The sequence below is a fragment of the Cyanobium sp. T1B-Tous genome (assembly GCF_024345475.1).
GTDB lineage: Bacteria > Cyanobacteriota > Cyanobacteriia > PCC-6307 > Cyanobiaceae > Cyanobium_A.
The window spans coordinates 1-52,063 of the sequence record NZ_JAGQBE010000011.1 but is presented as its reverse complement, the minus strand read 5'-3'; the positions used below and the strand labels follow the sequence as shown (position 1 = coordinate 52,063).

Genomic DNA, 52,063 nt, shown 5'->3' with positions numbered 1-52,063 from the left:
ATCGACAACGGCTATGGGGCTGCCATGGCCGCGCTACGCATCCTCAGCAGCCGGGCCGCAAGGGAGTCGTAGGGGGCTGGTCGATCTCCAGCAAGGTCTGAATCCAGAGCTGCATGGAGCGCGGCAGGCGGCCCTGCTCGTAGCGCTCGATCGCCTGCAGAAGCACGGGGGTGTTCACCCAGGACGGCGAGCGACGACCCATCGGTGCAACCGGCAGTGACGCGCAGTGTGGGAAGCCGGCGGGGTGTCCGCAAGGGCCCCAGGAGCAGTCTCCCCGGGCCGTTTGCGACTCGCGCCAGGACTGCTGCTGCCGCAGGGCTAGAGGTGCTGCAGCTGGGGATAGGCGGTAAGCAGCTCTTCGGTGCTGAGCACTTCACCGGCCCCTTCGGGCTGCCAGATCACCTCGATCGCCAACAGGTTGTCGGCACCCACGGCGCCCAGCTGTTGGAGCGAGTCCCGCAGTTGGTCGGCATTGCCGACTCCTTTGAAGTTGATGCGGTTGCGGCTGGCCACCAGCAGGGTCACGGCGATGAAGTCACTGCTGGCATCGCTGTCGCCGGCGGCGACGCTGGCATCGCTGTAGCGCTGACCGGCCACGTTGCTGGTCACCTCCCGCTGCAGCTTGCTGCGCTCGGCCATCGACAGGCGGTTGAAGGTGGCTTCGGCGCTGGCAAAGGGCACCTGGCCCACCTCGCCATTGGCGTACACCCAGAGATCGGGATGGCGCAGCAGGGCCAGGGTGGTTTCCTGCAGCAGCACCTGGAGCCCCGCTGAGCGACTGGTGTCGGAACTGCCGGCCAGACGACGCAGATCGGTCTGCAGGTCGCGGGCTGAGGCGAGCAGTCCCACCTGCACCTGGCTGATCGTCACCGGACCATCGGGGCGGCCGCCGCCCACGAGCTCACCGCCACGGCCACTCCCCAGGGCAGGCCCCTGGCCGCCGCCACCGCGCACGGCATTGAGCAGCAGGCCCACCACCGCCATCAGCACCAGGAAGCCGAACAGGCCGCCCCCACCAAACCCGAAGATCGGAATCAGGAAGGGAAAGCCGATGCCGCCCCCACCCCCATAGCCACCGCGGTAGCCGCCGTTGTACCCGCCGCCATAACCGCCGCCGCCGTAGCTGCGGGGCATCGAGGGAGCCGATCGGAAGCTGCCGCCACCGATGCGACCGCCACTGGCAGCCCAGCTGGGGCTTGGGTGCACCACCAACAAGGTGAGGGCCAGCACCGGCACGGCCAGCCAGCTGAGGCATCGCCGCAGGGTCAGGCTGGGTCCGCAGGTGGGACGGGTCGGAAGCGCCAAGGCTCCGCAAGCAAGTGGCTGGAATCTAGGAACCGCCACCCACGATGGTGACGACCTCCAGCACATCGGATTCCCCCACAATCTGGGCAGGCCAGGCCTGGCGGGGCAGGATCGTGCCGTTGAACTCCACCACCACGAGTCGGGGCTGGTAGCCCAGTTCCGCGAGCACCTGCTCCAAGTTGAGTCCTGCGGAGCAGCGGCGCGGCTCCCCATTCACCTGCAGGCTGATCACAGCGGGGGAGCCTCCAGGGCTGCGAGCAACGCCGCAGCGGCAGCGGCCGGATCCACCGCCTCGGTGATCGCCCGCACCACCGCCACCCGATCGGCACCGGCGGCCCGCACCGCCGCCAGGTTGCTGGCCTCCACCCCGCCGATGGCGAAGAAGGGGATCGGGCTGGCCGCCGCGGCCTGGCGCACGTAGTCGAGCCCCACCGGCTCCCGCCCGGGCTTGGTGGGGGTGGCATGCACGGGCCCGACGCCGACGTAATCACAGCCCTCGGTGACGGCCTGCTGCAGCTGGGCGAGGGCATGGGTGCTGCGGCCAATCAGCCGATCCGGGCCCAGCAGCTGGCGCGCCAGCGCCGGCGGCAGATCCCCCTGGCCCAGGTGCACCCCGTCGGCCTCCACGGCCAGGGCGATGTCGATGCGGTCGTTGACCAGAAACAGGGCGCCATGGGCCGCGCAGAGCTGGCGCAGGGCCCTTGCCTGGCTGAGTTTCTGCAGGTCGTCGAGGCCGGCAGCTTCTTTGGCGCGGTATTGCACCAGGCGCACGCCAGCCCCCAGGGCGGCGGCCACCACCCCCTCCAGATCGGGCACCGGCGAAGTGACCAGATACAGGCGGCAACGGGCCAGGAGCTCCCGGCGACCCTCCCCCCCCGTGGCCAGACGGCAGGCCTGCAGCAGGTCGACTTCCAGGTCGTAGAGCAGGTAGCGCAGGGCGGCGGCCTCCTCCGCCAGCTCCGGATCGCTGCAGCGTCCAAATTCCTCCAGCACCCGCAGGGCCTCCTGCACCCGGCCCGCATTGGCCCCCACCACGGCGCTGGGGCTGCGGCGCTCCGCCTGGGCCGGATGGCCGAGGCCAGCGGCCGGGTCGGTGGCCGTATGGCGGGCGAATTTGTAGGCGTCCCGATGCAGCCGGCCCAACCGCTGGCGCATGTCCTTGGTGCGCACCACCAGGTCGCGCCGATCCAAACCGAAGCGGGCCCAGTCCTCCAACACCCGCAGCCCCTCCCGGGCCCGGTCGAGGTTGGCGTCGATCAGGCGATCGCGAGCCGGGTCATCTAGGCCCTCGGGGGCCAGGCTGATTAGGTTGGGATCCATCGCGCAGGGGCCAATGGCAGGCGAACCGGGCGGAGCCGACCAGGGCAACTCCGACAGCCCGATGCTCGTGCTGGTTTCAGGGATTCTGCTGCTCGGCGGGATCGCCACCTTCATTGGCTGGGGCCTGACCCACGCCTACCCCGGCGCCTAGGGCCCGGGCCCGGTCGGCATCGAGGGCGATCTGGGCGCTCAGCTCCTCAAAGCTGGCGAAGGTCTGCTGGCGGCGCAACAACTGCAGCGGCTCCACCACCAGCTCCACCCCCACCAGCTCCACCCGCCGATCCAGCAGGTGCACCTCCACCGCCGAGGGAGCCAGCGGATCCACCGTGGGCTGGGGGCCCAGGTTCATCACCGCCGGCAACATCGGTCCACCCGCCACCGAAACAGAGGCGGCATACACCCCCTCCAGGGGCAGAAACTTGCGCCCATCCACCTGCAGGTTGGCGGTGGGCCAGCCCAGTTCCCGGCCGAGGCCGCGGCCCCGCACCACCCGGCCGCTGAAGCGATAGGGCCGCTCCAGCAGGCGCCGGGCCTCGGCCACATCCCCCGCCGCCAGGGCCCGGCGAATCCGACTGCTGCTGACCCGCTCCGGGCCATCCCAGAGCATCGGAAGCACCTGCACGGCGATGCCGTGGCGCGCGCCGATGGCCGCCAGGGCCTGGCTGTCGCCGCTGCGGCCCACCCCGAAGCGGAAGTTGTCGCCCACCGCGATGCGCTGGGCTTGCAGCTGGCCCACCAGCACCTGCTCCACGAAGGCCTCGGGGCTCAGGGCCGCCAGCTCGGTGGTGAAGGGCACCAGCACCAGCTGCTGAATGCCCAGGGGCTCGAGCAGGTGCAGCTTCTCGGCGGGCAGATCCAGCCGCAGCCGCGCCTCCCCGTGCAGCACCTCGCGGGGATGGGGCCAGAAGCTCACCACCGTGGGGGTTGCCCCGGCTCCCTCCAAGGCCGCGCCGGTGACGGCCGCGATCACGCGGCGGTGGCCCTGGTGCAGGCCGTCAAAACTGCCGAGGGCAATGGCCGTGGGCCGCCGCGCCTCCTGGGGTGATCGCAGGGGTATCAACGCTACGGAACCCAAAGGCAACGGGAGCCAAATCGATCCTCCCATGGCACCTTTGGGGCACCTCACCAAAATGGCTGGATGGCTGACCGCCTCGACCTGCAGCTGATCGCCGCGGCCCTGCGGCGCATGGGCTGGGTGCGCTTCTGGGCCCAGGTGGTGCTGGGGGTGGTGGTGGTTGGGGTGCAGCTGTTCAACAACATCGGCGGCCGGCTGGCAGCCAATTCATCCCGGGCCCTGGGCCTGGGGCCCGGCATTTCGCTCACCAGCCTGGCCTTCCTGCTGCTGCTCTGGTGCATCTGGCAGAGCTGGCTGGTGGTGCGCTGCGGCCGCGCCCTGGCCAGTCCCGTGCACCCCAGCAAGGGGGAAACGGCCCGGCTGATCAAGCGCGGGGTGCTGGCCGACCTGGTTGGCATCACCCTGGCCGTGGTGGGCTACCAGTCGCTGGCGGGCAGCCTGTTTGTGCAGGCCTCCCAGCAGGTGCCGGGGTTCTTCGGCGCCCAGATCCAGGCCACCCCCGGAGCAGCCGGGCGGGTGGTGGGGTTGCCGATCACCTCGATCGAAATGCTCTCGGTGCTGGGCAACACCCAGGTGCTGTTCGCCCACCTGATCGGCCTGTGGATCAGCCTCTGGTTGCTGCAGCGGATCTACCGCTCGGCCTGATCACGCGTTAGTGGTCGGGCTGCATCGACGCCAATTCCGGCAGGTCGCGGGTGACACCACGCCAGAAAATATCGGGTTGGAGCGGGGTGAGCGCCGCCCCGCCGCCATTGATCTGGGCCACATCGGTGGGCCAGGCCGCCGGCCCCGACACCTGGGCCTCCAGGTCGTTGACCACCTCGCCAGCCAGCCAGTAGTAGGTGTGGCCGCGGGGGTCCACCCGCTGCTCGAACTGGTCGGTGTAGCGGCGCACCGCCGAGCGGCACCAGCGCAGGGGCCCGATCGCTTCGGCGGGCCTGGGCGGCACGTTGAGGTTGAGCAACATGTTCTCGGGCCAGCCCTCGGCCAGCATCTGCTCGGCCACATCGAGGGCTAACCGGGCCGCCGGGGCGAACTGGCGCCACTGGAAGTCGGCACTGCTGACAGCCAGCGCTGGCAAGCCCTCGATCGTGCCTTCCATCGCGGCGCTCACGGTGCCGGAGTAGATCACGTCCGTGCCCAGGTTGGGGCCGTGGTTGATGCCGGAGAGCACCAGATCCGGCCACTCGTCCAGCAAGGAAAAGAGGGCGAGCTTGACGCAGTCCGAGGGGGTGCCGCTGCAGGCCCAAGCCTGCACCCCATCGTCGAACAGCTCATCGGCCCGCTCCGCCCGGATGGGGGTGTGCAGGGTGAGTCCATGGCCGGTGGCGGAGCGCTCCTGATCCGGACAGACCACACTCACCTGGTGGCCGCGGGCCAGGGCGGCGTTGGCCAGGGTGCGGATGCCTTCGGCGAACACCCCATCGTCGTTGCTGATCAGGATCCTGAGCGGTGCCATCGGGCCCAGCGCCATCTCGCCGCAAGGTAACTGGGGCGGCTCCTTACAGTCGCCATTCCCTCAGCCCCTGCCGTGAGCGCCACCGTGTCCCTGCAGCAGCTCACCGACCAGCTTCAGGAGCTGGAAACCCAGGCCGCGGCTGAGATCTCTGCCGCCACCTCCGCCGCCGAGCTCGAACAGCTGCGGGTGGGGCTCCTCGGCAAGAAAGGGCGCCTCTCGGGCGTGCTCGGGGCCATGGGCAAACTGCCCGGCGACGAGCGGCCGTTGATCGGCCAGCGGGCCAACGTGCTCAAGGAGCAGGTGCAGGCGCTGCTGGGCGAACGGCTCACGGCGGTCAACAGCGCGGCGATGGCCGAGCGGATCGCCCGCGAGAGCCTGGATGTCACCGCCCCCTGCAGCTACACGCCGCCGGGGCACCGCCACCCGTTGATCAGCACGATCGAGGAGATCGTCGATATCTTTTCCGGCCTGGGTTACCGGGTGTCGGAAGGCCCCGAGATCGAAACCGACTACTACAACTTCACCGCCCTCAACATCCCGGAGCACCATCCGGCCCGGGACATGCAGGACACCTTCTACCTGGAGGACGGTCGCCTGCTGCGCACCCACACCTCACCGGTGCAGATCCGCTACCTGGAGAACAACCCACCCCCGGTGCGGGTGATTGCCCCGGGCCGCGTGTATCGCCGGGATGCGGTGGATGCCACCCACTCGCCGGTGTTCCACCAGGTGGAGGTGCTGGCCATTGATGAGGGTCTGGATTTCAGCCACCTGCGCGGCACCGTCACCGCCTTCCTGCAGCAGTTCTTCGGCGACCTGCCGGTGCGCTTCCGGGCCAGCTACTTCCCCTTCACCGAACCCAGCGCCGAGGTGGATGTGCAGTGGCGCGGCCGCTGGCTGGAGGTGATGGGCTGCGGCATGGTCGACCCCGCCGTGCTGACGGGCATGGGACTCGATCCCGAGCGCTGGAGTGGCTTCGCCGCCGGCCTGGGCGTCGAGCGTTTCTGCATGGTGCGCCACGGCATCGACGACATCCGCCGCCTGTACACCAGCGATCTGCGTTTCCTTGAGCAGTTTTAAGGAAGCGGTTTGAGAAGGGCCCCATAAACTCACGCAGATCCCCGCCTTCCGGTCGGTGCCCCGCGTCGGACTGATCGTGAATGACGGCAAGGACCTGGCCCTGGCCACCGCCGATGCCATTGAGGCCCGCTTCAGTGCGGCCGGCTATGGCGTGGTGCGGGTGAGCAGTTCGGGCGGCATGGTGGGTTTCGCCAACCCCGACCAGCACCTGCGCACCCGCGGCTACGCCGCCTGCGTGCCGGCGGATTTCGATCGCGACCTCAGCCTGGCGGTGGTGCTCGGCGGCGACGGCACCGTGCTCTCCGCCGCCCGCCAGACCGCCCCGATCGGCGTGCCGATTCTCACGGTCAACACCGGCCATCTGGGCTTTCTGGCCGAGGCCTACCTGCACCAGCTGGAGGCCGCGCTCGACCAGGTGCTCACCGGCGAGTGGACGGTGGAGGAACGCACGATGCTGATCGTCAGCGTGATGCGCGGCGACCAGCGGCGCTGGGAGGTGCTGTGCCTCAACGAGATGGCCCTGCACCGCGAGCCGCTCACCTCGATGTGCCATTTCGAGATCGCCATCGGCCGCCACGCCCCGGTGGACATCGCCGCCGACGGCGTGATCCTCGCCACGCCCACGGGCTCCACCGCCTATGCCCTCAGCGCCGGCGGCCCGGTGATCACCCCCGACTGCCCGGTGCTGCAGCTCACCCCGATCGCGCCCCACTCCCTGGCGTCGCGGGCTCTGGTGTTCAGCGACCGGGAGCCGGTAACCGTGTTTCCCGCGACGCCGGAGCGGCTGATGATGGTGGTGGATGGCAGCGCCGGCTGTTACATCTGGCCGGAGGATCGGGTGCTGGTGCGCCGCAGTGAGCAGCCGGTGCGGTTTGTGCGCCTGGCCGACCACGAGTTCTTCCAGGTGCTGCGCAACAAGTTGGGCTGGGGCCTGCCCCACGTGGCCAAGCCCGGCAACGGCACGGCGCCATGAGCGACCCCCAGATCCTGCTGCTGGGCCCGGAGGCCGAGGCCCTGGCCGCCCGGCTGGAGGCCTCCGGCTACGCCTGCAGCAGCGAGGGCCAGGGCCCGGAGGGGGGGCCGGATGCGGTGCTGCTGTCGGCGGGGGAGGCCGGCCGCATCGCCGCATTGCGGGCCCGGTGGGGCAACGTGCCCCTGCTGCTGGACGTGGGCGATGACACCGTGGAGGCCCGGGTGCACTGCCTCAGCTCCGGCGCCGACGACTTCTGGCTCTCCAGCCTCGGCCCCAGCGATCTGTTGATGCGGCTGCGGCTGCACCTCGATCTCACCCGCCGCGCCAATGTGCCCGCCCAGTTGCTGCAGGTGGGCGACCTGGTGGTGAACCCGAGCACCCGCCAGGTGAAACGGGGGCCCCGGCCCGTGGGGCTGACCTCGCGGGAATACCAGCTGCTCCTGCTGCTGCTGGAGCGCAAGGGCACCGTGGTGAGCCGGGATCTGATCCTGCGCCAGGTGTGGAACGACGATCAGGCCACCACCAGCAATGTGATCGAGGTGTACGTGCGCTATCTGCGCCAGAAGCTGGAGGAGGGCGGCGAACGGCGGCTGATCCACACGATTCGCGGCCAGGGCTACTGCCTCAGCGAGCGCCTGCCCCAGCTGGAGGGCCGCAGCTGATGGCCCCCCGTGCCCTGGGGGCGGGCCTGGCCCTTCCCGGGATGGCCCTGCTGCTGTGCGGCTTCACGCCACCGCCCCAGTGGCTGCCGGTCACGGCCCAGTGGTGCCTGACCCCCAACCGCTGCATCGCCCTGGAGGTGGCCGACACCCCCGAACGGCAGAGCAAGGGCCTGCAACTGCGGCCCGCCCTGCCGCCCCTGCGGGGCATGTGGTTCCCCTACAGCCCGCCCTCACTGGCGCGCTTCTGGATGCACCGCACCCCCGAGCCCCTCGACATGCTGTTCGTGCGGGGCGGTCGGGTGGTGGCCATCGAGGCCCACACCACCCCCTGCCTGCGGCTGCCCTGCCGCAGCTACGGACCAGACCAGGAGGTGGATGGGGTGCTGGAACTGGCCGCCGGCCAGGCCGAAGCCCTCGGGATCGCGGTGGGCAGCCCGGTGGGGATTGAGCCAGTGACCATCACCCCAGGGCGGCCGCCGGCAAGACCCCCTTCAGCACCAGCACCGGATTGAGCGGCGCCAGGCGGGTGCCGTCGGCCAGGGGGGCGCCGCGCCAGGCCTGGTGTTGGGCCACCGCCACCCGGCAGCCGGCCTGCTCCAGCAGGGGCCGCAACTCCGCCAGGGCCTCCAGCGTGGCCAGCGGGATCACCACCACGCCACCGGGCCGCAGGCGCTGCAGCACCGCCGCCAGCACGGCCGCCCGCTCGCGGCCGCCGCCGCCGATCAGCACCCGGTCGGGATCGGGAAGTTGGGCCAGGGCCTCGGGCGCCCGGCCCTCCTGGATCCCCGCCGGCCGCACCCCGAGCCGCTCGGCATTGGCGGTGATCAGCGCCGCCGAGCCGCCCCGGGCCTCCAGCGCCCAGAGGGCCAGGCCAGGCCGCAGCCGCAGGGCCTCCAGGCCCACCGACCCCACGCCCGCGCCCACGTCCCAGAGCACGCCGGCCGCAGGCAACTCCAGATCGGCCAGCAGCTGGATGCGCACCTCCCGCTTGGTCATCAGGCCCGGGCGGTCGTCGTGCTGCAGGAACAGGCCGTCGTCGAGGCCAAACAGGGGCAGGGCGGCCGGGTCCGCAGGCGGCGGCGGTGGCTCGGCGATCAGCAGCACCAAATGCAGGGGGTCGCAATCGACGGGCAAGGGTTCGCCGGGGGCCAACCGCTGCACCCGCTCCTCGGGGTGGCCGAGCCGCTCGCCCAGCCAGAAGGCGTAGGCCGCCTCCAGGCCAGAGGCCGCCAGGATCCGCCGCACCTCCTCAGCACCACCGCGGCCTGGGTCGGTGAGCACGGCCAGGGCGGCAGGCCGTTTCTGCAGGGCCGCCGCCAGCGGCTCGGGGTCGCGGCCATGCAGGCTGATCCAGCTGGCGTCCTGCCAAGGGCGGCCGAGGCGGGCGAAGGCCAGCTGCAGCGAGCTGGGGGCCGGCTGGAAACGCAGCCGCGCCGCGCCGAAGTGCTGCAGCAGCAGCCGGCCAATGCCAAACCAGAGGGGATCTCCGCTGGCCAGCAGCACCGCCGGCCGGCCAGCGGCGAGCGCGTCCTCCACGGGCCCAACGATCTGCTCCGGCCGGTCGCTGGCCAGGAGCTGGGGACAGGGGCACTCCGCCGGGATCCGACCCACCGCCTGCTCGGCCCGCCACCAGGGCTCCAACGTCCCCAGCAGGCGCGCCGGCGCCAGCACCAGCCCGGCCCGGCGCAGGAGCTCCAGGCTGCGGGGAGCCAGGCCCGCCAAGCCCCCGGCATCGGTGCCGATCACCTCCAACACGGCCAGCTCCGCCAGGGCGCCCCACGGTCACTGGAGCCATGATGCTTAGCCACGTGCCCCCCGGCCTGGCCATGAGCGACCGCCGCCAGCGGATTCACGACCTGGTGCTGGCCCTGCTGGCCCAACAGAGCGACCTGGAGCTGCTGGCCGGTGACGGCACGGGCCTGCCCAGCGGCGATCCCGGCACTTGGATCGAGCGCAACCGCCGGGTGGTGCAGCGCTACCAGGCCCTGGTGCGCTCGGCCGTCACCCTCGATGCCCTGGTGGACCAGGAGGTGAACGGCGGCTTCCAGTCCCAAGCCAGCGACCTCTGACAAGCTGGGCGCATCTTTTCTGGCCCCATGGCGCGCTTCGGCCTCTCTGCCCTGACCACGCTGCTGAAGGGCAAAGGGTCCCCACGGGCAGGCGCCGCTGGCGGCCAGGCCCCCGCCGCCAGCTGGAGCCGGCCCTTCGGCCTGGGCTGGGAGCAGCCCTACACGGTGCGCTACGCCAGCAACCTCGACGACGGGCCCAACCACGGCATGCCCCTGGGGGGCTTCGGCGCCGGCTGCATCGGCCGCGGCACCGACGGCTCCTTCAACCTGTGGCACCTCGATGGTGGGGAGCACTGGTTCGGCACCCTGCCCGACTGCCAATTCGCCCTGTTCGAGAGCGACGGCGAGCAGAGCCGGGCCCACGCCCTGGCGGTGAAGCCCCCGGTGGACGCCTCCCGGCCCGAGGCGGGCGAGCCCCTCAGCGCCTGGAGCTGGTACCCCGCCAGCACCCCCGACCAGACCACCGGCACCTATGCCGCCCGCTATCCCCTGAGCAGCACCCAGTACACGGGCGTGTTCAACGCCGAGGTGCGCTACGAGGCGTTCAGCCCGATCCTGCCGGGCGACTACCAACGCACCAGCTACCCGGTGGCGGTGTTCGTATGGACGCTCACCAACCCCACCAACCGCCCGCTCGACCTCTCGCTGCTACTGAGCTGGCGCAACACCACGGGCTGGTTCACCAACACCGACCCCACCGCAGCGGTGGAGTTCCGCGACGACGGCAGCCCGGAGCACAACTACGTGCCGGCCATCGGCCGCAGCCAGGGCCAGCGCAACCGCTGGGTGGACCAACCGGGCCTCCAGGGGGTGCTGCTGGAAGGGGAGCGCTCCACGCCGGTGGCCGAGGGCCAGGGCCAGTGGTGCCTCGCCACTGATGCCGGCCTAATCGAGCGCCACCCGGGCCTGAGCATCCAGCGCTGCAGCCGCTGGGATCCCAGCGGCAGTGGCGCCGAGCTGTGGGAGCCCTTCGCCCGCGATGGCTCCATTCCCGACAGCAACAACGACCGCCGCAGCGCGGACCAGGGTCCGGCCAGCGCGGCCCTGGCGGTGCGATGCCAGCTGGAGCCCGGACAGAGCCTTGAAATCCCCCTGGTGATCAGCTGGGATCTGCCGGTGACGGCCTTTGCCACCGGCACCCGGGCCCTGCGCCGCTACACCGATGTGTTCGGCAGCAGTGGCGACAACGCCGCCGCCATCGCCGCCGAGGCCCTGCGCGACTGGCGCGACTGGCGCGCCCAGATCGAGGCCTGGCAGCGGCCGGTGCTGGAACGCGCCGACCTGCCGGAGCCGCTGCGCATGGCCCTGTTCAACGAGCTCTACGACCTGGCCAGCGGGGGCAGCCTCTGGAGCGCCGCCAGCCCCGAGGATCCCGTGGGCCGTTTCGGGGTGCTCGAGTGCCTCGACTACGCCTGGTACGAGAGCCTCGACGTGCGGCTCTACGGCTCCTTTGCCCTGCTGCAGCTCTGGCCCGAGCTCGACAAGAGCGTGCTGCGCAGCTTCGCCCGCGCCATCCCCGCCGCCGATGCCACACCCCGGCCCATCGGCTGGTACTTCACCCAGGGCAAGGGCCGGGTGGAGGCCGCCCGCAAGCTGGCCGGCGCCACCCCCCACGACCTGGGCGCGCCGAATGAGCGGCCCTGGGATGCCACCAACTACACCGCCTACCAGGACTGCAACCTCTGGAAGGACCTGGCCAGCGATTTCGTGCTGCAGGTGTGGCGCACCTTCAAGCTGGCCCCCAGCGGCGAAGACCTGCGTTTCCTGGCGGACTGCTGGCCGGCGGCGGTGCAGGCCCTGCGCTACCTGAAAACCTTCGACGCCAACGACGACGGCCTGCCCGATAACGGCGGTGCCCCCGACCAGACCTTCGACGATTGGCCCCTCAAGGGGGTGAGTGCCTACTGCGGCGCCCTCTGGATCGCAGCCCTGGAGGCGGCCCTGGCCATGGCCCAACGGCTCCAGCTGGATCTGGGGCTCGACACGAGCGGGGAGCAGCGGGAGTTCGGCAGCTGGCTGGAGCAATCGCGCGCCAACTTCGATGCCCTGCTGTGGAACGGCGAGTACTACAACATCGATGCCGAGAGCGGCACGCCGGTGGTGATGGCCGACCAGCTCTGCGGCGACTTCTACGCCCGCCTGCTGGGCCTGCCCGCCGTGGTGGCTGACGAGCGGGCCCGCAGCTCCCTCCAGGCCGTGAAGGAGGCCTGCTTCGAGGGCTTCCGAGGGGGCCAGCTCGGCGTGGCCAACGGCCTGCGCCGCGACGGCACCCCGCTCGATCCCAACGGCACCCACCCCCTGGAGGTGTGGACCGGCATCAACTTCGGCCTGGCGGCCTACTACCGCCTGATGGGCGAGACCGGCACCGCCTTCGCCATCACTGGAGCGGTGGTGGAGCAGGTGTACGCCGGCGGCCTGCAGTTCCGCACCCCGGAAGCGATCACGGCGGTGAACACCTTCCGCGCCTGCCACTACCTGCGGGCGATGGCGATCTGGGCGGTGTGGGCCACCCACACCAACTGGCAAGCGATTCCCGGGGCGGAGCGCCAGCCATGAAGCCGCTGCTCTCCCTGCTGCTCGCCCCGGTGCTGGCCCTGGCCCTGTGGCTGGGCCACCCCACCGCCGCCCAGGCCCTGGTGCATGCCCACAACGACGAAAACGGCACCCCGGTGGTGCGCAGCCTCGAGAGCCTGCGCGACCTCGACTACCAGAGCTGGCAGGTGGTGGCCTACCGCGAGGGTCCCCCGGGTGGGCCGCTGAAGCTGCGGATTGTGGGCTACCCCGGCAAGGTGCGGCTTGACCACCCCACCGCCCTGCAGGTGCAGAGCGGTCGCTTCCACTGGGCGCTGGCCGATGTCACCCTGGCCAACCCCCAGCTGGCCGCAGACGGCCGCGCCGCCGCGGCCGAATTCGACCTGGCCCCCCTGCTGGCCGACCTGCACCAGGATCGGCCCCTGCGCCTGGTTCTGCCCGGGGTGTTCGTGGAACTGCCGGTGCCGCCGTTCGTGGTGGCCGAATGGCGCAGCCTGCCGATGGCTTAGCCAGCCAGGATTGCCAACAACAACCCCTCTCAAACGCAACGCGGATCAATCAGGCCAGCGCACAACCCCAACAGGCATGACTGAATTGATCAAGATAAAATCACGACAACATTGGGCAGGAGGATGGCAGCATGGTTAGCTTTTCCAAGAGCATCGCGGTTGTTGCAAGCCTGACAACCATTGCGGTTGCAGCCGTTGCTGCCGTGAGATACTTCGATGGAATGGATGGGCAAATCAAAGATCAGCGGCTTTTAATTGAGACGTTGCAAAAAGAACTCAAGGGACGGGGGAATGGCGTCCAGAGTCCCCAATCTCAGCCCCCCACAACGCCCTCTCTGCCAGCCCCGCCTTCGGCGCCTCTGCAAGATCCGCCCCCGCTGCCGCCTGTTCCAGTGGCAGACGAGACCAAACCTCCGGCATCTGCGCCGTGACGTCTCGACACTGGCCCATCCTCGAGATTGCACTGACGCGTCTCTCCGCCATCATGCAGCCATGAGCATGCTGGTCGGGCTTGGTTTGTCGTTGACCATCGGCTGGATGGTGAGGAAACTCCTGACCGGGAGGGCTCAGCCTCAAGCCGAAGATCTGAGATCAATCTCTTTGGATCAGGAACGCCCCAGGGCACTGTCTTACACGGAAATGATGAATTCAGGCAGACAACGGATGGATCCAACATCCCACGGGGACGACTGGTATCTCCCTTAGATTTTCCCGCTCTATTGGTTGCTCTTCCACGCTCTTCAGTGTCACCCCCTGTCCCAAGGCCCTGGCGTCCCTGGATGCTGCGGGCCCTGCAGCTCGCCGCCCTCGGCGCCGGCCGCACGAGCCCCAACCCCCTGGTGGGAGCCGTGGTGCTCGATGCCTGCGGAGTGCTGGTGGGGGAGGGCTACCACGCCCGGGCCGGTGAACCCCACGCCGAGGTGGGCGCCCTGGCCCAGGCCGGAGAACGGGCCCGGGGCGGCACCCTGCTGGTGACCCTGGAGCCCTGCTGCCACCACGGCCGCACGCCCCCCTGCAGCGAGGCGGTGATCGCCGCGGGCATCACCCGGGTGGTGGTGGCCATGGCCGATCCCAACCCCCAGGTGGCCGGAGGCGGGCTGGCGCAGCTCCGGGCCGCCGGCATCACGGTGATCTGCGGCGTGGCGGAAGCCGAAGCCCGCGCCCTCAATCGCCCCTTCTGCCACCGCATCGCCACCGGCCGGCCCCTGGGCCTCCTCAAGTGGGCCATGGGCATCGACGGCCGCACCGCCCTGAGCAACGGTGCCAGCCAATGGATCAGCGGCGCTGAGGCCCGCACCTGGGTGCACCGACTGCGGGCCACCTGCGATGCGGTGATCGTGGGCGGCGGCACCGTGCGCAGCGACGATCCCCTACTCACCAGCCGCGGCCAGCGCCAACCCGAGCCCCTGCGGGTGGTGCTCAGCCGCAGCCTGGACCTGCCGGCCAGCGCCCAGCTCTGGGATCAGGCCAGCGCCGCCACCCTGGTGGTCCATGGCCCCGAAGCGCCTCAGGAGGCCCGCCAGCAGCTCGCGGCCCTGGGCGCGGCCCATCCCGGCCTGCAGAGCCTGGAGCTACCCCAGTGCAGCCCCAGGCTGCTGCTGGAGGCCCTGGCCGAGCGCGGCTGCAACCAGGTGCTGTGGGAGTGCGGCCCTGAACTGGCCGCAGCGGCCCTGCGCGAGGGCTGCGTGCAGGAGGTGGCTGCGGTGATCGCGCCCAAACTGATGGGTGGCCTGGCCGCCCGCACGCCCCTGGGCGAGCTGGGGTTCACCACCATGGCCCAGGTGCCCAGCTGGCAGACCCTGGCGCCCGAGGCCCTCGGCGACGACTGGCTGTGGCGGCTCAGACCAGCTCCGGATGCAGCGGATCGCCCTTGAAGGGCCCTGCCACCGCCGAGGTGATCCAGCCGCCGTAAAACCCGCCCGGCTGGGGGGTCACCCGCTCGCCATCGAGCCAGCAGCCGTCCATCAGGGCTGGATACACCGCCAGCCAGCCGGCCAGCGCCCCAAAGGCCGCCGAGGGCTCGGGGTAGGTCCACACCGCCCGCCGCAGCCGCCGCTCGGCCGGTGCGCCCGGATCCACCACCACATCGAAGTAGCGGGCCACCCCCTTCCACTCACAGAAGCTGGCACCGGCGCTGGGCTGCAACAACTCCTGCCGCACCGCCTCGGGTGGCAGGTAGACGGTGGGCGGATGGAAGGTTTCCAGCACCCGCAGGCTGCGGTGGGTGTCGGCAAGCAGCTGGCCGAGGGCCTCCACCCGCACGTGGGCAGCGCTCTCCACCAACGCCGGCGGACGTGGATAGTCGCAGACCCGCTCGGCGGCTGCCGCCATGGGGGACTCAGGCGAGGATGAAATTGCGCAACCGCCGACCTTCCACTCCGGCCCGCTCCTGCAGCTCCGCATCGCTGAGGCTGGCCTCCTGCCGCTGCTGCGCGGCGATCACATCCGCCTCATCGAGGCTGTAGCCAGCGCCGCGGGCCAGGTCGAGGAAGGCCGGCAACTCCAGGGGCTCCGCCAATTGGGCCGCCAGCGCCGGGGTCTGCCGGGCATGCAGCAGGAAGGCATCCAGTTGCTCGAGGCTCAAATGTCCAGCTCCAACTGGGGCTGGTCTAGCCACAACGGCGCGCCATCGGCTTGCCAGTCGCCCGGGTCCCAGGGCAGCAGCAGGGGCTCGAGGGCCCGCAGGCCCGGGCCGTCGGCAGGCTCGAGCCAGGCTTCCTCCAGGCCCGCGGGAATCACCACCGGCATGCGCCGGTGGATCGGGGCCAGCAGGGCATTGGGGGCTGTGGTGAGCACGCAGCACGTGTCCAGCTCGCTGCCATCGGGGCCGATCCAGCGCTCCCACAGACCGGCCAGCCAGAAGAGGTCGCCATCGCGGCGGCGGAGCCAGCGCCCCTTCTCCCAAAAGGCATCGGCCGGGATCAGGCAGCGACGGTGGCGCCAGGCGCCGCGGAAACTCGGCTTGAGCGCCACGGTTTCGGCGCGGGCATGCAGGGGGCGGTGGGCCGTGGCTGGGTCCTTGACCCACTCGGGCAGCAGGCCCCACAGGGCCAGGGCCACCTGCAGCTGGCCGTTCTCCTGGCACTGGATCAGCAGGGGCTCGCCCGGGCACACCTCAGAGCGGGGCGCGTAGTGGGTGCGCAGCCCCGGCGGCAAGGGCCCCTGCAGGCGCGGCAGCAAACCCGCAAGCTCGGCGGTAAGAGAAAAGCGACCACACATGGCAGCAATCGTGGGGCTGCGTTCGGTTCTCCCAACCCCCCGTCGGATCGAAGCCGGGAACGGCAGCCCTAGTTTGGTCTCACCTTTGGCTGCCGCACCATGGCGATCCGCCAGGACGACAACCGCCCCAACCGCCGCTTCGGGATCATCAACCTGGTGTTGATCGGCTTCGGCGTGCTGCTGCTGTTCAGCAACTTCCTGCCCAACCCGGCCGCCCAAGTGCCGCGGGTGCCCTATTCGCTGTTCATCGACCAGGTGAACAGCAGCAACGTCAAGCGCGCCTACATCACCTCCGACCAGATCCGCTACGAGCTCAAGGAGCCCGAGGCGGAGGGTGCCCCCACCGTGCTCTCCACCACGCCGATCTTCGACATGGATCTGCCCCAGCGGCTGGAGCAGCACGGGGTGGAATTCGCCGCCGCACCGCCCCAGAAGCCCAGCTTCATCACCACGGCCCTGAGCTGGGTGGTGCCGCCGCTGATCTTCATCCTGGTGCTGCAGTTCTTCGCCCGCCGCCAGATGGGCGGCGGTGCCCAGGGCGCCCTGAGCTTCACCAAGAGCAAGGCCAAGGTGTATGTGCCCGATGAGGAATCCCGGGTCACCTTCGCCGACGTGGCCGGTGTGGATGAGGCCAAGGCCGAACTCGCCGAGATCGTCGACTTCCTCAAAAAACCCGAGCGCTATGCGGCCATCGGCGCCCGCATTCCCAAGGGCGTGCTGCTGGTGGGCCCTCCCGGCACCGGCAAAACCCTGCTCTCCAAGGCCGTGGCGGGCGAGGCGGAGGTGCCCTTCTTCATCATTTCCGGCTCGGAGTTCGTGGAGCTGTTCGTCGGCGCCGGCGCCGCCCGGGTGCGCGACCTGTTTGAAGAGGCCAAGAAGAAGGCTCCCTGCATCATTTTCATCGACGAACTCGACGCCATCGGCAAGAGCCGCTCCGGCTCGATGGGCGTGGTGGGGGGCAACGACGAGCGGGAGCAGACGCTCAACCAGCTGCTCACGGAAATGGATGGCTTCACCGGTCAGGACAAGCCGGTGATCGTGCTGGCCGCCACCAACCAGCCCGAAACCCTCGATGCGGCGCTGCTGCGTCCCGGCCGCTTCGACCGCCAGGTGTTGGTGGACCGCCCCGACCTCTCGGGCCGCAAGTTGATCCTGGAGATCTACGCCAAGAAGGTGAAGCTCTCCCCCAGTGTCGACGTCGACAAGATCGCCCAGGCCACCAGTGGCTTCGCCGGAGCCGATCTGGCCAACCTGGTGAATGAAGCGGCCCTGCTGGCCGCGCGCGCCTACCGCACCGAGGTGGAACAGGCCGACCTCAACGAGGCCATCGAGCGCGTTGTGGCTGGCCTGGAGAAGAAGAGCCGGGTGCTCCAGCCCGATGAGAAGAGGGTGGTGGCGTACCACGAGGTGGGCCACGCGATCGTGGGGCACCTGATGCCTGGCGGCAGCAAGGTGGCCAAGATCTCGATCGTGCCCCGCGGCATGAGCGCCCTGGGCTACACCCTGCAGCTACCCACCGAAGAGCGCTTCCTCAACTCCAAGGAAGACCTCGAAGGCCAGATCGCCACTCTGCTGGGCGGCCGCAGCGCCGAGGAGATCGTGTTCGGCGCAGTCACCACCGGTGCCGCCAACGACCTGCAACGCGCCACCGATATCGCCGAGCAGATGGTGGGCACCTTCGGCATGAGTGAAACCCTCGGCCCCCTGGCCTACGACAAGCAGGGCGGCAGCCGTTTCCTCGGCGGCGGCAACAACCCCCGCCGCTCCGTCAGCGATGCCACGGCGCAGGCGATCGACAAGGAGGTGCGCACCCTGGTGGATAACGCCCACGACAAAGCGCTGGCCATCCTGCGCCACAACCGTGAGCTGCTGGAGAGCATCTCCCAGCAGATCCTGGAAAAAGAGGTGATCGAGGGAGACAACCTCAAAGAGCTGCTGGCCAGCAGCGTGCTGCCCGAGCAGGTGCAGGTGGCGGCCTGAACCCTTGACGCCGGGGCCCCTGATCGCGGATAAGGGTTCTTTAGAGCTGCAGCGATGGCTGCCATCAACGGATACCCGGCCCTGGCAGAGCTCCACGGCCGGGATCTCCTCTCCTCCGCCGACCTGAATTCCGAGCAGACCCTGGCCCTGCTGCAGCTGGCCGCCGACCTCAAGGCCGGGCGCCAGAGGGTGGATCTGGGCGGCAAGACCCTCGGCCTGATCTTCAGCAAAGCCTCCACCCGCACCCGGGTGAGCTTCACGGTGGCCATGGCCCGCCTGGGCGGCCAAACCCTCGACCTCAACCCCCAGGTGACCCAGGTGGGCCGAGGCGAGCCGGTGGCCGACACCGCCCGGGTGCTGAGCCGCTACGTGGATGCCCTGGCCATCCGCACCTTCGCCCAGGAGGAGTTGGCGGACTATGCCCACTGGGCTTCGATCCCCGTGATCAATGCCCTCACCGATCTGGAGCACCCCTGCCAGGCCCTGGCGGACTTTCTCACCCTGCAGGAGGCCTTCGGCGAGATCAGCGGGCTCACCCTGGCCTACGTGGGAGACGGCAACAACGTGGCCCACTCGCTGATGCTGTGCGGCGCCCTGCTGGGGGTGAACGTGCGCATCGGCTGTCCGGTGGGCTTCGAGCCCGATGGGACCGTGCTCGAGCAGTCCCGCACCCTGGCGGCCGCCCACGGCAGCAGCGTGGAGGTGGTGCATGAGCCGGTGGCGGCCGTGCGCGGCGCCCACGCCCTCTACACCGATGTGTGGGCCTCGATGGGGCAGGAAGAAGAAAAGGCCGAGCGGGAACGGGCCTTCGCCGGCTGGTGCCTGAATGAGGAGCTGCTGGCCGAGGCCGATCCGCGGGCGATCGTGCTGCACTGCCTGCCGGCCTACCGGGGGCTGGAAATCAGTGCCGGCGCAATGGAAGGCAGCGCCAGCCGCATCTTCGACCAGGCCGAAAACCGCCTCCATGCCCAGCAGGCCCTGCTGGCCGCGCTGCTGAGCGGCTAGGGCCATGCCGGCCTGGGCTGGACAAAGCGCGGGCGACCTGGCAAAACTGGGGCAGTGGTTCATCTGTATTGCCGGTGCCCGAACAGCAACTGCTCACCACGGCCCAACAGGAGCTGTACGACTGGCTGGCTGACTACATCGGCGCCCACCGCCACAGCCCCTCCATCCGCCAGATGATGGAGGCGATGGGCCTGCGCTCCCCGGCCCCGATCCAGAGCCGGTTGCGCCACCTCCAGCAAAAGGGCTGGATCACCTGGCAGGAAGGCCAGGCCCGCACCCTGCAGCTGCTGGGGGGCATGGCCGGGGGCATCCCGGTGCTGGGCGCCGTGGCCGCCGGGGGCCTGGTGGAAACCTTCGACGACGTGCAGGAACACCTCGACCTGGCACCCGTGCTCGACACCCGCGGCCTGTTCGCCCTCACCGTGAATGGCGACTCGATGGTGGATGCCCACATCGCCGATGGCGACGTGGTGCTGCTGGAGCCCGTGCCCGACCCCAGTCGCCTCAAGGCCGGCACGATCGTGAGCGCCCTGGTGCCCGGCAGTGGCACCACCCTCAAACACTTTCATCGCAACGGGGCCACGGTGACCCTCGAGGCCGCGAACCCCGCCTACGACCCGATCGTGCTTCCCGCCGACCAGGTGACCGTGCAGGGCAAGCTGGTGGCCGTCTGGCGCCAGGTCTGACCCCACGGCGTTGTAAGCTCACTCAGCGCCAGGCAAGGCCCCAGGGCCAAGCGAATCGACCAGCGGTTCGTTGCCAACGCGTCCTATCGGGGCCATAGCTCAGCTGGTAGAGCACCTGCATGGCATGCAGGGGGTCAGCGGTTCGAATCCGCTTGGCTCCATCCTTAAAACCCAGGCCTGGCCTGGGTTTTTTGATGTTTAGCGCAGATGAGGCAGGGGGGGCAGAGGCTCACGGAGAAGCCCCGTAGGACGGTTTTGGCGCACGATTGGGCGCAAGAGTTGGGGCACCCAGAAAGCCTGTGGGAGCGCGTTGAGGACTGATGCCCCTTGCATGCCGAACGGGACTTCGATCCACCACCGTGGAGCCGCTGTTAACGCCTCTCGGTGACGGGTTCCCACTCCGCCCTCAGGCCGATGTCTGGTGCCCCTGATTCCTTGTTGCTCTTCTCGATCCAGCGGACCCTAAGGATCCTGTGACCTTTGAGCACTTGGCGCATTCCCGGTGGCGTTTCGGCGGCAGCGCAAGCGCTGCCGCCATCCCTGCAGGCACTGGATCCCGACTCGCCTGCCTGGATGACGCATCCCCCCAGCAACAGCAACCCAAGGCACAGGGCAAACCGCGTCATTCCTGCTGAGAACGCTTCGTCCAGATCCGCTCCAGGGACTTGCGGAACTCCCCATCGCTCAAGGGTCGTGCCAGGTCGCGTCGCCTGAACACGCTGCTGATCCACCACACCTGAAGACCGCCAAACGCCAGGGCCACCAGGCCCAGTTGGAGGTACCCCCAGTTGATGTGCTCCATCACACCACCTGCTGATCCTTCTCCCAGATCCGCTCCAGCATCTGCCTCAAGCGTTCGGTTCTCGAGGGGATGCCCAGCAGGTGTTTGCGGAACAGGGAGGTCAGACGCCAAAACTTGATTCCTGCTGCAAGGGCAAAGACCAACCAAGGCACCAGCATCCAGAGGGGGTTGCTCATCACGCTGCTTGCTGCGCCCTCTGACATCGCTTGGTGGGTGGGTACTGCCCGAATGCCCACGGGTTGCTCTTCACGACCATCCTGCAGTGCATACCACCAAGATAGCCCGGTGACAGTCCTTAAAAAGATTAGAAAGACGCTGAATTTAGCGCTAGCGTGCGCTTCATAACTGGAACCACGATGGACCTAAGGATAGAGACCACCTCCGAAGAAATTGAGGGGCTGCGCATTGTCAGGGACATATGCTCAACCGTCATTGACCCAACCAGGCTCACCGAAAGGGACTCGAAAACCCATTTCGACATTGTATTGGACCAGGACACCCTAAAGTCCATTGTGAGATTTCACTTTTTTGGCGGCAACAAAAAAGTTGAGTTTCACGACGACGTGGATCCAGCGCTCGTGGATCTTGCTTCGGTCTCCGACTTGCACGAGTACCGCGAAAGAATTTGCGATGCCCTCAAGAAAAAGTTGAGCGCGCAATAATTCAAAGACCGAGGCCGCAATGGGCAGCACAGGCGTCATCGCTTTTCTGTGATTCCTCCTCTGCCGCGTTGGTAGCGGGTGAGTGCAGGTGGGAACGCACAAACTCCTGTTGCTAGAATGGGTTTGACTGGTTCAATCCATGACCCCAACCCGAGAACAGATCCTTGCCGCCTCGGCCGGTTGGGTGGCGGTTGTCCTCAATGTGGTGCCGGGCCTGGGGGCCGGCTACCTCTACCAGCGGCGCTGGAAGGCCTACTGGATCACCTCAGCCCTGGCAACCAGCTGGTTCGTTGCCGGTGCCCTCTTGGCGCAGAACGCCGAGGCTGCCGCGGAAGCCCAGAACCAACTGGTGGGGTTGGTCGGCCTACTGCTCCTGGCTGGGGTGACGGCCACCGAAGCGGGCCTGGCGGTCAAGCGCGTTCGGCCGATCAGTTGACCAGGGGCAGCAGGACACCAACCCTGAGCGCCCCCCTGTCACACTTGTATTGACCCTGTCCTGATCCATGGGCTTCAGCGCCAAAACCGCCTACGGACTGGTGGCCCTGATTGATCTGGCCGAAGCCTACGCGTCAGGAACCCTGGTGCAGACAGGAGAAATCAGCCGCCGCCATGGAATCCCGGAACGCTATCTGGAGCAGATGCTCACCAGCCTGCGCAAAGCCGGGCTGCTGAACAGCATTCGGGGGCCCCGCGGCGGCTTCCAGCTCACCAAAGACCCAGCCCACATCACGGTGGCGGAAGTGATGGCCTACCTCGATGGTGCCAGCGGCAGCGAGCACCAAGGAGACCGCAACAACAGTGCGTTCATGGTGCTGACAGCACTCGACCAGAAGGTCGAACAGGCCAAGGCAAGCGTTCTCTCCGCCACAACCCTGGCCCAGCTGCTGCGTGAGCGGGAAGCGCTGCGACAACCCATTCCCATGTTCTACATCTGAACAAGTCACCACGCCCCGGGATCAACCGCCACGACGAGGACGACTGGCCCGTCGATCGGGGGCGCCCCTGGCTCCTGCGGCTGCTCGCCCTGGTGGGAGCCCTGTCTTTCGTGATGCTGGGCCTCAACAGCCTGTTGCCGGTGCTGCAGGGTCCTGCTCCGCTTCCCAGCCCCAGTTCTCCGTCTCCCCAGCCTGAACAACGGGATCGAACGGGCGATCCTTCGGTGAGCTGAGGCCCTAGAAGCGCGACATCGCGGCAATCTTGGCCAGCTTCTCGGCATCGAGGCCGGCCAGTTCGTCGATCTGAAGCAGGCTCTCCTTCACCAGACTGGCGAACACAAACAGGATGCCGTCGAGCCGGAAATCGAAACGCCCTTCGATGGTGTGGCGCTCGATGCTGAGGAAGTCATGCAGCTGCCACACCGAGTCGGCGGAGCTCAGCTCCACGGCCCGGGCCCGCACCGTGGCCACCAGCTGGTCAACGGCGCGGCTGTAGGCCCGATCAAACGCCTCCCGAGCCACGGCCTGTTCTGGTTCGGTCCAGCCTTCGAGCATGGTGTCCATCATCGCTGTAGCCATCTCGGTTGAACCTTCCATGGCGATTTCCTTGGCAGTGACGCTAGTCGGGGTGTCAGGCCGGCGCGAGGGGAACAGAGCGGCGGCGCTGGCGGGGCAGCTGGAACCAGGCCAGATCGGGGCGGTCGTGGTGCTCCCGGTGATAGCCGAAGTGGTAGCAAGCCAGCAGCGAGAGCCAGGCGGGCAGATCGAGGCTGTGGGGCCTCGCCTGGGGCTGGGGAGAGCGCTGACCGCGGTGGGGCAAATAGGTGCCCACCAGGAAGAGCTGTAGCGAACTGAGCAGCAACGGCAGGGTGCAGAACAGCAGCACGTTCCACCCGCCCAGGGGAGTGAACCCGCGGGCGATCAGGGCCAGCAACCCCCAGGCGGCCAGCAGGAGGGCCATCTGGCCAACGGTCAGATAGCCGGCCATGAACCGGCTGTACCAACCCAACACGCCGGCAGCAACATCGCCATGGAAATCGGGATCCTTGCCGCTGGCCGTGAAGCGGTGATGGCGCTGGTGGTTGGCCCGACACCGGCCGTAGGGCAAGGCGGCATACAAGGCCAGAGAAAGGGTTCCGAGGCGATCATTCCAGCCCAGGGATTCAGACAACAACACCCGGTGCATGGCGTCGTGGCCGACGATGAACAGGCCCGTCTGCAGCAGGGTGCGGATCAACACGGCCCCGAGCACCACAGGCACCACCAAGGGCCCTGGAAGCTGGCCGAGGTCCAGCTGGAGCAGGCCGATCAGGGAGATCAGCCAGCCCAGCAGGATGAGGGCGGTGAGCAGCAGTCCCCGGCGGGTGGTGCTGCTCAAGCCAGAGAGGCCAGTCCGATTGGGACTTCCGCTCAACGGCCGAACTTCAGCAGCTCGGCGGGGGAGGCCAGCAGGTCGATGGCCACGAAGTAGATCTTGCCCTCGGGGTTGAGCAGGAAGCGCCAGGCCACGTTCATGCCGATGCCGGCGCCGAACCAGGGGGTCTGCACCTTGCCCGTGACCTTGATCTGGGTGAAATCGCCCTCGGTGGGTTCGGCAAAACCGCGCTCAGGCAGCAGCTGCAGGTTCTGGCAGTCTTCGCGGAAGAAGCGCAGGATGGCGTCCCGGCCCACGATCGGCTTCTGGAAGGGAGGCTGCAGGGCGCCGTCGGCCAGGAACAGTTCGATCAGGTTGTCGAAGTCGTTGGCGTTGAGCAGGTCCATGTAGCTGTTCACCGTGGGGTTGATCACCCCCTCGATGAACACGCGCTTGCGTTGCTCCTCCGGCGTGGGAGCGGCGATCGGCTCCATCACCCGCTGGCCTTCGCCCTTGGCGGGGTCGTAGCCCATGTCCACCACGAAGTTACGCAGCAGCGTGATCTGCTGGCCCTGGTCCACACCTTTCACGGAGCTCAGCACGGCCGAGGCGTTGGCCGACAGCTGGTAGCCCTCGGGGATCGGCGCCACCAGACCGGCGGCCATCCATTCGCCCAGCTGATACCAGAAGCCCAGCTTGATGTTCACCGACCAGCAGGAGTAGGTGCGGGCGATCTGGGTGTCGGTGCGGTTGGCGAGATCGCACATCACCTGGCTTTGCTCGGCGAAGTTCATCGCCTTGATCTGGTTGAGCACGGGCTCGGCGAACTGCATGCGCGCCGCGCCGGGGGCGGCCACCGTGATCGTGTTGCCCATCTCGAGGTAGGCGTACCAGATCAGGGCCAGCTGATCCTCGGCATTGAGCAGCTGGAAGCGGGCCGTGATCGCCGGCACCACATCGGCCGAAAGGGTGTCGGGAAAGATCTGGGTGGCTTTCTCAAGCGTGAACATGCGCGGATGGCCCCAATTGTTAAGGAGATTTGCAAACTCTAGCCCCTAGCCACGTCGTCTGATAATGCGATCCGCAACTACCGCTGCTGTGCCATGGCCGTGACCGTGTTGAGTCCAGCCGAGCGGGACAAGCTGGATCGCTCCGACGACAGCCTGTTCTACGCCGAGCCGCGCTTCGTGCACCACCTGGACGCCAGCTTCCGGGCCCGGCTGACCCAGCTCTACCGCGAACGGATCCCAGCCTGCGCCGTGGTGCTGGACCTGATGAGCAGCTGGGTCAGCCATCTGCCCGAAGACATCACCTACCAGGAGGTGATCGGCCATGGCCTCAACGCCGAGGAGCTCTCAGCCAACCCGCGCCTGGATCGGCACTGGCTGCAGAACCTCAACACCACCCAGCAGCTCCCCCTGGCCGATCACAGCGTCGATGCCGTGCTGATCGTGGCCGGCTGGCAGTACCTGCAACAACCGGAAGCGGTGGCGGCCGAGCTGTTGCGGGTGGTGCGCCCCAGGGGGGAGGTGATCGTGGCCTTCAGCAACCGCATGTTTTTTCAGAAGGCGCCCCAGATCTGGACCGACGGCAGCGACCGGGACCACCTGGCCTACGTGGCGGAGGTGCTCACCGCCCAGGGCTGGCCCACGCCCCAGCTGGTGGCCGAAGAGACCCCGGCCCCTGGAGTGCTGGGCTGGATTGGCGGCAAGGGCGACCCCTTCTTTGCGGTGATCGCCACGAAACCCTGACCCTGCCCGCGGACGGTCCGCACAAAAAGACCCGGGCGGGGTGAACCGTCCGGGTCTTTCGTGCTCTTGAGGAGCTTGGCTCAGGTTTCAGTGCCGAGCCGGATCAGCCCAGGCCGATCTGGCCGAGGATGCCCTGACCGGTGAGCAGCTCGGTGCCCAGACCGATGACGAAGCCCAGCATGGCCAGACGACCATTCCAGGTTTCAGCGAAGGCCACAAAGCCGAAGCGGGTGGTGGATTCAGCCATGGATGTTCGTGAGTTACGAAACTTGAAATGATCGTAACAGATCGTGAAGGGAGGTGGCCCGGTGATGAGCGCTGCTGCAGGCCCGCCTGGGATTGATCACCACTGCTGAGCAGTGATCTTTTCCCCAATCCGGTTGCCTTCTCCCCAGTTTCGGGATGCCTTTTCCACAGGAGCCCCATCGGGAAAGGGCCGCGCCCTCCCCTCCTTTCAGCCGGAGATGGGGAAAACGGACCCGCCCCTTGACGCTTCGACCCGGCCGACTTCCGAGGCCGGGCCCGGCGGCAGAAAAGCCTGAAAGTGCCGTTGGGCCGGTCCGCGAGCCCGTGGGTCTTGCCGGACTCAAGCGCTGGAGCCCCCTTTGACGCCAGGGGCCGGACCATGGCCTGATGGGGGGCCCCCAGGCCGTTGCCTCCATGCTGCAGATCCCGGACCACGCCCCCAACTCCGTCTCGGTCGAAAACCAGTTTCCGGAAGACCTGTACGACGCGATGCGGGAGTTTGTCCGCCTGCATCCCCAATGGGATCAATACCGTCTGATGCAGGCCGCCCTGGCCGGTTTTCTGTTTCAGCACGGCTGCCAGGACCGCGCCGTGGCCCGTCACTACCTCGACGGCCTCTTCCGCCGCCAGGATCCGAGCGGCACACTGACCTCGCCTCAGCGCTGAACCATGGCCGCAGGAGCACCCGGCAGCGAGGCCCTGCTGGTGGCCATCGGCGCCGTGCCCGGAGCCTGGCTCCGCTTCCGGGTGGTGGATCACCTGGAGCCGGTTCTGCCCCGCCGCCACTGGGGCACCTTCGGCGTGAACCTGATCGCCTGTTTCGCCCTCGGCCTGATGGTGGGCCTGGAACAGAGCTGTGGTGAGGCGTCCCGCCGGGTGCTGCTGTTGATTGGCACGGGCTTTCTGGGCAGCTTCAGCACCTTCTCCACGTTCAGCGCCGAACTGCGGGCCGAACTGGTGGCAGGCCACTGGCGAGAGGCCGCCGTGCTGGCAGGCGGCTCCGTGGGCGGGGGCCTGCTGGCGATGCTGACGGGCCTGTCCCTGGGGGCCGTGACATGAGCGCCACGCCCTCCCGAAGCCTGCACGGTGACCTGCGTGACCTGGCCCTGGTGGCCGCCGGTGCCATCCCGGGGGCCCTGCTGCGCTGGCGCCTCGAGGGGCTCGGCACGGCGGGAGTGGGCGGCCTGCGCGGCTTGGTGGAGGCCGACTTCGTCGCCAACATGGTGGGCTGCCTGCTGCTGGGCCTGGTGCTGGCCCAGTCGGCCCGGCGCAGGCGGCTGATGCTGTGGGCGGGCATCGGCTTCTGCGGATCCCTCACCACCTTCTCCTCCTGGATGCTGCAACTGGCCCGCGCCCTGCGGGGCGGTGAGGTCTGGGACAGCCTGGTGGTGCTGGTGGCCAGCCTGCTGGGCGGCCTGGTGCTGGTGGCCCTGGGACACGCCCTCGGGCGGTGGCGGCCAGACTCCCCACCAGCCCGCTGACCCCAACCAGGAGCCCATGGCTCGTCCAACCCCACCCGCCCTGCTGCGCGTTCTGCATGGCACCACGGCCTTGGCCGTGCTGGGCTGCTGGCTGAGTGGATTCGTGGTTTACAGCACCTACGACGGCCGCTGGGGACGGTTGCCTCTCACCGTGCCGGGCAACTGGGTTGACCTCCACGGCAGCTTCGGCGTGGTGCTCTTGCCCCTGGCCGTCCTGCTGACGGCCTATGCCCTCACCAAAGGACGCCGGCGGCTGCAGCGACCCACCAATGCCATCCCCCTGCTCGCCCTGGCTCTGGCCATCGGCAGCGGCAAGTTGATGCGGGAGGACTGGCCGCGCACGGGCCAGCTCCATCACCTCGCTTACGGCGTGCACCTGCTGGCCTGGCTGTTGATCGGCGCAGCCGTCGCGAGCCACCTCTGGGGCGTGCTGCGGCTCGGCGGCTGGCGCCTGGCCCAATCGATGCTGAGCGCAGATTTCAGCCGCAACCCGGCAGCAGGGCCGAAACCAGGGCATCCAAGCGGGGCTGTTCCAGGCCATCGCGAGAGGTTTTGACGTCCACCACCTCCCGGCCGATCTCCACCAAGCGACGCCGCAGAGCCGGATCCAGGCTGGCGAGCTGCTCCAACGCCGCGTGGAACCGCTCCTCCGAGGGGCTCTCCAGCCAGCTGAGCTGGGGCGCGATCTCCGCCGCCGGAGGGCTGGCCGCACCGGCCCGTTCCACCAGGTAGGCGGCGATGCGCTGCTTCTCCTGGGTCTGCAACACCCCATCGGCCCGGCCCAGATGGAGCAGCACCGCCAGCTCGTCGGCGAACTGAGCGATCAGCCCTTCAAGCCGCCCCTGGCGGGAGCCGCTGTAGCAAGACCAGAGAAAGGCCGGCAGGTCATCCACCACCGCGGCCGATTCCGGATCCAGGCACTGGAGGATCGCCGCGGAGTCAAAGTCCTGAAAGTCACCCCGGTGGTGGCAGTGGGCCCCCAGGGTCACGGCGGTGCCGCACGGGCTGAGGCGAAAGCGCTTCACCGTGATCCGGCGGCGCAAGGTGGTGCCATCCCCCTCAGCCGTCGCAATCTCAAGCTCGAGATTGAGCGGGCGCTCTGACTGATCCGGCGGCAAACCCATTGCAAGCCCAGGTGCTTGTGCTGAGGTCAAGCTAGGAGTAACGCCAGCGCCGCACACCTGCCCCTGCCAGCAGCAACAGCAGCGGGGCCTCACCCCAGCGGTCGTAGGGCGTGAGGCCCTGCAGGCGGGGCAGGTCAAACACCCCGGTGGCGGCCCGCTCCGAAGGGAGCGAGGCCACCACCTCGCCCCGGGCATTCACCAGCAGGCTGGGCCCCGTATTGGCCGCGCTCACCAGCCACCGCCCCGTCTCGATCGCCCGCAACTGGGCCAGGGCCTGAAATTGCTGCTGCAGCATCAGTGGGTAGGGATCGAGGTTGGCACTGGCCAACAGCCAGCCCGCGCCCTCCCGGGTCGCAGTGGCCAGAGCGGCGCCGTCGGAGAGCTCGTAACAGATCGCCCCGGCAATGGCCCCGGCTGGCCTCAGCAACAGCCGGGAGGGGCCCCCCGGCTGGAGCCCCCCCACCGCCGACAGGCCGCTCCAGCGGATCAACCCGGCCAGGGGCACCCATTCGCCCAGCGGCACCAGACGGTGCTTGTCGAGCCAGCTGCTCGCCTGCCGCTCCCCCGGGGCAAACCGCAACAAGGCACTGCGCTGCTCAGGCTCGCCAGCCGGCTCAAGGGAGTGGAAGCCGCCGCTGATCAGCTCCACGGCGGCACCATCCGCAAGCTGGGGCTCCAGCCCCAGGGCACCCTCGGGCAACAGCACCACCGTGGCCCCACGCTGCCGGGCCTCCACCAAAGCTGCCGCCAGCCGTTGCTGGAGCCGTTGCTGCTGGGCCCACGCAAACTTCTGGCGGGTGGGGATGGCCGGCTGCAGCACCAGCACCCGCTCGGACTCGCGGCCCTCGGCGGGCGCCGCCAGCAACAGGGCAGCACCCAGGCCATGGCTGAGCAGCACCGCCGCCACCGTGGCGGCAATCCAGCGCCGCCGCTGGGGCACCGTGCAGCAGCGCCACAGGCACCAGCCCAGCAGCAGCTGCACCGCCGCCAGCAGACCACTCCCCCCCAGGGCGGCCAGGCCGGCCAGGGGGCGATCGCCGGGCAGGGCCGCCGCCCCCAACCCCAGCCAGAACAGGGGGCCCTTGGCCAACCCCACCTCCACCAGGCCCCAGCCCCCGCTCAGCAGCAGGGCACTGCTGGGCCGGCGGGGGTCCAGGCGGCGAGCCAGCCCCACCCACAGGCCCACCAGCAACGCGCCGGCCAGGGCGCAGATCGCCAACAACGAGCCCGCCAGGGGCAGGCTCAGGGGACCGGGCACGCCGATCCAGTCGAGGGGATGGAGGCCCAGCAACCAGCGGTGACTCACCAGCACGGCGGCGCCACCCCAGAGAACCCCGCCGCGGGCCCCGATGGCCGAGCCCGGCAGGGCCCACAGCCCCGCCAACGCCAGCCACAGCAGCGGCGGCCACCCGAGGGGAGGCAGCGCCAGGCCGGCCAGCAGGCCACCACCCCCCGCTAGCCACCATCCCCCTAGCCGGTCATTGCCCATGGCAGGTGAGCGTAGGAAGCGCCAGGGTGAAGCAGGACAGTTGCGCCCATGGACCCCAACAACCCGCTCCAACAGCTGCTGCTGCGCGGCCTCGGCACCACCTCCCTGGTGTCGGAACGGCTGCGCACCGTGACCCAAGCCTGGGTGCGCAGCGGCAAGCTCGATCCCAGCCAGGCCCCGGCCCTGGTGGATGACGTGCTCAAGGCCCTGCGCGGCGAGACACCGGAACTGGAACAACAGGCGGAGCGCCAGCTGGAGCGCAACAAAGACCAGTTGCTGCAGGACCTGGGCCTGGCCCGTCAGCGGGAACTGGATGAACTGCGGGGCCGGATCGACCGGCTGGAGAGGGCCCTGCGCCAGCGCCCGGGCGCTGAGGTCTCCGAAGACCTGGACATTCCCGATTGATCAAGCGGCAGAATCAGGCCAACCCGCGGGTTCCCATGCGCGACATCCTGATCAGCTCCGCCGTGTTTGTGGCCTGCCTGTTGCTGGCCCTGGTCAGTCAGCTGGTGAGCCCCACCACCGTGGCGGCGGCCAGTGCCGGTGGCGCCACGGCCGAGGCGGCGCTGGCCACCCCAGCACCGGCCAGCCCCCGCAGCCAACCGGCGGTGACCAGCAGCTTCGAACTGGACCCCGACGACCCCAACCCCACCCTTTTTGTTATGGCAACCGACGACGGCATGGCCTCCAACGGCGATCTGGCCCAGGCCGCTGGCCTCGGCGGCGAGCTCAATGCCCCCAAGGAGCGCACCACCCCCAGCGGACTGCGCATCACCGACCTGGTGGTGGGTGACGGCGCCGAGGCCATCGCTGGCCAGACCGTGGTGGTGAACTACCGCGGCACCCTGGCCAACGGCACCGAATTCGACAGCAGCTACGGGCGCGGCCCCTTCTCCTTCCCCCTCGGCGGCGGCCGGGTGATCCAGGGCTGGGATGAGGGCGTGGCCGGCATGAAGGTGGGCGGCAAGCGCAAGCTGGTGATCCCCCCCGACCTCGCCTATGGCGAGCGGGGAGCCGGCGGCGTGATTCCTCCCAATGCCACCCTCACCTTCGAAGTGGAACTGCTGCGCATCGGCGGCTGAGGGTCGGGGCGTGATCGTTAAGATGCACCCTCGCTCTACCCCCCTTCATGGCTCATACGCTGCCCGCGCTGCCCTACGGCCTCGATGCGCTCGAGCCCAACATCTCCCGCTCGACCCTTGAGTTCCACCACGGCAAGCACCACGCCGCCTACGTCACCAACCTGAACAACCTGGTGGCAGGAACCGACCTGGACGGCAAGAGCCTCGAGGACACCATCACCGCCGTGGCCGGGGACGCTGGCAAGGCCGGCGTGTTCAACAACGCCGCCCAGGTGTGGAACCACAGCTTCTACTGGCAGTGCATGAAGCCCGGTGGCGGCGGCCAGCCCACCGGCGCCCTGGCCGACAAGATCAACGCTGACTTCGGCAGCTTCGAGGCCTTCGTCGAGGCGTTCAAGGCCGCCGGCGCCACCCAGTTCGGCAGCGGCTGGGCCTGGCTGGTGCTCGACAACGGCACCCTGAAGGTCACCAAGACCCCCAACGCCGATCTGCCCCTGGCCCACGGTCAGAAGGCCCTGCTCACCATGGATGTGTGGGAGCACGCCTACTACCTCGACTATCAGAACCGCCGTCCCGATTACATGACCACCTTCCTCGAGAAGCTGGTGAACTGGGACTTCGTGGCCGCCAACCTGGCCGCCGCCTGAACGTCCGCAGCAACGGAGGAGTTCGCTCCTCCATGCCAAGGCCCCCGGTGATCCCGGGGGCTTTTTGTTGGCCTACCAGGACGCGCCGGACGCGGGACATCAACAATCGTGCCAGAGGCGCTGACAGGGTCTTCACTGCTGCAGAACATCCAGAGGCCTGGTCTGCCATCTTCGGGATGTTGAAGTCCACCACCCTTGCTCTCAGTGCTGTCTTGCTGGTCGGTGCTGGTGTGGCCCCTCTGACGGCGGAGGCCCGGGGCGGTGGTGGCGGCGGCGGCGGTTTTGGTGGCGGTGAAGCTTTTCGTGGCGGTGGCTTCAGCTCAGGTGGCTTCAGCGGGGGCAGCTTCAGCGGAGGGGGCGGTGGCTCGTACCGCTTCAGCGCGCCACGCGTTGAGTCAGCACCGCTTCAGCCGGCAGCACCGATCGAGCGTGCCGCACCGACAGACCGACCCATGGAGCGGGACCTGAATCAGGGCTACAGCGGCAGTCATCCCTCCTTCGGAACCGGCAGCCGCACCTCCTGGACCGGCCACAACATCTCCGCGGACCAGTTCCGCCGTTTCAACCAAGGTGGCAGCGACCGCAGCTGGGGCAATGTCGATTCCAATCGCCTCAACAGCCAGGTCAACCGCGAGACCAACTTCTACAACCGCAACTACGGCGGCTGGAACAACAACTGGGCCAATGGGGGTTACTGGGGAAACCGTCCCTGGGGATATGGCTGGTACAACTGGGGCCCCGACACCTGGGGGTGGTGGGGCAATGCATCACCGGGCTGGGGCCTGGCGGCCCTAGCCGGAGCCGACGTGATCAGCGCCCTGGTCAACGCCGCCTCCGAACAACAGTCACCCGTCATTGAGGTCCCCAATAGCGACTATCAATTGAATTACGCCACCGTTGACTCGGTGGGCACAGCGGGCGCCGACTTCAGCTACGCCGTGGCTGGCAGCCCGCCGATCAAGGGGGCGGCGAACTGCCAAGCGGGTCTGCTTGACGGTCAGGTGCCCAGCACGGCCGCCCAGGCCCAGTTGCTCAATGCTGCCTGCCAGGTGGCCTATGGGCCCGACCCCAAAGGCACTCCCCTTCCCGAAAGCCTGGCCGGCAGGCTGCCAGGTTGGCTGCGCGACCTGCTGGTGTTGGCCCTCGGCGGTGGGCTGGCGGTGGCGGGCTGGCGACTCCTGGAGAGCCGTCGGCACCCCTCAGCAGCAGCGAAGGGCGACGAACACCATGCCCGCGTGACCTCAAGCTGATCCCATTGGCTGGGCACTGCTGAGCACCGCCTCTGGCGAAATCCACATGGCATCGCCGTAGGAAAAAAAGCGGTACTGGCGCTCGATCGCCTCGGTGTAGAGGGCCAACAGGCGCTCGCGGCCGATCAGGGCACTCACCAGCAGCAGCAGGGAGCTCTTGGGCAGGTGGAAGTTGGTGAGCAGGCCCTGCACCACGGCAAAGCGGTAACCGGGCTGGATCACCAGGTTCACCGGGCCGGTGTGGGGCTTGAGCTCACCGCCATGCAGCTGGGCCACCGCCTCCAGGCTGCGCACCGAGGTGGTGCCGATGGCGATCACCCGGCCGCCGCGCGCCCGGCAGGCCGCCACCGCGGCCACCAGCTCCGGGCTCACCTCCACCCACTCGCTGTGCAGCTGCAGCTGGCTGAGATCTTCCGTTTCCACCGGCCGGAAGGTGCCCAGGCCCACGTGCAGGGTGGTGGTGGCCAGCTCCACCCCGCGCCCGCGAATCGCCGCCAGCAAGTCGTCGCTGAGGTGCAGGCCCGCCGTGGGTGCCGCCACGGCTCCAGGGCGGGCGGCATAGCGGGTCTGGTAGCGCTCGTTGTCGCTGGCGTCGTGCTCGTGGATGTAGGGCGGCAGGGGAATGGCGCCGTAGCGCACCAGCAGCGGCTCGAGGGCGGCCGCATCCCCGCACTCGGCCGGAAACTGCACGATGCGACCGCCGGTGGCGGGGTCGCTGCCCAGCACCTGCACGGGCAGCGGGGGCTGATCGCCGGCCACCAGCTCAATCCAATCGCCCGGCTGGAGTTTCTTGGCCGGCTTGGCCAGGCAGAGCCATTGACCGCTGCCCTGGGGCAAGGCCTGGTCTCCCTGCCAGGGCTCGAGCACGAGCAGTTCCACGGCGCCGCCACTGGACCGGCGCGCCTCCAGGCGGGCCCGCAGCACCCGGGTGTCATTCACCACCAGCAAATCCCCCGATTGCAGCTCCTGCTGTAGGTCCCACACGCTCAGATGGCGGGCATGGGGGGCAGGGCCCTCTCCGGGGGGATCCACCGCCAACAGGCGGGCGGCATGGCGGGGCTCCACCGGGCGCTGGGCGATGCGCGCGTCTGGAAGATCGAAGCCGTAGCTCGACAGCCGCCGATCGGCGGGGGTGCTCATGGCTGAAGTCCGGCGGTCATGCCGGCAGGTAATAGCGCACGAGGGTAAACACCCGGTTGCCACTGGCATCGAGGGCCCGGTGCATGTTGATGCCGCGCTGGTTGAGCAGCAGGGAATCAAAGCGGTAGCGAGGGATCGCCATCGGCATCACGATGGTGTGGCTCACCTCGGGGTGGGCCTGCTCTTCGGCGGCCACAAACGCCACAAACGGATCGATCAACGAGGCGTAAGGGCTGTCCAGAATCCGCAGGCTGATGCCAGGCGACTCGCCCACCAGCCGCCCCCAGTCGCGCTGAATCCCGTCGATGTCGTCGCCCTCGGAGCGCACCCACACCGCGGTGACTTGATCCGACACCGTGGCCGCGTAGCGCAGGGCATCCAGGGAAGGACGGGAGAGGGAGGCCATCCAGACGATGCTGCGGTTGCCCACCGGATCGCGCCGGGCCGGCAGGACCAGGCTGCCACTGGAGTCAGCCGGCAGGGCGATGGCGTCATAGACGCGGCGATAGCGATTGCGAATGCTGGCCAGCAGCCACACCAGCAGGGGGATGGCAATCACCACCGTCCAGGCGCCCTCCCCAAACTTGCTCACCACAATCACCAGCAACACCACGAAGGTGGTGAGGGCACCCAGCGCATTGATGGCGAGCCGCCCGAACCAACCAGCACCGCGCCGGCGCCACCAGCGCACCACCATCCCAACCTGGGAGAGGGTGAAGGCCATGAACACGCCGAGGGCATAGAGGTTCACCGCCACGGTGGTGTCGCCCCGGCACACCAGGATGATCAGCGCCGTCGCCGCCAGCAGCACGGCGATGCCGTTCTGGAACACCAGCCGATCGCCGATCCAGCCCATCTGGCGGGGCAGAAACCGATCCTGGGCCAACATTGCCGCCAGGCGTGGGAAGCCCGCAAAGGCGGTGTTGGCCGCCAGGGTGAGGATCAGCAGGGTGGTGATCTGCAGGGCCCAGAACAGCCCACTCCCCGCACCGAACACACGCAGGCCCACCTGGGCCAGCACGGTGCGATCGGGATCGGGGGCCACTCCGTACAGATAGGCCAGGCCACTCACGGCCAGGAACATGGCCCCCAACATCAGGCCCATCACCAACATGGTGGCGCGGGCACGGCGGGCTGCTGGCTCGCGAAACACCGAAACGCCATTGGCAATCGCCTCGATGCCGGTCATGGCCGAACAACCGGAGCTGAAGGCCCGCAACACCAGAAAGGCTCCGAGGGGCTCCACAGCCCGGATGACCGGGGGGGGATCGGGGCTGAAGCCATGGGCCCCCACCAGGTTTTGGAGACCGAACACCGCCAGCAACACCACCATCGCCACAAAGGCGTAGGTGGGGAGGCTGAAGGCCTGACCGGCTTCCCGCAGGCCGCGCAGATTGGCCCAGCCCACCGCCAAGAGCAGCAGCAGGGCCAGGGGCACCTCATAGGGCAGCAGTGCCGGCCAGAGGGAGGAGAGGGCCTGGGTGCCGGCCATCAAACTCACCGCCGCCGTGAGGGTGTAATCCACCAGCAGGGCCGCCGCCGCCACCAGGGAGGGGCCGGTACCGAGGTTCTCCCGGGCCACCACGTAGGAGCCACCGCCCTGGGGGTAGGCCTCGATCGTCTGGCGATAGGACGCCACCACGATCGCGATCAGGGCAACGATCGCCAGGGTGATGGGAAGCGACAAGCGCAGCGCCTGGCTGCCAGCCAACACCAACACCCCCAGGGCCGCCTCCGTGGCATAGGCCACCGACGACAGGGCATCGGAAGCAAGGATCGGCAGGGCCTGCAGGCTGGGCAGCCGCTCGGAGGCCGCGGCCGTTTTGGGGAGAGGCTTGCCAAGCAGCCTGCGGAACAGGGCCGTGGCTGCAGGCTGGTTCACGGTGGTCAGGAGATCAGAGCGCCAGGCTCTCCGGGTTGGTCTCGATCAGCTGGGCCAGGTCCTTGAGGAAGGCAGCGGCGTGGGCGCCGTAGATGGTGCGGTGGTCGCAGGTGAGGTTCACCTGCATCTGGTTGGCCACGCGCATGGAGCCGTCCTTGCCGGCCACCACGGTGGGGCGGGAGGCCGCCACCGCCAGGATCGCGCCCGTGCCCGGAGGCAGGATCGCGTCGAAGCGATCGACGCCGAACATGCCCAGGTTGGAGAGGGTGAAGGTGCCGGTGCTGTACTCCTCAGGCTGCAGCTGTTTGCTGCGGGCCCGGGCCACCAGATCGGCCCAGGTGCGGGCCATCGAATAGATGTCGGTCTTGTCGGCGTTGGCCAGCACGGGGGTGATCAGCCCCCCGTCTTCCATGGCCACGGCCACCGCCACGTTCACGGCGGCGGGGAAGCTCATGGCACTGCCATCGGCGCTGGTGGCCGCGTTCACCTGGGGATGGCGGGCCAGCGCCACGCCCACGGCCTTGGCCAGCAGGGCCGTCATCGTGACGCCCTTGGGCTTCACCTGCTTGTAGAGGGCATCCAGCTTGGTGGTGGTGATCGTGTAGCCCACCCGGAAGCAGGGCACCGCCAGGCTGGCCACCATGTTGCGATTCACCGCCCCCTGAAGGGTGTTGAAGGCCACGCTTTCCCCGGGTCGCCCGAAGGCCTCACCGGCAGGAGCGGGGGCCGCCGCGGCCCCGTTGGCACCGGCAGCGACCACCACGGCAGCACCAGAGCCTTCCGCCACCCGGGGTACGGCCACGGTGAGGCCCAGGGCCCGCTCCACGTCCTCCGCCTGGATCCGGCCGTGGGGACCACTGCCCCGCAGGCTGTCGAGGGCCACGCCGTGCTGGCTCGCCAGCTTCTTGGCGCGGGGAGAGGCCACCACCCGGCCGGAGGCCACGGGAGCCGGCGCCGCAACAGCGACGGGTGCGGGAACCGCCACCGGCGCAGGAGTGGGGGGGGCGCTGACGGGGGGTGCAGCGGCCGCCACAGCTGCGGGAGTGGCGGCTGCGGCCGGAGCCGCCGGCGTCTTGGCGGCCGCCTCGGCAATCTCGGCCTCGGTTTCCACAATCAGGCCGATGGTTTCGCCCACGGGGGCGGTGCCGCCGGCGGGCATCAACACGGCCGCCAGGAAACCCTCGTTGAACGACTCCACGTCCATGTCGGCCTTGTCGGACTCGACGACGAGCACCGACTCACCGCGCTCCACCTTGTCGCCGGGCTTCTTCAGCCACTCCACGATCTTGCCCTCCGTCATGGTGGACGAGAGGGCCGGCATGAAGATTTCGTGGGTGGCCAACGGGGGTCTGCCGCGAGTTGGGCGGATTTTACGTGGCTCCTGGCCAGGGCTCAGGCGCCGGCCTCACGCGCCGGTTTCGATGGCCTCGATCACGCCATCGCGCACCAGGACCGCCGCCTGGAGCTTCTCCACCAGGTTGTCGCCCACCCGCACCTCGCAGAGGCTCTCGATCTGCCCCTGCTCCACGATCTGCTCCATCTCCAGCTCCCGCACCTGGCGCTGCTGCTCAAGCATCTGCCGCTTCTGCTCCTCGAGCTCGGCCCGCTTGGCGGCCACCTGCTGCTGCACCGATGCCACCTGGTCCTGCACCCGGGGGTCGAGCGGGTTGGCACTCTGGCGGCGGATCTCGTCGATCAGCTGTTGCCCCTCCTGCTCCAGCTGGGACAGCTGGCCGTCGACGTTGGCAATGGCGTTGCTGAGTTCGCGCTCGGCGTCTTCCTTCCAGCGGGGCGTGACCACGGCACGCACGGTGATCGTGCGCTTGATCGTCAGGGAGCCGTCGGCCATGGGTCATGCAAAGCAGCGCCCAGGCTGTCAGTGCGGCGGGCCCGGGTCAACGGCCGGTTGGCCGCACCTCAAAGCCGGGCCTTCAACGGGGCGCATAAATGGCCGCAATCGCCTCGCCATCCCGGGCCACGATGCGATCGCGGCGCTGCTTGAGGGTCTGGGTGAGCAGGCCGTTGTCGAGAGTGAAGGGCTCCACCAGGGCCACTCCGGCCAGGCGCTCATCGGGCCGGGAGCCCGGGCGGGCGGCCAGCAGCCGATTGCATTCGCGGGTGAGGACGCGCAGCAGGGCTGCCTCGGCCGGAGCCGACGCCGGGGCCAGACCCGCCGCCACGGCGAAGGCGGCCAGGGCCTCGGCCCGAGGCACCAGCAGGGCACCGAGCTGTTTGCGGTCCTGGCCCACCAGCATCACCTGCTCGATCAGGGGGCTGGCCACCAGGGCCTCCTCCAGCGGGCCGGGCTCGATGTTTTCGCCACTGCTGAGCACGATCGTGTCCTTGGCCCGGCCGGTGAGCACCAGGGAGCCATCGGGCAGCAACTGGCCCAGATCACCCGTGTCAAACCAGCCCTCGCCATCCAGCACCGCCGCGGTGGCCTCCGGCTTGCGCCAGTAGCCCGCCATCACCTGGGGACCGCAGGCCAGCACCCGTCCCCGCTCGCCGATGGCCAGAAGCGCACCCGTGTCCGGATCGACGATCCGCAGGCTGGTGGCCGGCAGGGGCTGGCCGGCACTGCCGCGGCGATTGCTCCAGCTGCGGCGGCAGGTGAGCACCGGGCTGGTTTCGGTGAGGCCGTAGCCCACCAGCAGCGCGATGCCGATTGCCTCAAAGAAGCCATCCACGTGCAAGGCCAGGGCGCCGCCGCCGCTGATCGCCGTGCGCAGCCGCCCGCCCACCAGCTGCTGGCGCACCTTGGGCCACAACAGGGCTGCAGCCAGCCGGTGCAGGGGCCAGCGCAGCAGCGCCTGCGCAGCCGCCCCGAGGCGGCCCGGTAAGGCTTCCGGGGTGAGGGTGAGATCCAGGGCCTGACGTCGCCGCTGGCCGTAGGCGCGGCTGTTGGCCAGGGCGGCCCGCAGCAACCGCTGGCGCGACGCCGGCATCGCCGCCAGGGCATCGTCAAAGCCCGAAAGCAGCGCCTCCCACAGCCGCGGCACACTGATCAGGTAGTGGGGCCGCACCCGCTGCAGGTCGGCGCGCAGCTGCTTGAGGGTGGTGTAGGTCTGGCGGCAGCCACAGGCCAGCAGGAAGTATTCGGCGCTGCGCTCGTAGGAGTGCCAGATCGGCAGCACACTCACCACCCGATCGCCAGGCCGGGGGGCCACAGCCACGCCCAGATGACGCAGCTGGTGCAGCAGGTTGGCGTGGCTGAGGGGGACGCCCTTGGGCTGCCCGGTGGTGCCAGAGGTGTAGAGGATCGTGGCGAGGCGGGCCCCATCCCCGGGCGGGGGCGGAACCGGCGAGCCAGAAGCCAACGCCGCCGCGCCGCGCTCGAGCAGGTCTCCCCAGCCCAGGCAGGGCACCGGTGGCACTCCCTCGCCCTGTTCCCCCTCGAGCACCACCACAAAACGCAGCCGTGCCCATCGCTCTCCGTCGAGGGCGAGGGCTGCCAGCAACCTGGCCGACTCCACCACCAGGCCCACGGCGCCGGAGTCTTCCAGGATGTAGCGCAGCTCCTCCACCGGAGCGGCACTGCCCCGCACCGCATCGGCGCCACCGGCCCGCATCAGTCCCTGGTCGGCTTGGAGCCAGCGGGGGCTGTTTTCGGCGAACAGGGCCACCACATCCCCGGCAGCCACCCCCAGGCCGGCAAAGGCTGCCGCGGCCTGCTCGATGCGCTGGTGCAGCTGGCGGTAGCTGACCTGCTCAGGAGTGGCGGCGTGGGGGGCCTCTAGGGCGATGGCGTCGCCATGGCGTTCGGCCAGCACGGGCCAGAGCTGCTCCAGGCCGGTAAGACCGCTCCAGTCGGCACGGCGGGCCAGGGCCTGGTGGTCGCGGCGGCTGCCGCTCCAGTGGATCTCAGCGGGAGAGGCGGCGCGGGCCACGGCGACGGCAGGGGAATGGCGTGGCCCCAGGGTTACCACCCCTGGAGGCCCTCCTGGGGGTTCGGTGGCCGCAGATCCAACCCGAACCGCCGGGCGAAGGCCCCCAGCAGCGGCTGACGCAGGCCCTGACTGGTGAGCTCCGGCCGCCAGTCCACCAGCCGCCCCACCGGCCGGTCGCTGAGGCCACAGGGCACCACCGCGGCAAAGCCGGCCAGGTCGCCATCCACGTTCAGGGCCAGGCCGTGCTGGCTGATCCAACGGCGCGCCCCGACGCCGATCGCCGCCACCTTGCGGCCCTCCAGCCACACGCCGGTGAGTCCGGCGATGCGCTCGCCCTGGAGATCCAGCCCAGCCAGCAGGTCGATCACCACCTGCTCCAACTCCCGCAGGTAGTGGTGCAGATCCGCACCGTGGCGCTGCAGGTTGAGCACCGGGTAGAGCACCAGCTGGCCCGGGGCGTGGTGGGTCACCTCCCCGCCGCGGTCGATCCGGTGCAGCGGCAGGGGCGGGCGACGGGGATCAAAGCGCAGGAAGGCCTCCGAAGCGCCGCGGCCCAGGGTGTAGCAGGGCTCGTGCTCGAGCAGCAGCACCGCCTCCGGCCCCTCGGGGTGGGCCAGGAGCCGCTGCTGGAGGCTGCGCTGGGCTGCCCAGGCCCGCTCAAACGGCACCGGTTGCGCCGCTTCAAAAAGGATTGCGTCGAGCTTGGGGCCCATCACCAACCGTTCTTAGCGTTGGAGCACCAGAACACCGGAGGCGGTTGCCATCTGATGAAACTGCTGATCCATGGCCGCAATCTTGACGTCACCCCGGCCATCCGGGAGTACACCGAAACCAAGCTGACCCGCGCCATCCACCACTTCGAAGGCCTCGTCAAGGAGGCCGACGTGCACCTCTCGGTTGCCCGCAACCCCCGGGTTCCCCAGCAGACGGTGGAGGTCACGATGTTTGCCAACGGCACCGTGATCCGGGCCCAGGAGCGCAGCGACAACCTCTACGCCAGCATCGACCTGGTGGCCAGCAAGCTGAGCCGCCAGCTGCACCGCTACAAGGACCGCATCCAAGAGCAGAGCCAGGGGCCCGTGCACCGCTCCGCCCGCGACGAGGAGGCCGGTGCCGCCGCCCTGCCGCCCCCCGGCAGCAGCCTGGTGGATGGCAAGGAACCCGAGCTGCCCAGCCCGGGTGTGCGGCGCAAGTACTACGCCATGCCGCTGATGAGCCTCGACGACGCCCTGCACCAGCTGGAGCTGATCGACCACGACTTCTACGTGTTCCGCGACGCCGAGAGCGGCCAGATTCAGGTGGTGTATCACCGCAACCATGGCGGCTTCGGGGTGATCCAGGCCAAGGACGCGTGAGCGCCGACCGGCCCGACCTCAGCCCCCTGATCGACCACGCCCTGCTGGATCCCCACCAGGGCAGCACGGCCATCCGCCAGTGCTGCGAGGAGGCCCGCCACTTCGGCTTTGCCGGGGTGTGCGTGGCCTCCCGCTGGGTGGATACCGCCCGGGAGCAGCTGCCCCGGGAGGGGAAGGGCCCCAGCCCCAGCCTGATCGCCGTGGTGGGCTTTCCCTTCGGCGCGGTGCCGGCCGCGGTGAAACAGGCCGAGGCCGAGGCCGCCGCCGCCGCGGGGGCCGATGAACTCGATGTGGTGCCCGATTTCGGGTCCTTGGCGGATCGCCGCAGCACGCCGATCCACGACGAGCTGGCCGCCATCTGTGAACTGGGCCTGCCGGTGAAAGTGATCCTCGAGGTGGGCCGGCTCGATCCCGAGGCCCTGGCCCTGCTGGTGGAGATCAGCATCGATGCCGGTGCCCGCTTCCTCAAGACCGGCAGTGGCTTCGGCCCGCCGGTGACCGTTCAGCAGGTGCAGCAGCTGCGGGAGCTGGCCCGGGGCCGGGCGGCCATCAAGGCTTCCGGCGGCATCGCCGACCTGGAGCACGCCCTGGCCCTGGTGGAAGCGGGCGCCACCCGCCTCGGCACCAGCCGCGGTGTGGCCCTGGCCCTGGCCCTGCGGAGCTGAGCGCAGCGGTGCCCGAACAGAGCCTGGAGGGCTTGGCCCTGAGCTGCAAGCCCCTCGGCGAAAACGACCGCCTGCTCACCCTGCTGAGCGAAGACCAAGGGGTGATCCGGCTGGCGGTGCCGGGGGCGCGCCGTCCCCGCAGCAGCCTGGCCGCCGCCGTGCCCCTCAGCCACCTGCAGTTGCAGGTGGGCGGTCGCAGCGGCCTGCGGCGCGTGCGCCAGTTGAAGGTGCTGCGCAGCTACAGCGGCCTGGCCCAGCAGCTGGAGGCCCTGGCCGCCGCCCAGGCCCTGAACGAACTGTGCCTCGCCCTGGTGCCCAGCGAATCCCCCGCCCCGGGGATGCTGGCCGACCTGCTGATGCAGCTGGGCCGCCTCGACGTCCTGGTGCGGGAGCGGGGCTGCGACCTGGAGGCCCTGGCCATTGCGGTGCAGGGCAGCGTGCATCTGCTCGCCCTCGGCGGCTACGCCCTGCCCCTGGGCCGTTGCGCCCGCAGCGGCGAGCCGCTGGAGCCCCCCGTGGGCAACTGGGACTGGCGCTGCAGCCTCGTTCCCAGCGAAGGCCTGGTGATCGGCGGCCTGGCGGGAGCCCGGGTGGTGCTCAATGCCTCGGAGCTGGCCCTGCTGCAACGGCTGCTGCGGCCCAACCTGCCCCGCCGGCGCGATGGCGAGCTGATGGGTCCGCTGCCGGTGTGGCTGCACCTGCTCGACCTGGTGGAGCACTGGTGCCAGGAACACCTCGAGCGCCGTCCCCGGGCCTTTCGGCTGCTGCGCTCCGGCTTCTCCCCCGGGGTTGCGGCATCATGACGATCCAGAAGCGGCCCGGGCGAACTTGAGCGGCAGTTCCCACGCCACCGGCCTGCAAGGCGTTTTAGCCCTGCCCGATTTCCGGCGCCTGTGGCTGGGGCAGATCCTGTCCCAACTGGCCGACAAGTTCTACATCGTGTTGATGGTGTTCCTGATCGCCCAGACCTGGGTGCGGGGAACGCCGGAGGCCAATCCCGCCCTGGCCGAGGCCGCGTCGGCGATTCGCCTCGACCTGCCCGAAACCCGGGCCCAGATGATCACCCTGCTGGCCACGGGGATCTATGTGGCCAACACGATCCCGGCCATGGTGCTCGGGACGGTGGCTGGGGTGTGGGCCGACCGCTGGCCCAAGCGGGCCGTGATGGTGGCTTCGAACGCCCTGCGGGCGGGCCTGGTGCTGCTGGCGCCCTTCTGCCTGGTGCAGGGGCCGGAGTGGCTCGGCCTGAGCTGGGGCTACTGGGGCCTGGTGCTGATGACCTTCCTGGAGTCGGTGCTCACCCAGTTTTTCGCCCCCGCCGAACAGGCGGCCATTCCCCAACTGGTGCCCAGCGACCAACTCCTGGCCGCCAATTCCCTCTACCAGGCCACCAGCATGGCGGCCACCATCGTGGGATTTGCCCTGGGCGATCCCATCCTGCGGCTGCTGCATCTGGCCCTGCAGCGGATCGGCATCGACGGCGGCGAATTCCTGCTGCTGCCCTTCTGTTACGGGATGGCGGCGGTGGCCATCAGCCGGATTCGCTGGCAGGAGGAGCCCCGGCCACCCAGCCGAACCTCGGTGTGGCAGGAAATCGGCGAGGGGGTCCAGGTGCTGCGGGAGCGCCCCCGGGTGCGCAGCGCCATGGTGCAGCTGGTGCTGCTCTACAGCCTGCTGGCGGCCCTCTACGTGCTGGCCATCAGCCTGGCGTCGGCCATCCCCAGGCTGGGTCCCACCCAGTTCGGCACCCTGCTGGCGATGAGCGGCCTGGGCCTGGCCATCGGCGCCCTGGCCGTGGCCCAGCTGGGCCAGGGCCTCAACCGCCGCCACCTGGCCGCCACCGGACTGGGCACGATTGCCTGGAGTCTGGTGCTGCTGGGACAGCTGCGCGGCAACCTTGTGTTCACCCTGCTGCTCTGCGCCGTGCTCGGGGTGGGCTCGGCCCTGCTGGCGATCCCCGCCCAGACCACGATCCAGGAGGAGACGCCGGAGGAGCTGCGGGGCAAGGTGTTCGGCCTGCAGAACAACCTGATCAACATCGCCTTGAGCCTGCCGCTGGTGCTGGCGGGCACGGTGGTGAGCCGCTACGGGCTGTTGCCGGTGCTCTGGGGCCTAGCCGCTGTGGCCCTGATTGCCGCTCTGCTCGAGCGCCCCTGGCAACGCTGTTAGCGTGGTCTCCCGGACGCGCGAGCCCTGGTGGCCCACATTGCCTGGCTGGGCAAGAAAACCCCGTTCTGCGGCAACGTCACCTACGGACTGACCACCACCCATGCGCTGCGCAGCCGCGGCCACGGGATCAGCTTTATCCACTTCGATACGCCGGCCGGCAGCCTGGGCCGTTCCGGCGACGTGTTGCCAGAGGTTGAGAACCTCGGCGACAGCAATGGCGGGGGCCCGGAAGTGGCCCTGCCTTACCTGGTGAAATCCCAGGTGTACACGATTCCCTCCCTGGGGGCCCAACGGGAGCTGCGCGAGTCCCTCGAGCGGCTCAAGCCCGACCTGGTGCACGCCAGCCTCACCCTCTCCCCCCTGGACTTCCGCCTGCCCGACCTCTGCCAGCAGCTGGGGCTGCCGGTGGTGGCGACGTTCCATCCCGCCTTTGACGCCAGCCTGCGCAACCTCACCGCCGGCACCCAGCAGCTCACGTACCAGCTCTACGCCCCGACCCTGGCCAAATTCGACAAGGTGATCGTGTTCTCCGAGCTGCAGGCCGACGTGCTGCTGCGCCTGGGCGTGCGGGCCGAGCGGCTGGCGGTGATCCCCAACGGCGTCGACACCGACACCTGGCGTCCCGCCCCCGACAGCCTCCCCGGCGGGGGCCAGCCCAGCCCCGAGCTGCAGGAGCTGCGCCAGCGCTTTGCCGGCCGGCGCGTCTTCCTTTACATGGGGCGGGTGGCCACCGAGAAAAACGTGGAGGCCCTGATCAAGGCCTGGCGGCTCGTGCGCCCAGCCGGCTGCGTGCTGGTGATCGTGGGCGATGGCCCCCTGCGCAGCGCCCTGCAGGCCACGGGCGATGAACCCGACCTGGTGTGGTGGGGCTACGAGCCCAGCCTGGAGCGACGGGTGGCCTTCCAGCAGCTGGCGGAAGTGTTCCTGCTGCCCTCCCTGGTGGAGGGACTGAGCCTGGCCCTGCTCGAAGCGATGGCCGGCGGCACCGCCTGCATCGCCACCGATGCCGGCGCCGATGGGGAAGTGCTCGAAGGGGGCGCCGGCATTGTGATCAGCACCCAGGGGGTCACCACCCAGCTGCGCACCCTGTTGCCGGTGCTGCGCGACCAACCCGTCCTCACCGCCGAGCTGGGCCGCCGCGCCCGCCAGCGGGCCCTGGAGCGCTACACCCTGGAGGGCAACATCAACGCCCTCGAAGCGCTCTACGCCGAGCTGGTGCCCCAGGGCTCACTGGTGGTGTGATGCGGGTCCGCTGAACCCGGCCTGGCGGGCACGAATGGTGTCGAGACCCACCAGCAGGGCGTAGCGCTCGAAATCCAACATGCGGCCTTCGAAGCCGGCACTGGTGCCGTGCTGACGCAGGTGCTGGGCCCAGTCCTGCAGGGCCTGGGCCGCCGTGAACACCGAGCCGCAGGGATGGGCCACCACCGCATACCCCATCTCCTGCAGGGCCTCGGCCGTGAGCAGCGGGGTGCGGCCGCCTTCAATCAGGTTGGCCATGCTGGGAGTCCCCAGCTCGGCGAGCAGCTGGTTGGCAGCGCGCATGGCCGCCTCGCTCTCCAGGGCTTCCACGAACACCAGATCGGCACCGGCCGCTGCGTAGAGGCGGGCGCGGCGCAGCGCCTCGTCGAGGCCGAGCACGCCAGCGGCATCGGTGCGGGCCGTGATCACCAGATCGGGGTCCTGCCGGGCCCAGAGGGCCGCCTGCAGCTTGGGCAGGAACTCCTCCACCGGCACCACCTGCTTGCCGGCCATATGGCCGCAACGCTTGGGATAGGTCTGGTCCTCAATGAACAGGGCCGCAGCCCCGGCGCGCTCCGCCTCCCGCACGGCACGAATCACGTTATTGACATCGCCGAAGCCCGTATCCAGATCCACGAACACCGGGATCGCCACGGCCTGGCAAATCCGGCCGTAGGCCTGCAGCATCTCGCTGGCACTCAGCAAGCCGATATCAGGGGCCCCCAGCAGGCTTCCCGACAGCCCGTAGCCAGCCGCCGCAATTGCCTCGAAACCGGCTTGCTCCAGGATCCGGGCCGAGAGCCCGTCGTGGCAGCAGGGCATTTGCAGGATCTGCGGCGCCGCCAGCAGCTGGCGGAAGCGGCTGGTGGCACGCAACCCGCTCATCCCGGATCCAGCTCCCGGCAGCAGGCGGCAAAGGCTGCCGCCGGATCGGCTGCCGCCGTGATCGGCCGGCCGATCACCAACTGGCTGGCTCCTGCGGCCAGGGCCTGGGCCGGCGTGAGCACCCGCTGCTGATCCCCCAGGGCCGCCCCAGCCGGGCGAATGCCCGGGGTAACGAGGGCGAAGGGCTCGGGGTGGGCCGCCCGCAGGGCCGTCACTTCCAGGGGGGAGCACACGCAACCACCGATGCCGGCGCCGGCCGCCAGCTGGGCCAGCCGGGGCACGTAGTCGGCCACGGGCTCGCCGATGGCCAGCTCGCCGGCGAAGCGGGCCGGATCCCAGCTGGTGAGCACCGTCACCGCCAGCAGGGTGGGAGCCGGCAGGCCAGCCGCCGCGGCCGACTCCACCGCCGCCGCCTGGGCCGCCGCCAGGGCCTCACTGCCAGCACAGGCATGCACCGTGATCAGCTCAGCCCCCAGCCGCGCCGCGCTGCGGCAGGAACCGGCCATGGTGGCCGGGATGTCGTGGAACTTGAGATCGAGGAACACCCGCTGGCCCTGATCGCGCAGCTGCTGCACCACGGCCGGCCCGCCGGCCACGAACAGCTCCAGGCCCACCTTCACCCAGCGCAGGCCCGGCAAGGCCCGCGCCAGGGCCAGGGCCTGGGCGGGCGCCATGCCGTCGAGGGCGACGATGATCCGATCGGCAGGATCGAGCAAGGGCCGCTGACAGCTGAATTGCAGGTTAGGGAGGGCGTCGCCCAGGCGACATGGCGATGGCATCAGCACTGCATCGAGGTGCCGATCCCACCACCCAGGCTGGACCCGTGCGAGCCGTGGCCATGGCCTTCTCCGAGCCCACCCCCCTGCCGGTGTCCCTCAGCCTGGAGCTAGCCCCGTGCTGCCCCCTGCCTGCCTGGCACCCCTGGGGCGATGCCGTCATCACCATCCCCTGCCGCTGCGGTGATGGGGCGGTGGCGGATGGGGCAACGGCCCAGAGCCCGAGCTGGGACGACCTGCTCGGCACCCGCTAAGCGCTGCTGGTTGGGGTCTCGTCCGGAGCCCTCAGTCCAGCACCAGCCGCCGGAAGGTCTTCTTGCCCAGCTGCAGCACCTTGCCGGCGAGGGCCTCGGCGCCGGCGAACTCCTGGTTGGGATCGGCCAGCTTCAAGCCATCGAGCTTCACCCCGCCCCCCTGGATCTGGCGGCGGGCCTCGCTGCTGCTGGCACAGAGGCCCACGGCGCTGAGCAGATAGAAGGCCTTGGCCGGGAAATTCACGGCCGCCAGGGAGGCCTCAGGCACCTCGGCATCGGCTGCCCCGGCGCCTTGGGCACCGCCCACCAAGCTGGCCGCATCGGCCTGGGCGGCACTGGCGGCCGCCGCCCCATGGCGCTGGCGGGTGATCTCCAGGGCCATCGCCTTCTGGCGCTCGCGGGGGTTGGCCGGCAGCGCCTCCAGGTCCAGGTTGGTGAGCAGGGTGAGGTAGTCCTCCACCACCGCATCGGGCACCTTCTCGAGCTTGGAATACATCGAGAGAGGGTCGTCGCTGAGACCCACCGTGTTGCCCAGGCTCTTGCTCATCTTCTGCACGCCATCGAGGCCCGGCAGGATCGGCAGGAGCATCCCGAACTGGGGGCGCTGGCCGAAATGGCGCTGCAGATCGCGGCCCATGGCCACATTGAACTTCTGGTCGGTGCCGCCGAGTTCCAGGTCGGCCTCAATGGCCACCGAGTCGTAGCCCTGCAGCAGCGGGTAGAGGAACTCGTGCAGGGAAATGGGCGTGCCGGAGCCGTAGCGATTGGCGAAGTCTTCCTTGGCCAGCATCTGACCCACGGTGCTGGTGCCCAGCAGTTCGATCACCTTGGGCAGATCCAGGCCCGCCAGCCATTCACTGTTGCGGCGCACCTCCAGCCGACCGGGGGTGTGGAAATCAAGCAGGGCCCGCTCCGGGTCCTGCCCCAGGCCCAGCTGCACGAGATAGGTGTCCGCATTGGCCTCCACCTCGGCGGCGCTGAGCTGCACCCGGGTGGCACTCTTGCCCGTGGGATCCCCAATGCGGGCGGTGAAGTCGCCGATGATCAGCACCGCGGTGTGGCCCGCATCCTGGAAAGCCCGCAGCTTGCGGAACAGGATCGAGTGACCCAGGTGGATGTCGGAGCCCGTGGGGTCGATGCCGAGCTTCACCCGCAACGGCACACCGCGGCGCTCTGCCTGGTCGAGCCGGGCACGGAGCTGTTGATCCGGATCCTCGGCTGCCGCACCAGCTGGGAACAGGTCGGCCATACCCCGGGCCAGCCAGGCCGGCAGGGAGGCCTTCAGGGCGGACGGTTGCACTGCAGACGGTTGCACTGCGGACGGTTGCGATCCGGTCATCAGCGCAGGCCCCCTGGGTGGCGGTGTGGCCGGATCGTACGCAGCCGCTAAGCGGGGGTATCGAGCTGACCCTTCATGCGCTCGAGGGTCTGGTGCATCTGCTGGAACATGGTTTCGGGCGTCAGGCCGAACTGGCTGAGCTGGGTCCGCAGCTGCTCCACGGTGAGCTTGGCCTGGAAATCCTCGGAGAGTTCGAAGCGCTTCATGAACACCCGATAGCGCTCCATCATGTCTTCCATCTTTTCGATGTAGAGCTTCTTGCCCTCGCGATCGAACTTGCCGTACTCACCGCCGAGCTGCATCAGCTGCTGGTAGTCGCCGAACAGACGCTTGGCTTCGTCCTGAACGATCTCGGATTCAAAGAACGCCATGACCCTGGCAGCGTTGCGGTGGTCCGATTCTGGTGACCAAGGGCCCCTCTGGGGAGTGCGGATAGACGTAATCCCGCCAGCATGGAACCAGTGCTCGGCGCCCGTGAGCCCCAGCCATGGACTTCACTCCCAAGCTCGAGCAGCTCCGTCGCAACACCGGCCAGATCCACAACCTGCTGCGCGAGGCCCGGCTGGTGACCTGCCTCGGCAACCGGGCCCTGCTGAGTCTGTTTGTGGGCGCCCTGGTGGACCGGGAGCAGCTGGTCGGGGCCGCCACCTGCGAAGCAGCAGGGCTGGCCCTGGTGGAGCGGCACCAACCCTCCATGGTGTTTTTGAGCGACACCCTGGAGCAGGGGTCGGGGGTGGCCCTGGTGCAGGAGATCAAACAACGCTGGCCAACAATCCACACCCTGCTGCTGGTCACCCAGGAGCACCGCCAGGCGGCGATCCAGCGCGCCATCGCGGCCGGCTGTGATGGCCTGCTGGTGGAGTCCCGCCTCGGCCTGGGCAGCGCCATGGCCGCCCTGCATGCCATCAGCGGCGGCGGCGTTTACGTGGACCGCAGCCTCACCGAACTGTTTCGCCAGGGTCCGGCTGGCCCGGGCCCCCTCGAAGCCCTGAGCGAGCGCGAGCGCGAGGTGCTGACCCTGGTGGCGCGGGGCGACAGCAACGGCGAAATCGGCCAGCAGTTGTTTGTCACGCCCGACACCGTGAAAACCCACCTGCGCCATCTCAGCCGCAAGCTCCAGGCCCGCGACCGCACCCACGCCGCCGTGCTCGGCCTGCGCTGGGGTCTGATCGACTGGCCTGACCACGAAGACCCCCGCTAGGTTCAGGCGGATTTGATGCGGTGGCGCTCCGCCATGGCCCAGCGGCACTGGTTGGATCCCCTGGCCCGTCAGGTGCTGCGGGCCACTGGCCAGATTCCGGCGCCCAGCCGCCAGCCCCCCCAGCCCTCCTGCGGCGAGGCTCCCGCCGAAGAGCGCCACCGGGAGCACGTGGAGCGGGATCTGCTGGCCCTGAAACTCCAGCAGGACCCCAACCTCCGCCTGGAGGACGCCGCAGCCGTGGAGCGCGCCGCCGCCCTGGGTTGGCGTCTCGACGTGAACCGCGCCACCGCCGCCGACTGGCTGCGACTGCCCGGCCTGGAGCCAGCCCAGGTGGACCTGCTGCTGCGTCTCCAAGCCGGCGGCGTCCAGCTGAGCGGCAGCGACGACCTGCAACGGGTGCTGGAGCTGCCCGACGCCATGGTGCAGGCCTGGCTGCCCCTGCTGGAGTTTCGCTGGTACGGCGAACCCGCCCTGGCGGCAGGCCCCCCCAGCCGGATCGATCTCAACCGGGCCCCAGCCCGGGAGCTGGAGCCCCTGGGCCTGGGAGCGGAACGGCTCAACCGGCTGTTGCGGGAGCGGGGGCGCGGCCCCTTCCTGGATCTGGCCGACCTGCAGCAGCGGCTGCAGTTGCCGGCCGCGCTGGTGGAAAGCTGGATCGGCCGGGTTCAGTTCCGGCCCGGTCCGGCTGGACCGGTGTTGCCGCCCTCCGCCAGGGACCGCTAGGGCCATGGCACGCCAGGGGGAACTGTTCGGCCCATCGGCCCTCACAGGCGCGAAGGAGGGCGGAGCCCAGGAGCTTCCGCTGCTGGCCCACCAGCTGCTGGAGTGGCAGGCCCGCCTGGCCGCCCACCAGCACCCCCTGCTGAGCGAGCAGGGCGACGCCCCTCAGCAGGGCTCCCTGTTCGGCGAACCGGGTCCAGCCACCGCTGGGCAGGCCGAGCCGCCCAACCCCCTGATGCTGCGGCCCCAACCCCTGTCCTTCTGGCGCTGGCCCACGGCTCCCCAGCGGGGTGCGGCCCTCTATTTTGTGGCTGATCGCCCCGCCAACCTGGGCCAGCCCCTGCTCCTCTACGTCGGGGAGACGGGCCGGGCCGACCAGCGCTGGAAGGGCGAACATGACTGCAAGGCCTACCTGGCGGCCTACAGCGAGGCGCTGCTGGCCGCTGGCCTGACCTGCCAGCTGAGCATCCGCTTCTGGCTGGATGCACCCGAGGCCACCCGGCCACGGCGGGCCCTCGAGCAGGCGCTGATCCAGCGCTGGCTGCCCCCCTTCAACAAGGAAACCCGCAGCCGCTGGGCCACGCCCTTCCAGGCGGAGTGAACCGGATCGCCCTGGCTACGATCGCGCCACCCCCGGCCGGCCCATGGAGTTTCGCTGCATCCCCGACACCCTGCCCACGGTTCTGGACCAGTGGGACGGGGATTGCCTGGCCGTCGGCCTGTTCGCCGGCAGCGACACCCCAGAAGCCGGGCAACCCGAGCCGGTGCTGCTGGCCCAGCTGGCGGCCCGCCTCGACCCATCTCTTCCTGGCCGGCTGGAGCAACGGCGCTTCAAGGCCAAGCCCGGCACCTGCCTGAGCCTGGAGCGCCTCGACGGCGCCCCCCAGACCCTGATCCTGGTGGGCCTGGGGGCCCCGGCCGACTTTGACCTCACAGGCCTGCGCCAGGCCTGCGCCGCCGCCAGCCAGGCCGCCGCCACCGCCGGGGCCCGCCATCTCGGCCTGGCCATGCCGCTGGCAGGGCTGGAGTCCGGCGCCGCAGCCCGGACCATGGCCGAGGCCGCCCGCCTGGCCCTGTTCAGCGACCAGCGCTTCAAGGGAGAACCCGAGCCCCGGAACCTGCCGGAGACGGTCAGCCTGATCGGTCTGGCCGAGGTTGCCCAGCCCACCCTGGCGGCGGTGTCGGCCACTTGCGCAGGCGTGGAGCTGGCCCGGGAGCTGGTGGCGGCCCCACCCAACGTGGCCACCCCCCAGCACCTGGCGGACACCGCTGCTGCGATCTCCCACGACTTCGGCCTGGAGCTGAGGGTGCTGGAGCGCAACGACTGCGAGGCCCTGGGCATGGGCTCCTACCTGGCGGTGGCCCAGGGCTCCGATCTGGCGCCGAAATTCATCCACCTCACCTACCGCCCCGCCGGTGAGGCCAGCCGCCGGCTGGTGCTGGTGGGCAAGGGCCTCACCTTCGATTCCGGCGGCTACAACCTCAAAACCGCCGGCTCCCAGATCGAGATGATGAAGTACGACATGGGGGGCAGCGCGGCGGTGCTGGGGGCCATGCGGGCCATCGCCGAGCTGAAGCCCGCCGGCGTGGAGGTGCACATGATCGTGGCCGCCTGCGAAAACATGATCAGCGGCGGGGCCATCCACCCCGGCGCGATCGTGACCGCCTCCAACGGCAAAACGATTGAAATCAACAACACCGATGCCGAGGGGCGGCTCACCCTGGCCGATGCCCTGGTGTATGCCTGCAAGCTCGAGCCCGATGCGGTGGTGGATCTGGCCACCCTCACCGGGGCCTGTGTGATCGCCCTGGGCGAGGAGATGGCGGGCCTCTGGTCCAACAACGACGGCT

At 69.4% G+C, this 52,063-nt stretch carries 65 protein-coding genes and 1 tRNA gene (1 of these 66 cut by a window edge); 36 read left to right on the top strand and 30 right to left on the bottom strand.

What is annotated here, in order from left to right; all coding sequences use genetic code 11:
• Nucleotides 1-72 carry the final stretch of a nickel pincer cofactor biosynthesis protein LarB gene (gene larB / locus KBY71_RS04590; RefSeq protein WP_254927780.1) on the top strand. 630 nt of this gene lie to the left of the window's left edge, so the window shows 72 of its 702 coding nt (coding positions 631-702); the start codon falls outside the window, past its left edge; the stop codon is at nucleotides 70-72.
• Here the strand turns inward: larB and KBY71_RS04585 are convergent.
• The 5 genes from KBY71_RS04585 to KBY71_RS04565 all read right to left on the bottom strand — a co-directional run bounded on the left by KBY71_RS04585 (nucleotide 44) and on the right by KBY71_RS04565 (nucleotide 3,685).
• Nucleotides 44-202, bottom strand: coding sequence for a hypothetical protein (locus KBY71_RS04585; protein ID WP_254927779.1), 159 nt, complete (start codon nucleotides 200-202; stop codon nucleotides 44-46). The two genes, larB and KBY71_RS04585, sit on opposite strands and share 29 nt — an antisense overlap.
• Before the next feature lie 116 nt (nucleotides 203-318).
• Nucleotides 319-1,305: a DUF1517 domain-containing protein gene (locus KBY71_RS04580; RefSeq protein ID WP_396095071.1), complete on the bottom strand. Its 987-nt coding sequence runs from the start codon at nucleotides 1,303-1,305 to the stop codon at nucleotides 319-321.
• 25 nt (nucleotides 1,306-1,330) lie between these two features.
• On the bottom strand, nucleotides 1,331-1,537 hold the full coding sequence (gene thiS, locus KBY71_RS04575; RefSeq protein ID WP_254927778.1) for a sulfur carrier protein ThiS: 207 nt from the start codon (nucleotides 1,535-1,537) through the stop codon (nucleotides 1,331-1,333).
• Entirely contained in the window at nucleotides 1,534-2,625 is a 1,092-nt protein-coding gene (locus KBY71_RS04570) for a thiamine phosphate synthase (RefSeq protein WP_254927777.1), read from the bottom strand. The genes thiS and KBY71_RS04570 overlap by 4 nt, the downstream gene beginning before the upstream one ends.
• 76 nt (nucleotides 2,626-2,701) lie before the next feature.
• Nucleotides 2,702-3,685 carry a bifunctional riboflavin kinase/FAD synthetase gene (locus tag KBY71_RS04565; RefSeq protein ID WP_254927793.1) on the bottom strand — a complete coding sequence of 328 codons (984 nt, stop codon included), beginning with the start codon at nucleotides 3,683-3,685 and terminating at the stop codon, nucleotides 2,702-2,704.
• A gap of 78 nt (nucleotides 3,686-3,763) precedes the next feature.
• Between KBY71_RS04565 and KBY71_RS04560 the strand changes: the two genes are divergently transcribed.
• Entirely contained in the window at nucleotides 3,764-4,345 is a 582-nt protein-coding gene (locus tag KBY71_RS04560; protein ID WP_254927776.1) for a DUF3611 family protein, read from the top strand.
• Between the two features lie 7 nt (nucleotides 4,346-4,352).
• On the opposite strand, the gene surE is transcribed toward KBY71_RS04560, so the two are convergent.
• Complete coding sequence (gene surE, locus KBY71_RS04555) at nucleotides 4,353-5,159, bottom strand: 5'/3'-nucleotidase SurE (protein WP_254927775.1); 807 nt, start codon at nucleotides 5,157-5,159, stop codon at nucleotides 4,353-4,355.
• Nucleotides 5,160-5,231: 72 nt separating this feature from the next.
• Between surE and pheS the strand changes: the two genes are divergently transcribed.
• Genes pheS through KBY71_RS04535 form a run of 4 tightly spaced genes read left to right on the top strand, consistent with a single transcriptional unit; the run spans nucleotide 5,232 to nucleotide 8,386 of the window.
• Nucleotides 5,232-6,239 carry a phenylalanine--tRNA ligase subunit alpha gene (pheS, locus tag KBY71_RS04550; protein WP_254927774.1) on the top strand — a complete coding sequence of 336 codons (1,008 nt, stop codon included), beginning with the start codon at nucleotides 5,232-5,234 and terminating at the stop codon, nucleotides 6,237-6,239.
• 55 nt (nucleotides 6,240-6,294) lie between these two features.
• On the top strand, nucleotides 6,295-7,212 hold the full coding sequence (locus tag KBY71_RS04545; RefSeq protein WP_254927773.1) for an NAD(+) kinase: 918 nt from the start codon (nucleotides 6,295-6,297) through the stop codon (nucleotides 7,210-7,212).
• The gene (locus tag KBY71_RS04540; RefSeq protein WP_254927772.1) at nucleotides 7,209-7,874 is read left to right on the top strand and encodes a response regulator transcription factor; all 666 of its coding nucleotides are present in this window, start codon (nucleotides 7,209-7,211) and stop codon (nucleotides 7,872-7,874) included. The genes KBY71_RS04545 and KBY71_RS04540 overlap by 4 nt, the downstream gene beginning before the upstream one ends.
• Entirely contained in the window at nucleotides 7,874-8,386 is a 513-nt protein-coding gene (locus KBY71_RS04535) for a DUF192 domain-containing protein (protein WP_396095070.1), read from the top strand. Before KBY71_RS04540 ends, KBY71_RS04535 begins: the two co-directional genes overlap by 1 nt.
• Here the strand turns inward: KBY71_RS04535 and cbiE are convergent.
• Nucleotides 8,334-9,629 carry a precorrin-6y C5,15-methyltransferase (decarboxylating) subunit CbiE gene (gene cbiE / locus KBY71_RS04530; protein ID WP_254927771.1) on the bottom strand — a complete coding sequence of 432 codons (1,296 nt, stop codon included), beginning with the start codon at nucleotides 9,627-9,629 and terminating at the stop codon, nucleotides 8,334-8,336. The genes KBY71_RS04535 and cbiE overlap by 53 nt on opposite strands.
• Before the next feature lie 41 nt (nucleotides 9,630-9,670).
• Here cbiE and KBY71_RS04525 point away from each other — a divergent pair, with 41 nt between their 5' ends.
• The 3 genes from KBY71_RS04525 to KBY71_RS04515 are packed head-to-tail and all read left to right on the top strand — an operon-like array spanning nucleotide 9,671 to nucleotide 12,984.
• Complete coding sequence (locus KBY71_RS04525; protein ID WP_254927770.1) at nucleotides 9,671-9,943, top strand: hypothetical protein; 273 nt, start codon at nucleotides 9,671-9,673, stop codon at nucleotides 9,941-9,943.
• Nucleotides 9,944-9,970: 27 nt separating this feature from the next.
• Entirely contained in the window at nucleotides 9,971-12,499 is a 2,529-nt protein-coding gene (locus KBY71_RS04520; RefSeq protein WP_254927769.1) for a GH116 family glycosyl hydrolase, read from the top strand.
• Nucleotides 12,496-12,984, top strand: coding sequence for a DUF3122 domain-containing protein (locus KBY71_RS04515; protein ID WP_254927768.1), 489 nt, complete (start codon nucleotides 12,496-12,498; stop codon nucleotides 12,982-12,984). The genes KBY71_RS04520 and KBY71_RS04515 overlap by 4 nt, the downstream gene beginning before the upstream one ends.
• Before the next feature lie 89 nt (nucleotides 12,985-13,073).
• Here KBY71_RS04515 and KBY71_RS04510 read toward each other — a convergent pair whose 3' ends face one another.
• Nucleotides 13,074-13,217 carry a hypothetical protein gene (locus KBY71_RS04510; RefSeq protein WP_254927767.1) on the bottom strand — a complete coding sequence of 48 codons (144 nt, stop codon included), beginning with the start codon at nucleotides 13,215-13,217 and terminating at the stop codon, nucleotides 13,074-13,076.
• Between the two features lie 546 nt (nucleotides 13,218-13,763).
• Between KBY71_RS04510 and ribD the strand changes: the two genes are divergently transcribed.
• On the top strand, nucleotides 13,764-14,858 hold the full coding sequence (gene ribD / locus KBY71_RS04505; protein WP_254927766.1) for a bifunctional diaminohydroxyphosphoribosylaminopyrimidine deaminase/5-amino-6-(5-phosphoribosylamino)uracil reductase RibD: 1,095 nt from the start codon (nucleotides 13,764-13,766) through the stop codon (nucleotides 14,856-14,858).
• Here the strand turns inward: ribD and KBY71_RS04500 are convergent.
• From KBY71_RS04500 to KBY71_RS04490, 3 genes are read right to left on the bottom strand one after another with little or no spacing between them, the layout of a single operon-like run.
• Entirely contained in the window at nucleotides 14,824-15,315 is a 492-nt protein-coding gene (locus KBY71_RS04500; RefSeq protein WP_254927765.1) for a DUF427 domain-containing protein, read from the bottom strand. The genes ribD and KBY71_RS04500 overlap by 35 nt on opposite strands.
• Before the next feature lie 7 nt (nucleotides 15,316-15,322).
• Nucleotides 15,323-15,568, bottom strand: a complete 246-nt coding sequence (locus tag KBY71_RS04495; protein WP_254927764.1) for a Nif11-like leader peptide family RiPP precursor — start codon at nucleotides 15,566-15,568, stop codon at nucleotides 15,323-15,325.
• Complete coding sequence (locus KBY71_RS04490; RefSeq protein WP_254927763.1) at nucleotides 15,565-16,203, bottom strand: SOS response-associated peptidase; 639 nt, start codon at nucleotides 16,201-16,203, stop codon at nucleotides 15,565-15,567. The genes KBY71_RS04495 and KBY71_RS04490 overlap by 4 nt, the downstream gene beginning before the upstream one ends.
• A 99-nt stretch (nucleotides 16,204-16,302) precedes the next feature.
• Between KBY71_RS04490 and ftsH the strand changes: the two genes are divergently transcribed.
• From ftsH to KBY71_RS04470, 4 genes are all read left to right on the top strand, one after another.
• Nucleotides 16,303-18,183: an ATP-dependent zinc metalloprotease FtsH gene (gene ftsH / locus KBY71_RS04485; RefSeq protein WP_254927762.1), complete on the top strand. Its 1,881-nt coding sequence runs from the start codon at nucleotides 16,303-16,305 to the stop codon at nucleotides 18,181-18,183.
• A 54-nt stretch (nucleotides 18,184-18,237) separates the two neighbouring features.
• The gene (gene argF, locus KBY71_RS04480; protein ID WP_254927761.1) at nucleotides 18,238-19,188 is read left to right on the top strand and encodes an ornithine carbamoyltransferase; all 951 of its coding nucleotides are present in this window, start codon (nucleotides 18,238-18,240) and stop codon (nucleotides 19,186-19,188) included.
• Between the two features lie 74 nt (nucleotides 19,189-19,262).
• Nucleotides 19,263-19,874: a transcriptional repressor LexA gene (lexA, locus tag KBY71_RS04475; RefSeq protein ID WP_396095069.1), complete on the top strand. Its 612-nt coding sequence runs from the start codon at nucleotides 19,263-19,265 to the stop codon at nucleotides 19,872-19,874.
• Between the two features lie 88 nt (nucleotides 19,875-19,962).
• Nucleotides 19,963-20,035, top strand: a tRNA-Ala gene (locus tag KBY71_RS04470).
• Nucleotides 20,036-20,496: 461 nt separating this feature from the next.
• Here the strand turns inward: KBY71_RS04470 and KBY71_RS04465 are convergent.
• The 3 genes from KBY71_RS04465 to KBY71_RS04455 all read right to left on the bottom strand — a co-directional run bounded on the left by KBY71_RS04465 (nucleotide 20,497) and on the right by KBY71_RS04455 (nucleotide 21,377).
• The gene (locus KBY71_RS04465; protein WP_254927759.1) at nucleotides 20,497-20,676 is read right to left on the bottom strand and encodes a hypothetical protein; all 180 of its coding nucleotides are present in this window, start codon (nucleotides 20,674-20,676) and stop codon (nucleotides 20,497-20,499) included.
• Nucleotides 20,676-20,852, bottom strand: coding sequence for a hypothetical protein (locus KBY71_RS04460; RefSeq protein WP_254927758.1), 177 nt, complete (start codon nucleotides 20,850-20,852; stop codon nucleotides 20,676-20,678). Before KBY71_RS04460 ends, KBY71_RS04465 begins: the two co-directional genes overlap by 1 nt.
• 324 nt (nucleotides 20,853-21,176) lie before the next feature.
• Nucleotides 21,177-21,377, bottom strand: a complete 201-nt coding sequence (locus KBY71_RS04455) for a hypothetical protein (RefSeq protein ID WP_254927757.1) — start codon at nucleotides 21,375-21,377, stop codon at nucleotides 21,177-21,179.
• Between the two features lie 100 nt (nucleotides 21,378-21,477).
• On the opposite strand from KBY71_RS04455, the gene KBY71_RS04450 reads away from it, so the two are divergent.
• The 3 genes from KBY71_RS04450 (at nucleotide 21,478) to KBY71_RS04440 (ending at nucleotide 22,506) form a co-directional block, all read left to right on the top strand.
• The gene (locus KBY71_RS04450; RefSeq protein ID WP_254927756.1) at nucleotides 21,478-21,774 is read left to right on the top strand and encodes a hypothetical protein; all 297 of its coding nucleotides are present in this window, start codon (nucleotides 21,478-21,480) and stop codon (nucleotides 21,772-21,774) included.
• Nucleotides 21,775-21,841: 67 nt separating this feature from the next.
• Entirely contained in the window at nucleotides 21,842-22,273 is a 432-nt protein-coding gene (locus tag KBY71_RS04445) for an Rrf2 family transcriptional regulator (RefSeq protein ID WP_254927755.1), read from the top strand.
• A gap of 92 nt (nucleotides 22,274-22,365) precedes the next feature.
• Nucleotides 22,366-22,506, top strand: a complete 141-nt coding sequence (locus KBY71_RS04440; RefSeq protein WP_254927754.1) for a hypothetical protein — start codon at nucleotides 22,366-22,368, stop codon at nucleotides 22,504-22,506.
• A 4-nt stretch (nucleotides 22,507-22,510) separates the two neighbouring features.
• Here KBY71_RS04440 and KBY71_RS04435 read toward each other — a convergent pair whose 3' ends face one another.
• From KBY71_RS04435 to KBY71_RS04425, 3 genes are all read right to left on the bottom strand, one after another.
• Complete coding sequence (locus KBY71_RS04435) at nucleotides 22,511-22,837, bottom strand: hypothetical protein (protein ID WP_315858521.1); 327 nt, start codon at nucleotides 22,835-22,837, stop codon at nucleotides 22,511-22,513.
• Between the two features lie 67 nt (nucleotides 22,838-22,904).
• Nucleotides 22,905-23,651, bottom strand: coding sequence for a fatty acid desaturase (locus KBY71_RS04430; RefSeq protein WP_254927753.1), 747 nt, complete (start codon nucleotides 23,649-23,651; stop codon nucleotides 22,905-22,907).
• 32 nt (nucleotides 23,652-23,683) lie between these two features.
• On the bottom strand, nucleotides 23,684-24,637 hold the full coding sequence (locus tag KBY71_RS04425; protein ID WP_254927752.1) for an orange carotenoid-binding protein: 954 nt from the start codon (nucleotides 24,635-24,637) through the stop codon (nucleotides 23,684-23,686).
• Nucleotides 24,638-24,730: 93 nt separating this feature from the next.
• Between KBY71_RS04425 and KBY71_RS04420 the strand changes: the two genes are divergently transcribed.
• Nucleotides 24,731-25,378, top strand: coding sequence for a methyltransferase domain-containing protein (locus KBY71_RS04420; protein ID WP_254927751.1), 648 nt, complete (start codon nucleotides 24,731-24,733; stop codon nucleotides 25,376-25,378).
• Between the two features lie 103 nt (nucleotides 25,379-25,481).
• On the opposite strand, the gene KBY71_RS04415 is transcribed toward KBY71_RS04420, so the two are convergent.
• On the bottom strand, nucleotides 25,482-25,691 hold the full coding sequence (locus KBY71_RS04415) for a chlorophyll a/b-binding protein (protein ID WP_254927790.1): 210 nt from the start codon (nucleotides 25,689-25,691) through the stop codon (nucleotides 25,482-25,484).
• Nucleotides 25,692-26,038: 347 nt separating this feature from the next.
• Between KBY71_RS04415 and KBY71_RS04410 the strand changes: the two genes are divergently transcribed.
• The 4 genes from KBY71_RS04410 to KBY71_RS04395 are packed head-to-tail and all read left to right on the top strand — an operon-like array spanning nucleotide 26,039 to nucleotide 27,661.
• Nucleotides 26,039-26,290: a DUF2811 domain-containing protein gene (locus tag KBY71_RS04410; RefSeq protein WP_254927750.1), complete on the top strand. Its 252-nt coding sequence runs from the start codon at nucleotides 26,039-26,041 to the stop codon at nucleotides 26,288-26,290.
• Between the two features lie 3 nt (nucleotides 26,291-26,293).
• On the top strand, nucleotides 26,294-26,683 hold the full coding sequence (locus tag KBY71_RS04405; RefSeq protein WP_254927749.1) for a CrcB family protein: 390 nt from the start codon (nucleotides 26,294-26,296) through the stop codon (nucleotides 26,681-26,683).
• On the top strand, nucleotides 26,680-27,105 hold the full coding sequence (locus KBY71_RS04400; RefSeq protein WP_254927748.1) for a CrcB family protein: 426 nt from the start codon (nucleotides 26,680-26,682) through the stop codon (nucleotides 27,103-27,105). The genes KBY71_RS04405 and KBY71_RS04400 overlap by 4 nt, the downstream gene beginning before the upstream one ends.
• Before the next feature lie 16 nt (nucleotides 27,106-27,121).
• Nucleotides 27,122-27,661 (top strand): cytochrome b/b6 domain-containing protein, encoded by a 540-nt coding sequence (locus KBY71_RS04395; protein WP_254927747.1) that lies wholly within the window; start codon nucleotides 27,122-27,124, stop codon nucleotides 27,659-27,661.
• Here KBY71_RS04395 and KBY71_RS04390 read toward each other — a convergent pair.
• Nucleotides 27,585-28,229, bottom strand: a complete 645-nt coding sequence (locus KBY71_RS04390) for a TerB family tellurite resistance protein (protein ID WP_254927746.1) — start codon at nucleotides 28,227-28,229, stop codon at nucleotides 27,585-27,587. The two genes, KBY71_RS04395 and KBY71_RS04390, sit on opposite strands and share 77 nt — an antisense overlap.
• 31 nt (nucleotides 28,230-28,260) lie before the next feature.
• On the bottom strand, nucleotides 28,261-29,718 hold the full coding sequence (locus KBY71_RS04385; protein WP_254927745.1) for a nitrilase-related carbon-nitrogen hydrolase: 1,458 nt from the start codon (nucleotides 29,716-29,718) through the stop codon (nucleotides 28,261-28,263).
• A gap of 48 nt (nucleotides 29,719-29,766) precedes the next feature.
• Here KBY71_RS04385 and KBY71_RS04380 point away from each other — a divergent pair, with 48 nt between their 5' ends.
• From KBY71_RS04380 to KBY71_RS04365, 4 genes are all read left to right on the top strand, one after another.
• The gene (locus KBY71_RS04380; RefSeq protein WP_190389859.1) at nucleotides 29,767-30,123 is read left to right on the top strand and encodes a phasin family protein; all 357 of its coding nucleotides are present in this window, start codon (nucleotides 29,767-29,769) and stop codon (nucleotides 30,121-30,123) included.
• A 35-nt stretch (nucleotides 30,124-30,158) separates the two neighbouring features.
• The gene (locus KBY71_RS04375) at nucleotides 30,159-30,800 is read left to right on the top strand and encodes an FKBP-type peptidyl-prolyl cis-trans isomerase (protein WP_254927744.1); all 642 of its coding nucleotides are present in this window, start codon (nucleotides 30,159-30,161) and stop codon (nucleotides 30,798-30,800) included.
• A gap of 47 nt (nucleotides 30,801-30,847) precedes the next feature.
• Nucleotides 30,848-31,447 (top strand): superoxide dismutase, encoded by a 600-nt coding sequence (locus tag KBY71_RS04370; protein ID WP_254927743.1) that lies wholly within the window; start codon nucleotides 30,848-30,850, stop codon nucleotides 31,445-31,447.
• Nucleotides 31,448-31,623: 176 nt separating this feature from the next.
• The gene (locus KBY71_RS04365) at nucleotides 31,624-32,697 is read left to right on the top strand and encodes a hypothetical protein (protein WP_254927742.1); all 1,074 of its coding nucleotides are present in this window, start codon (nucleotides 31,624-31,626) and stop codon (nucleotides 32,695-32,697) included.
• Here the strand turns inward: KBY71_RS04365 and queA are convergent.
• The 6 genes from queA to lipB all read right to left on the bottom strand — a co-directional run bounded on the left by queA (nucleotide 32,689) and on the right by lipB (nucleotide 40,319).
• Entirely contained in the window at nucleotides 32,689-33,837 is a 1,149-nt protein-coding gene (gene queA / locus KBY71_RS04360; protein ID WP_254927741.1) for a tRNA preQ1(34) S-adenosylmethionine ribosyltransferase-isomerase QueA, read from the bottom strand. The genes KBY71_RS04365 and queA overlap by 9 nt on opposite strands.
• Before the next feature lie 16 nt (nucleotides 33,838-33,853).
• Nucleotides 33,854-35,719 (bottom strand): APC family permease, encoded by a 1,866-nt coding sequence (locus KBY71_RS04355; protein WP_254927740.1) that lies wholly within the window; start codon nucleotides 35,717-35,719, stop codon nucleotides 33,854-33,856.
• A 13-nt stretch (nucleotides 35,720-35,732) separates the two neighbouring features.
• Nucleotides 35,733-37,061 (bottom strand): dihydrolipoamide acetyltransferase family protein, encoded by a 1,329-nt coding sequence (locus KBY71_RS04350; protein WP_254927739.1) that lies wholly within the window; start codon nucleotides 37,059-37,061, stop codon nucleotides 35,733-35,735.
• 63 nt (nucleotides 37,062-37,124) lie between these two features.
• On the bottom strand, nucleotides 37,125-37,568 hold the full coding sequence (locus tag KBY71_RS04345; RefSeq protein ID WP_254927738.1) for a YlqD family protein: 444 nt from the start codon (nucleotides 37,566-37,568) through the stop codon (nucleotides 37,125-37,127).
• An 82-nt stretch (nucleotides 37,569-37,650) separates the two neighbouring features.
• A complete protein-coding gene (locus KBY71_RS04340; RefSeq protein ID WP_254927737.1) occupies nucleotides 37,651-39,606 on the bottom strand; it encodes an AMP-binding protein in 1,956 nt (651 codons plus the stop codon).
• A 32-nt stretch (nucleotides 39,607-39,638) separates the two neighbouring features.
• Nucleotides 39,639-40,319, bottom strand: a complete 681-nt coding sequence (gene lipB / locus KBY71_RS04335; RefSeq protein ID WP_254927736.1) for a lipoyl(octanoyl) transferase LipB — start codon at nucleotides 40,317-40,319, stop codon at nucleotides 39,639-39,641.
• A gap of 54 nt (nucleotides 40,320-40,373) precedes the next feature.
• Here lipB and hpf point away from each other — a divergent pair, with 54 nt between their 5' ends.
• Genes hpf through KBY71_RS04310 form a run of 5 tightly spaced genes read left to right on the top strand, consistent with a single transcriptional unit; the run spans nucleotide 40,374 to nucleotide 45,037 of the window.
• Nucleotides 40,374-40,961, top strand: coding sequence for a ribosome hibernation-promoting factor, HPF/YfiA family (gene hpf / locus KBY71_RS04330; RefSeq protein ID WP_254927735.1), 588 nt, complete (start codon nucleotides 40,374-40,376; stop codon nucleotides 40,959-40,961).
• Nucleotides 40,958-41,626, top strand: a complete 669-nt coding sequence (gene deoC / locus KBY71_RS04325; RefSeq protein ID WP_254927734.1) for a deoxyribose-phosphate aldolase — start codon at nucleotides 40,958-40,960, stop codon at nucleotides 41,624-41,626. Before hpf ends, deoC begins: the two co-directional genes overlap by 4 nt.
• An 8-nt stretch (nucleotides 41,627-41,634) precedes the next feature.
• A complete protein-coding gene (gene recO, locus KBY71_RS04320; protein WP_254927733.1) occupies nucleotides 41,635-42,429 on the top strand; it encodes a DNA repair protein RecO in 795 nt (264 codons plus the stop codon).
• Nucleotides 42,430-42,454: 25 nt separating this feature from the next.
• Entirely contained in the window at nucleotides 42,455-43,795 is a 1,341-nt protein-coding gene (locus tag KBY71_RS04315) for an MFS transporter (RefSeq protein WP_254927732.1), read from the top strand.
• Between the two features lie 27 nt (nucleotides 43,796-43,822).
• Entirely contained in the window at nucleotides 43,823-45,037 is a 1,215-nt protein-coding gene (locus tag KBY71_RS04310; protein WP_254927731.1) for a glycosyltransferase family 4 protein, read from the top strand.
• Here the strand turns inward: KBY71_RS04310 and KBY71_RS04305 are convergent.
• Nucleotides 45,023-45,922: an oxaloacetate decarboxylase gene (locus KBY71_RS04305; RefSeq protein ID WP_254927730.1), complete on the bottom strand. Its 900-nt coding sequence runs from the start codon at nucleotides 45,920-45,922 to the stop codon at nucleotides 45,023-45,025. The genes KBY71_RS04310 and KBY71_RS04305 overlap by 15 nt on opposite strands.
• Nucleotides 45,919-46,638 carry an orotidine-5'-phosphate decarboxylase gene (gene pyrF / locus KBY71_RS04300; protein WP_254927729.1) on the bottom strand — a complete coding sequence of 240 codons (720 nt, stop codon included), beginning with the start codon at nucleotides 46,636-46,638 and terminating at the stop codon, nucleotides 45,919-45,921. The genes KBY71_RS04305 and pyrF overlap by 4 nt, the downstream gene beginning before the upstream one ends.
• Before the next feature lie 56 nt (nucleotides 46,639-46,694).
• Here pyrF and KBY71_RS04295 point away from each other — a divergent pair, with 56 nt between their 5' ends.
• Complete coding sequence (locus tag KBY71_RS04295; protein WP_254927728.1) at nucleotides 46,695-46,952, top strand: hypothetical protein; 258 nt, start codon at nucleotides 46,695-46,697, stop codon at nucleotides 46,950-46,952.
• Between the two features lie 31 nt (nucleotides 46,953-46,983).
• On the opposite strand, the gene tyrS is transcribed toward KBY71_RS04295, so the two are convergent.
• Complete coding sequence (gene tyrS, locus KBY71_RS04290) at nucleotides 46,984-48,201, bottom strand: tyrosine--tRNA ligase (RefSeq protein ID WP_254927789.1); 1,218 nt, start codon at nucleotides 48,199-48,201, stop codon at nucleotides 46,984-46,986.
• Nucleotides 48,202-48,338: 137 nt separating this feature from the next.
• Complete coding sequence (locus KBY71_RS04285) at nucleotides 48,339-48,662, bottom strand: DUF1825 family protein (RefSeq protein ID WP_254927727.1); 324 nt, start codon at nucleotides 48,660-48,662, stop codon at nucleotides 48,339-48,341.
• Between the two features lie 116 nt (nucleotides 48,663-48,778).
• Here KBY71_RS04285 and KBY71_RS04280 point away from each other — a divergent pair, with 116 nt between their 5' ends.
• The 4 genes from KBY71_RS04280 to KBY71_RS04265 all read left to right on the top strand — a co-directional run.
• Nucleotides 48,779-49,492, top strand: coding sequence for a response regulator transcription factor (locus tag KBY71_RS04280; RefSeq protein ID WP_254927726.1), 714 nt, complete (start codon nucleotides 48,779-48,781; stop codon nucleotides 49,490-49,492).
• Between the two features lie 15 nt (nucleotides 49,493-49,507).
• Nucleotides 49,508-50,215, top strand: coding sequence for a hypothetical protein (locus tag KBY71_RS04275; RefSeq protein WP_254927725.1), 708 nt, complete (start codon nucleotides 49,508-49,510; stop codon nucleotides 50,213-50,215).
• Nucleotides 50,216-50,219: 4 nt separating this feature from the next.
• Complete coding sequence (locus KBY71_RS04270) at nucleotides 50,220-50,813, top strand: GIY-YIG nuclease family protein (RefSeq protein WP_254927724.1); 594 nt, start codon at nucleotides 50,220-50,222, stop codon at nucleotides 50,811-50,813.
• Between the two features lie 43 nt (nucleotides 50,814-50,856).
• A partial coding sequence (locus tag KBY71_RS04265) for a leucyl aminopeptidase (protein WP_254927723.1) occupies nucleotides 50,857-52,063 on the top strand: 1,207 nt, incomplete at its 3' end.

Excerpts from the sequence above, each read along its gene's own strand:
- KBY71_RS04560 (WP_254927776.1), top strand. The coding sequence starts at position 3,764 with ATGGCTGACCGCCTCGACCTGCAGCTGATCGCCGCGGCCCTGCGGCGC.
- ftsH (WP_254927762.1), top strand. The coding sequence starts at position 16,303 with ATGGCGATCCGCCAGGACGACAACCGCCCCAACCGCCGCTTCGGGATC.
- KBY71_RS04405 (WP_254927749.1), top strand. The coding sequence starts at position 26,294 with ATGGCCGCAGGAGCACCCGGCAGCGAGGCCCTGCTGGTGGCCATCGGC.
- KBY71_RS04275 (WP_254927725.1), top strand. The coding sequence starts at position 49,508 with ATGCGGTGGCGCTCCGCCATGGCCCAGCGGCACTGGTTGGATCCCCTG.
- ribD (WP_254927766.1), top strand. The coding sequence starts at position 13,764 with ATGCTGCGGGCCCTGCAGCTCGCCGCCCTCGGCGCCGGCCGCACGAGC.
- KBY71_RS04280 (WP_254927726.1), top strand. The coding sequence starts at position 48,779 with ATGGACTTCACTCCCAAGCTCGAGCAGCTCCGTCGCAACACCGGCCAG.
- lipB (WP_254927736.1), bottom strand. The coding sequence starts at position 40,319 with ATGGGCCCCAAGCTCGACGCAATCCTTTTTGAAGCGGCGCAACCGGTG.
- KBY71_RS04270 (WP_254927724.1), top strand. The coding sequence starts at position 50,220 with ATGGCACGCCAGGGGGAACTGTTCGGCCCATCGGCCCTCACAGGCGCG.
- KBY71_RS04385 (WP_254927745.1), bottom strand. The coding sequence starts at position 29,718 with ATGGGCAATGACCGGCTAGGGGGATGGTGGCTAGCGGGGGGTGGTGGC.
- KBY71_RS04400 (WP_254927748.1), top strand. The coding sequence starts at position 26,680 with ATGAGCGCCACGCCCTCCCGAAGCCTGCACGGTGACCTGCGTGACCTG.
- KBY71_RS04460 (WP_254927758.1), bottom strand. The coding sequence starts at position 20,852 with ATGAGCAACCCCCTCTGGATGCTGGTGCCTTGGTTGGTCTTTGCCCTT.
- KBY71_RS04380 (WP_190389859.1), top strand. The coding sequence starts at position 29,767 with ATGGACCCCAACAACCCGCTCCAACAGCTGCTGCTGCGCGGCCTCGGC.
- KBY71_RS04500 (WP_254927765.1), bottom strand. The coding sequence starts at position 15,315 with ATGGCGGCAGCCGCCGAGCGGGTCTGCGACTATCCACGTCCGCCGGCG.
- queA (WP_254927741.1), bottom strand. The coding sequence starts at position 33,837 with ATGAGCACCCCCGCCGATCGGCGGCTGTCGAGCTACGGCTTCGATCTT.
- KBY71_RS04410 (WP_254927750.1), top strand. The coding sequence starts at position 26,039 with ATGCTGCAGATCCCGGACCACGCCCCCAACTCCGTCTCGGTCGAAAAC.
- KBY71_RS04420 (WP_254927751.1), top strand. The coding sequence starts at position 24,731 with ATGGCCGTGACCGTGTTGAGTCCAGCCGAGCGGGACAAGCTGGATCGC.
- KBY71_RS04490 (WP_254927763.1), bottom strand. The coding sequence starts at position 16,203 with ATGTGTGGTCGCTTTTCTCTTACCGCCGAGCTTGCGGGTTTGCTGCCG.
- KBY71_RS04305 (WP_254927730.1), bottom strand. The coding sequence starts at position 45,922 with ATGAGCGGGTTGCGTGCCACCAGCCGCTTCCGCCAGCTGCTGGCGGCG.
- KBY71_RS04435 (WP_315858521.1), bottom strand. The coding sequence starts at position 22,837 with ATGGACACCATGCTCGAAGGCTGGACCGAACCAGAACAGGCCGTGGCT.
- KBY71_RS04585 (WP_254927779.1), bottom strand. The coding sequence starts at position 202 with ATGGGTCGTCGCTCGCCGTCCTGGGTGAACACCCCCGTGCTTCTGCAG.
- KBY71_RS04425 (WP_254927752.1), bottom strand. The coding sequence starts at position 24,637 with ATGTTCACGCTTGAGAAAGCCACCCAGATCTTTCCCGACACCCTTTCG.
- KBY71_RS04375 (WP_254927744.1), top strand. The coding sequence starts at position 30,159 with ATGCGCGACATCCTGATCAGCTCCGCCGTGTTTGTGGCCTGCCTGTTG.
- KBY71_RS04395 (WP_254927747.1), top strand. The coding sequence starts at position 27,122 with ATGGCTCGTCCAACCCCACCCGCCCTGCTGCGCGTTCTGCATGGCACC.
- KBY71_RS04465 (WP_254927759.1), bottom strand. The coding sequence starts at position 20,676 with ATGGAGCACATCAACTGGGGGTACCTCCAACTGGGCCTGGTGGCCCTG.
- KBY71_RS04370 (WP_254927743.1), top strand. The coding sequence starts at position 30,848 with ATGGCTCATACGCTGCCCGCGCTGCCCTACGGCCTCGATGCGCTCGAG.
- hpf (WP_254927735.1), top strand. The coding sequence starts at position 40,374 with ATGAAACTGCTGATCCATGGCCGCAATCTTGACGTCACCCCGGCCATC.
- KBY71_RS04525 (WP_254927770.1), top strand. The coding sequence starts at position 9,671 with ATGCTTAGCCACGTGCCCCCCGGCCTGGCCATGAGCGACCGCCGCCAG.
- KBY71_RS04445 (WP_254927755.1), top strand. The coding sequence starts at position 21,842 with ATGGGCTTCAGCGCCAAAACCGCCTACGGACTGGTGGCCCTGATTGAT.
- KBY71_RS04455 (WP_254927757.1), bottom strand. The coding sequence starts at position 21,377 with ATGACGCCTGTGCTGCCCATTGCGGCCTCGGTCTTTGAATTATTGCGC.
- KBY71_RS04570 (WP_254927777.1), bottom strand. The coding sequence starts at position 2,625 with ATGGATCCCAACCTAATCAGCCTGGCCCCCGAGGGCCTAGATGACCCG.
- tyrS (WP_254927789.1), bottom strand. The coding sequence starts at position 48,201 with ATGGCCGACCTGTTCCCAGCTGGTGCGGCAGCCGAGGATCCGGATCAA.
- argF (WP_254927761.1), top strand. The coding sequence starts at position 18,238 with ATGGCTGCCATCAACGGATACCCGGCCCTGGCAGAGCTCCACGGCCGG.
- surE (WP_254927775.1), bottom strand. The coding sequence starts at position 5,159 with ATGGCACCGCTCAGGATCCTGATCAGCAACGACGATGGGGTGTTCGCC.
- KBY71_RS04540 (WP_254927772.1), top strand. The coding sequence starts at position 7,209 with ATGAGCGACCCCCAGATCCTGCTGCTGGGCCCGGAGGCCGAGGCCCTG.
- KBY71_RS04295 (WP_254927728.1), top strand. The coding sequence starts at position 46,695 with ATGGCATCAGCACTGCATCGAGGTGCCGATCCCACCACCCAGGCTGGA.
- KBY71_RS04365 (WP_254927742.1), top strand. The coding sequence starts at position 31,624 with ATGTTGAAGTCCACCACCCTTGCTCTCAGTGCTGTCTTGCTGGTCGGT.
- KBY71_RS04390 (WP_254927746.1), bottom strand. The coding sequence starts at position 28,229 with ATGGGTTTGCCGCCGGATCAGTCAGAGCGCCCGCTCAATCTCGAGCTT.
- KBY71_RS04345 (WP_254927738.1), bottom strand. The coding sequence starts at position 37,568 with ATGGCCGACGGCTCCCTGACGATCAAGCGCACGATCACCGTGCGTGCC.
- KBY71_RS04535 (WP_396095070.1), top strand. The coding sequence starts at position 7,874 with ATGGCCCCCCGTGCCCTGGGGGCGGGCCTGGCCCTTCCCGGGATGGCC.
- KBY71_RS04285 (WP_254927727.1), bottom strand. The coding sequence starts at position 48,662 with ATGGCGTTCTTTGAATCCGAGATCGTTCAGGACGAAGCCAAGCGTCTG.
- KBY71_RS04450 (WP_254927756.1), top strand. The coding sequence starts at position 21,478 with ATGACCCCAACCCGAGAACAGATCCTTGCCGCCTCGGCCGGTTGGGTG.
- KBY71_RS04520 (WP_254927769.1), top strand. The coding sequence starts at position 9,971 with ATGGCGCGCTTCGGCCTCTCTGCCCTGACCACGCTGCTGAAGGGCAAA.
- KBY71_RS04515 (WP_254927768.1), top strand. The coding sequence starts at position 12,496 with ATGAAGCCGCTGCTCTCCCTGCTGCTCGCCCCGGTGCTGGCCCTGGCC.